This window comes from Sphingomonas asaccharolytica NBRC 15499, from assembly GCF_001598355.1.
Lineage (GTDB): Bacteria > Pseudomonadota > Alphaproteobacteria > Sphingomonadales > Sphingomonadaceae > Sphingomonas > Sphingomonas asaccharolytica.
Genome location: NZ_BCYU01000037.1, coordinates 1 through 43,258 on the forward strand (window position 1 = coordinate 1; position 43,258 = coordinate 43,258).

A 43,258-nucleotide genomic window follows, 5' to 3' on the forward strand; every position below is an offset into this window, starting at 1 on the left:
CCACGACCAACGAGCGGCAAGCAAGGCGGTGAAGATATCGCGGGCCCCCTCCACCATTCGCTGCGCGGATGGTCCCCCTCCCCGTTCCGGGGAGGAATTGGGTGCCCCCCTTCACGCCCCCGCCTCCAGCGCACCCAATCGCTTCATCTGCTCGCGCGGCACTGCGACCAGCGCCTGTGCCGCTGCGCCGCCTTCGCCCGTCAGCAGCGCCCGGGGCACCGCATCGGCAACGATCCGTCCTTTGTCCATCACCAGCACGCGATCGGCGAGCAGCAGCGCCTCGGCCATGTCGTGCGTCACCATGATCGTGGTCAGCCCCAACCGGTCGTGGAGCGCGCGGATCGCGCCGCCTAATTGGTCGCGCGTGACCGGGTCGAGCGCGCCGAACGGTTCGTCCATCAGCAGCAATCTGGGTTCGGTCGCCAGCGCGCGTGCTACCCCGACCCGCTGGCGCTGTCCGCCCGACAAGGCATCGGGCATGCGGGTCGCGAAGTCCGCCGGCAAATCGACCAGCCCGAGCAACTCGGCGACCCGAGCGCGTGGATTCTTCTCGCCTTCGAGTCTGAGCCCGATCGCGACATTCTCGGCGACGGTCAGATGCGGGAACAGCCCGATATTCTGGAAGACATAGCCGATCCGCCGCCGCAGCCGGAAGCGGTCTTCGGCGTCGATCGCTTGCCCGTCGATCGCGATGCTGCCCGCGCTCGGCTCGATCAGCCGGTTGATCGTCTTGAGCAGCGTCGACTTGCCCGACCCAGAACTACCGACCAAGGCAACGAAGGTGCCGCCGGCGACCTCGACCGTCACGCCGTCGACCGCGACGGTGCCGCCTGGGTAGCTCTTGGTCACGCCGTTGAGGGCGACGGATGGTCCGCTATCACTCACGCGGACGTTGTGCGGAACGATTGCAACAGGGTCAAACATTCGAATTCGTCGCCCCGGGCTTGTCCCGGGGTCCACTGTGCCGCAATCCTGCGCCAAGAGGCTCCGTGGATGCCGGGACAAGCCCGGTATGACGACGGCGCCGAAGAAGGCGGAGAATGACGACCAAGGCAATCTTCATCACCGGCGGCGGATCGGGTATCGGCCGCGCGGTCGCCGAGCGGTTCGCGCGCGAGGGCTGGCGCGTCGGGCTCGCCGACGTGAACGCCAAGGGGCTGACCGAGACCACCGCGTTGCTGCCCGCGGGGATGAGCGACTCCTACATCATGGACGTGCGCGACCGCGATTCGTGGAAGAGCGATCTCGACGATTTCACGTCGAAGACCGGCGGCCGGCTCGATGTGCTGTTCAACAATGCGGGGATCGGCACCGGCGGCCCGATCACCGAGATGAGCTTCGAGGATCTCGACCGCGTGGTCCAGATCAACCTGGTCGGCGTGCTCAACGGCGCCAAGATCGGCCATGCCTATCTCGCGAAGACCCCGGGGTCGTGCCTGCTCAACACCGCCTCGGCCTCGGCGATCTACGGCTCGGCCGGCCTGTCTGTCTATTCGGCGACTAAATTCGGCGTCCGCTCGCTGACCGAGGCGCTCGATGGCGAATGGTATGGCGACGGCATCAAGGTCCGCGACCTCATCCCCGCCTTTATCGACACGCCTCTGCTCCAGGGACCGATCGAGGGGAGCAACCGCAATATCCGCGAGACGGTGACCGGGGCCGGGCTCGAATTGAGCAGCGCAAGCGACGTTGCCGATGCCGCCTGGAACGCAGTCCATGGCGATGCCGTCCACACTTATGTCGGCAAGACCGCGTTCCGGATGAAATTCGCCGCGCGCTGGATGCCGGGTCAGCTCAGGAAGATGATGCGGCGCGGGATCGGCAGCCGGGAATAATCACCCGCAACGGGATTGTTGATTCAGTCATCATTGGATAATGTTGATCGAATCAATATTCTGGAGCGACTCGACGTGCAGGTTCGACATGAACAGGATGTGGCCGCGCTGCGCGCCTTCAACCGCGTTTATACCAGCCGGCTCGGGCTGCTCGACGCGCATCTCGACCAGAGTCCCTTCACCTTGAGCGAGGCGCGAATCCTCTACGAGCTAGCCAACCGCGACCATCCGACCGGCGCCGAAATCGCCCGCGCGCTGCGCCTCGATCCGGCGCAGATCAGCCGCACGCTCAAGCGGTTCGCCGATCGCGGCCTGGTCGTGACGCGCGACAACCCGGCACATGGCCGTCACCAATTGCTGTCGCTCACCGATCAGGGCCGGGCAGCCTTCGCCGCCGCCGAGAGCAACACGCGAACCGCGATCGGCGCGCTGCTGGACGGATTGCCGCCCACCCGGCGCGCGAGGTTGCTCTCCGCCGCCCAGGCCATCACCCGGATATTCGAACAGGAAGCGACACCCCGACCGGTGTTGCGTGGCCTCAAACCCGGCGATCTCGGCCTGGTCACCGCCCGCCAGGCGATCCTCTATACGGAGGAATATGGCTGGAACGGTGATTACGAAGCATTGGTTGCCCGCATCCTCGCCGACTTCCATCAGTCGTTCGATCCCGTCCGCGATGCGGCATGGATTGCGGAGATGGACGGGCGGATGGCGGGCTCGATCTTCCTTGTTCATGGCGACGAGCCGGATGTGGGCAAATTGCGCCTGCTCTATGTCGAGCCCGACGCTCGCGGCGCGGGGGTCGGCAAGATGCTGGTGGCGGCATGCGTCGACCGTGCGCGCGCGGTCGGATACAAACGGCTCGATCTGTGGACCAACAGCGTCCTGTCCGCTGCGCGCAGCATCTACGAACGCGCCGGTTTCGTGCTGGTGGACGAAACGCCGCACCATTCGTTTGGCCAGGACCTGATCGGCCAGACCTGGTCGCTGGCGCTTTGACGAGGCGCCGGCCGCGGCCTATGGCGCTCCTCGCAAGATAGATATGGCGCGGGACCGGGAGCGGGGGCTGACCTGATAAACATCCCCGAATTCGGTGCGTTCGCTCTTGCTCTGGCCAGGAAGCGGATATTGCGGCACTAGCGAATTATGCCCGGCGTGACCCAAGAGCGAAGGCCGACCATCAGCCTCATCATCCCCGCTTATAACGAGGAGGAATACCTGCCCGCGTGTCTCGACGCGGTGATGCGCAACGTCGCGGGCAAGGCGGCGGAAATCATCGTCGTCGACAACAACAGCACCGACGGCACCAGGCAGGTGATCGAGCGCTATCCCGGCGTCACCTATGTGTTCGAGCCTGAAAAAGGCATCACCCGGGCGCGCCAGCGCGGCTTCCTCGAGGCGACCGGCGATATCCTGGCCTATGTCGATGCCGATACCCACCCGCCGGCGGGCTGGATCGAGCAGATCTGGGAACAGTTCGGCAAGCGCAACGACCTGGCCTGCTTGTCCGGGCCGTACAGCTTTTACGACCTCAGCGGGCTGCGCAACAAGATCTCGAGCGGCTGGTTCGTCGCGGCCAGGCCGCTTTACGGTATCACCGGCTATATGATGGTCGGCGGCAATTTCGCGATTCCCCGCGACGTGCTCGAACGGATGGGCGGGTTCGACAGCTCGATCGAATTCTATGGCGAGGATGTCGACATCGCCAAGCGCGCCAAGCAGCAGGGCAAGGTGCTGTTCTCGCCGCGTTTCGTAATGCCCACTTCGGGACGGCGGATGAAGAAACAGGGCTTCGCCAAGATCGCCGGGATATATTTCCTCAATTATTTCTCGATCGTCTTCCGCGGCAAGCCCGCCACCAAGGGCTATGAGGATATCCGCTAGGCGGATCATAACGCGGTGCCGGACACCCTGATAAATCACCCGACGGCGGCGGACTCCGACCGCTAATCCGCCAATAAGTCGATCGCCTCCGCCATCGCGATGTCGCGGTGCGACAGTCCACCGGCATCGTGCGTGGTCAGGGTGATGTCGACACGGTTCCACACATTGAACCATTCGGGATGGTGATCATGCTTTTCCGCCAACAAGGCGACGCGTGTCATGAACGCGAACGCCTCGCTGAAATCGGCGAAAGTGATGCTGCGGCTGATCGCGTCGCGACCCTCGTCATAATCCCATTCGTCGAGTTCATCGAGCGCCTCGCCGCGTTCCTCGTCGCTCAGTTGTTCGACCATCGCTTTCTCCCTTGCTTGCCGCCGCGATGGATAACGGCCTATGCCGCTCATCATGAGCGGGCAAGAGGGCGCACGTGTCGCGCCAAGCGCACAGGAGATCGAGGCGATCGCGCGCCGCACGCTTGCGGCGTTGCCCGAGGAATTTCGCCGCCATCTCGGCGAGATCGTGCTGATCGTCGAGGATTTCGCCGATGACGAGACGCTGAAAGCGCTCGATATCGAGAGCCCGTTCGACCTGACGGGCGTCTATCACGGCCGCCCGATCGGCGAGAAATCGTCGATGGAATCGGGTGCCGTGCTCGACCGCATCCATCTGTACCGCCGCGCGATCCTCGACGAGTGGATCGAGGACGGCGAAGATCTGGCGACGTTGGTTCGCCATATCGTGATCCACGAAGTCGGGCATCATTTCGGGCTGAGCGACGACGACATGCACCGGCTCGAGGACGAGGCGTGACCCTGATTGCGTTCGACGCCGTCACCTGCGTTCGCGGCGGACGCGCGCTGTTCGAGGGCCTGTCCTTCGCGTTGGAACAGGGTGGCGCGGCGCTCGTCACCGGCCCCAACGGCATCGGCAAGTCGAGCCTGATTCGTCTCGCCGCCGGGCTGCTTGCCCCCGCCGCCGGCTGCATCATCGATGACGTCCCCCGTGCGCTGCTGACCGACCAGGCCTCGCTCGATGAGGAATTGCCGCTGGCCCGCGCGCTCGCTTTCTGGGCGCGGCTCGACGGTGTCGCCGGCGATGTCGCAGCCGCGCTCGACGCACTAGCGTTGAGCGATCTCGCCGACATCCCCGTCCGCTTGCTGTCGACTGGCCAACGCCGCCGCGCAGCGATTGCGCGCGTGATCGCCAGCGGAGCACCGCTCTGGCTGCTCGACGAGCCGGCCAATGGGTTGGACAAGATGGCGTTGGGCCTGCTCGAAACCACAATCGCCACGCATCGTGCGTCGGGCGGCGCAGTCCTGGTGGCGAGCCACACGCCAATCACGCTGCCTGACGTTATCGCAATCGATCTTTCACAGCACCTACCCCTGTTGGAACGGGCGATATGAGTTCGGCCCTTCTCCATCTTATCGTCCGCGATCTGCGCCGCGCCTGGATCGGTGGCGGCGCGTTGCTGCCGGTCGCCTTCTTCCTGCTCGTCGCGATCCTGTTTCCCTTTGCGATCGGCCCTGACGCCAAGTTGCTCGCGCGTGTCGGCGGCGGCGTATTGTGGGCAGCGGCTTTGCTCGCCGCGCTGATCCCGATCGAGCGCCTCGTCGCGCCGGACCTGGCAAGCGGGGTGATCGATCAGTTACTGGCGCGCGGTCAGTCCGCCTCGACGATCGCGTGCGCCAAGCTGGTCGCGCATTGGCTCGCCTTTGCCCCACCGATCCTGGTCGCGGCGCTTCCGGCGGCGGCATTGCTCGACCTCTCTACCAACACGCTGGTCCGGGTCGAGATCGGCCTGTTGATCGGCACCCCCGGCCTCGCCGCGCTCGCGCTGGCGACCGGCGCTTTGGTCGCGGGGCTGCGCGGTGCCGGCGCGATCGCCGGGCTGCTGCTGCTGCCGCTGGCGGTGCCGTTGCTGATCTTCGGCGCCGGCAGCCTCGACGGCGGCGTCGGCGCGCTCAAGTTGCTGGCGGCAGTCAGCCTGGTGCTGGTGGCGGGAGCGCCGTTCGTCGCCGGCGCGGCAATCCGAGCCGGGCTGGACTGAGGCTCAGAACGACCCGCAATTACTCGAGGGGCGCCCTCCCGCAAAGCGTGCATCGATCCAGCCAAGCGTCGCTTGCGCCTCGGTGCGCGCGACGGTGCCGTGTTCGCCGCCCTGGACCAAGACGAAGCGCACCGTCTTACCGGCGGCGCAGGCGGCGCGCGCGAAATCGCGCACCACGGCGGGCGCGACGATGGTGTCGCCGGTGCCCGTGGCGATCAGTGCGGGCACCTTGATGGCGGCGGCCGACGGGCTGTTCTCACGCATCAATCGTCCCCAGGGCTGTTTCATGCCCAGATCGAGATTGCGGATCGCGCGCTGGGCGATGACGATACCGATGATCGTGCCGAGCTTGGGCTTGGCGTCGAAGTTGACGCAATTATTGTCGGCCAGCCGGGTCATCACGTTCTGGACCGAGCGCGGTCCCAGGGTCGACATCGGCGCGCCATAATAACGCGACCAGCTCGTCGCGGTATAAGCGGTGAGCAAGGCGCGTACGCGGGCGTCGCTGCCTTCCTTGAAATTGCGATGAAGGTCGGTCGGCGGCACGATCGCGGCGATCCCGACAAGCTGCAAATCGGGGGCGTAGCTCGACCAAAGCTGCCCGGTCCACAAGGCGGCATGGCCGCCCTGCGATTCGCCCCACACGGCGAAGCGCGACCCTGCGTCGGCTTCCGGAATTCCGCGCGCGGCACGGACCGCGTCGAGCGTCGACTTGCCCTCGCTGGTGCCGACCAGCACGGGATGGACCATGTCGGACCCAAGCCCCGGATAATCGGGCGCGACCACCGTATAGCCGCGGCGGACGACGTCATCGAGCGCCGGGATCAGCGTGAAGTTGGTATTGCCCAGCGAAGGCGCGCAGCGCTTTGCGATACCGATCAAGCCGTGCGTCCAGGCGATCACGCGCTGCGGACCGGCAGTGGAGCGGCCCCTGGGGGCGATGACCATGCCGGTCACCCGGATCGGCTGGTTGCGATCGCCGCTGGTCCAATATTCGATCCGCCAGGCCCGCACATTGGCGGGAGCGTCGTCGACCGGTTGCGCAGCGATCAGCGTTCCCGCGCGCTGCGCGACAGCGGCGCGGGGAAAGACGGCCAATGTTGCCGCCAACAGGATGGTCAAGGTGCTCAGCAACCGATGCATTGGACCGCTCCCAGCAATGTCCGCGGAGAATAGCATGTTCGCCAAGCGGTGGAAAACCGAACCCGCCCGACGCGCCGGATGACGACCTCGAAAGCGGGTAGCGGCGTCATTGCCCGCGCTACCGATCCGCGCCACACATGGCGAATAACGATAAAGGAGCGGAGCCGGCATGAGCGCGACAGACATGGCCGATTGGGACGCGACCGAGACGGCTGCGGCGATCAGATCCGGCGCGGTATCGGCGATCGAGGTGGTTGACGCCGCGATCGCGCGTGCCGAGGCGCTCGACCCGACACTCAATTTCCTGGTGACCGACGATTTCGAGCGCGCCCGGCAGCGGGCACGCGCCCCGCTCGGCGACGGCGCGTTTGCCGGCGTGCCGTTCCTCATCAAGGACCTGGACGATTTCGTCGGGCTGCCGACGCGGCTGGGAACCCGCGCGACAGCCGGGGTGGCGACGGCGACGCGGCAAGCGCCGCTGATCGAGGGCATGCTGGCGACCGGGCTCAATCCGATCGGCAAGAGCGCGACGCCCGAACATGGCTTTTTGCCGACCACCGAGCCGCTGGCCTTCGGGCCAACGCGGAACCCATGGGATCCGACAAGGTCGGCTGGCGGATCGTCCGGCGGGGCCGCGTCGGCAACCGCCGCCCATGTCGTGCCATTCGCCCATGCCAGCGATGGCGGCGGCTCGATCCGCATTCCGGCGTCATGCTGCGGCTTGTTCGGGCTCAAGACCTCACGCGACCGCACCCTGGCGACCGACCCGGGGCATTTCCCGATGCCGCTCAGCGTTCAATTGTGCGTGTCGCGCAGCGTTCGCGACAGCGCCACCTTGCTCGCGGCGGTCGAAGCGAAGGATTCCGGTCTGCCGCCAGTCGGGCAGATTGGCGGGCCATCGACGCGGCGGCGGCGCATCGGCCTGGTCCTCGACAGCATATCCGGCCAGTCGCCCGACCCCGAGGTCGCAACCGCGATCGAGGGCATGGCGGCGCTGCTCGGCGATCTCGGCCACCATGTCGAGCCGACCGCCTGGCCGGCACCGATCGTCGGCATGTCGGACGCTTTTCTGCTGACCTGGTCGCAAGGCGCCGCCAATCTGCTCGCCGAGGACGGCCGGCGACTGGGCCACCCTTCGGGAATCGAGGATGTCGAACCCTTCAGTCTCCCCATGGCGGCGATCATTGCCGGCGCGCCGGAAGGGGCGATCGACCAGGCCGTCGCCTATCTCACCTCGCTTCGCGGCGTCTATGATGCCTGGCTGACGCAGTTCGACATGATCCTGTCGCCGGTGCTCTCGCTGCCACCCCCCGAGATCGGGTGGCTAGCCCCCGACTTGCCGGTCGAGACGATGGCGGGGCGGCTAACACGCTATGTCGGTTATACAACACCGTACAATGTGGTCGGCGCACCGGCGATGAGCGTACCCGGCGCGTGGTCGGCAGCGGGCCTGCCGATCGGCGCGCAGTTCGGCGCCCCGGTCGGCGGCGAAGCGGCCCTGCTGGAACTGGCCTTCGAGTTGGAGGAAGCACGGCCCTGGGTAGGACGGCGGCCGCCAATCCGCGCCTGATCAAGGAGACGAGCGCGGCCGGCGGACCATAACGGACCTGCGCCGGCAAGCGGTCACCGCCACTGCCGTGGCTCGTTCCGATGTCTCCGACAACGACCCCGCCGGTCAGGTCGATTGGGGCACCCGCAGCTAGCTCGGCCGCGTTTGCCAGCGATAATAGTGGAATTATTGCCTTCCGCTCGAATGAAGAAATAATCTTCAAATGTCGCAATCATCCAATCAACTATTCAGTAAACTTAAAATTAAGTCCAATATGGATGAATTGGCGGTACTTACTTGACTTCGGGCGATGTAAATTGAAATATCCGAATATTATATAAAAACAATACGAGTCGCCGAGTCGCAATCGGCGCCGGTTTGGGCGCAAAATTGGATTCCCTCGAGGAGTTTGCGCCATGTCTCTCAAGGTTCTGGTCGTTCTTGACGACAATTTCCGATTCGATTCCAGCGCCGCCACGGCCAGCGATCCGGATTTTACCTATTCCACTCTGATCTCCGCGCTGACCGGCGCCGGGTTCGACGTGACTAAGGCGAACCGCAGCGCCGACACCTCGGCGACACCCGGATTCAGCGGATTCCATTTCGAGAGTCCGCCTGCCGGCCATCAGCTTAGCGATTTCGACGCGATCTGGCTGATCGGGCTGGAAGGGCGCAACGTCGATTTCGGGACCAGTTCGCCGAACGGGCTCGGCGTGGACGCGCACAATGCCATCGCCGCCTATATGGAAGACGGCGGCGGGATCTTCGCGGTCGGCGATCATGACAGCGTCGGATCGAACATGTCGGGCCATCTGCCGCGGGTTCGGGTGATGCGCGCCTGGTACGGTGCGGGCGACAATGCGTCACCTTTCTCCCCGGTGCCGGCCGAATTGCTCAACTTTTCGCGCAGCGATGGTGGACGCGCCGACACAGTACAGAAAAAACCTGGCGACCCGTCGGTCCACTATCCGCCCTTTCCCGACGGGCATAACGATTACACCTGGTTCGAGAACCAGTCCGACAGCCTGCCCCAGACCATCACCCCGATTCCGGCGGGACCGGCCCATGCGATCCTGCGCCATAACGGCCATGATGTGACGGTCTTTCCTGACCATATGCACGAAGGCAACACGCTGGGAGAAGTGAGCGCCGCGGCGTTCAACTATGCGACCACGCCGTCGCCCTTCGGCGACACGACGAAGGACGAATTCCGCCTCGTCGCCGGGGTGCGTGAGAAACCCAAGGTCATCGCAACCGGCCAGGCACAGACCCATGCCTCGCGCGAAGTCACCACCGGCGGATTGCTCGCGCCGGAAGGTGTCGCGAAGACGGTCAGCACGCTAAGCGTCTATGACGGGCGCAACGCCGGCGTCGGGCGGATCGTCACCGGATCGACCTTCCACCATTATGTCGACATCAACCTGACCGGGGCCACCAACGTCAGCACGGCGGACGCGCAGGCGAAGGTCGGTGCCGATGCCGTCAAGAATCACGGCTATAACGACGCGCCCGCCGTGCTCGACGACATCAAGGCGGTCTATGTCAACATCACCAACTGGATCGCACGGCCGCGCCGGGCGATCACCCTGATCCTCGAGCGCAGCACGTTCAGCCAGGACGAAGTGACGGCCACGCCGCAATTCCCCGACGCGGTGCTGGTGACGGTCGACGGACTCAAGCCGAGCCAGTTTCCCGGCGGCGGCATCACCGCGCTGGGCAATCCGCCAGGCCTGGCCGGCTGGGCGCCCGCGATCACGCCGAGCGGCTCGCCGATCGCATTCGTGCCGACCAAGGTGAACAGCGACGACCCGATGCTGCCCGACCGGGTCCAGCGTTTCACCTTCACTTACCGGGTGGACTTTACCGGCGACGCCTTCGGCTTTGGCGGCAATGCCAGCACGGTGCCGGTTGCCGCCCAATTGACGGGAGGGGCGCTCGCCGCACCGCTGACCGATGCGGCATGGATCGAGCTGGTCAAATCGGCCAATCCGTTCATGCTCGATCTCGCCGATAACAACGATACCGCCTGGCTTAGTTCCGACGTCAAGGTGTTCCATGTCGTCGAGAACACCAGCTTCCACGGCGTGACGCTGCCCAGCAATCCGAACCGCGACCAACTGCGGACCTTCATCCACACGCTGGCGGGGTCGATCTCCCAGACCACGTTCAGCAACCTTCCGTCGACCGAGGAGGGGTCCGTCCTGAGCTCGCTGCCCACCACCACGGGCGGCTCGCCGAAAAAGGTCTTCAATTTCGCGTTGGCGCGAGTACGGCTGAGCGGCGCCGGGGCGGATGCCAATGCGGTGCGCGTATTCTTCCGCATCTTCACCACCCAGACGACGGCGGCGCTGACCTATCATCTCGATGGCATGGGCATGCCGGTCGAAGGCTATCTGAAGACTCCCGGGGCCAGTCCGATCGCGTTGCCGGGGACGCAGAATGGTGGATCCGACTGGCTGTCCTTCCCGTTCTTCGCCGCCCCGCGCACCAGCCCGCCCGAGGGCCAGCTCGACGCCGACAACCTCCAGCCGATCGCCGCCGCGACCGGATTCCGGATGTACGGCGCGGTGGTCGACAACAATTTGCTCGATCCCTATCTGCCGCAAACCCCGGGATCGGGCGGTCCCAACGTCGCGCTGCCGACGCTGATGATGGGCGAGCATCAGTGCATCGTCGCGCAGATCGAATATGACGGCGCGCCGATCCCGAACGACGCGACTCCCTGGACTTCCGACAAATTGTCGCAGCGCAACCTGGCGCTGAGCCAGGTCGCCAATCCCGGGCTCGACGGCTCGCGCGTCGCGCTGCACACGTTCGAGATCGAGGCGCGGCCCTATCCGGTCAGCGATGCCTTGCCGCCCGACGAATTGCTGCTCGACTGGTCGGCCGAGGTTCCCGCCGGCACCGTGCTGCGCCTGCACATCCCGAGTTGGCAGGCGCAAGAGGTGGTCGACCTCGCCGACCGTTTCTATGCCCGCCACGACATCGTCGCAATCGACGCGCAGACGATCGAGTTGCCCGCCGGCGGCATGCGCTATGTCCCGTTGCCGATGAGCATCGCGCGCCAGACCGGGGTGATCGCGGCGGAGTTTCCGCTCGGCATCCGCAAGGGCCAGCGCTTCGACGTCTCGGTGCGCCACATCACCAACCGGTCGCGCAATGCCCAGGTGCCGCCGCCGCGTTTCCGGGAAATGCCGCTGGCCGACGCGCACAAATTGCTCGTCGGGACCGCGCACGAGAAGCATGCGACGCGCAAGGGCGCCTTCGCGCTCGAGGACAATAAGGTGCTGGTCACCGACCTCGCATTGATCTGCGGGTCGGGCGACTTCGCCGTGCTGATCGAATATCCCGAGCCGGCGGTGGTCGCCGCGGCGAGGGCCGATTCCGGGCGCTGGCGCGAAACCATCGGTGCGTTCCAGCTCGGGGTGCCGGTGTCGACCCGCGACGACATGCTGCTCTACCATCGGCGGCTGCTGTCGGTGATGCGGTGGCGCGCCGGGCATCTGCCGCGCAACAGCCGCTGGCGGCCGACCCTGCTGCACTACCTGGATTTGCTCACCGCAAAGGTACAGGGGCTGGGCGGCAACCCCTGGACCGTACCAGCCACACCGGACGGCGATATCCCGGACCTGCCGGACGGCGGCAACGGGACGTCCGGCGGCGACAATGAGATCGCCGACGCGATTGCGACCCTGCTCAAACAGGTCTTCAATCCCTTGGGCTGCGGCCTGGTGCTGATTGCGTTGATATTGCTGGTGGTGTGGCTGGTGTTCGTCCATTTCCATTGAGCGGGATCGGTGGTTTCCAGCTGCCGTCATAGGAAGGCGGTCCGAAAACCGCCGCCTTACCGGCTCCAGCGCGCCCAGATCGCGGTCGGCAGCGACAGCCCGCGCGCTTCCTCGCGCACCGCCAGTTCGCCTGCCTCGACCTTGCCAGGCAGATCGGCAAAGGCCTGGCTGACGAGTTCGCCGATCGCCAGCGCCGACATGCGCACGGCATAGACGGTGAGGAACAGGAAGCGCGAGCGGTCGTCGAGCAATTGCCGGCAGTCCTGGATCAGCCCGGGCAGCCCTTCCTCGAGCCGCCACACCTCGCCTTCGGGCCCGCGACCGAATTTGGGCGGGTCGAGCAGGATGCCGTCGTAGCGCCGGCCACGCCGCACCTCGCGCGCCGCGAACTTAGTCGCGTCGTCGACCATCCAGCGGACCGGTCTGTCATCGAGCCCTGCCAGCCGTGCGTTCGCCCGCGCGCCTTCGACCGATTTTTTCGAGGCGTCGACATGGACCATCTTCACGCCCTTTGACGCCAGCGCCAGGGTGCCGACGCCGGTATAGCCGAACAGGTTGAGTGCCTCGGCCTCGTCAAGCCCGGCCAGCCGCTCGCGCATCCAGCTCCAGACAGGTGCCATGTCGGGGAAGAACCCGAGGTGACGGAACGGCGTGGTCTGCGCCGTGAAGGCGACATCGTCCCATTTCATCGGCCAACCGTCGCGCGGCACCTGGCCGCTATATTGCCAGCGCCCGCCGCCTTCCTCGTCGGATCCAGGGATGAACTCGGCATCGGCTTTCCAGTCGGGGTTAGCCGGTGCCCACATCGCCTGGGGTTCGGGGCGGATGAAGCGGAAGCGGCCGTAGCGTTCGAGCTTGCGGCCATGGCCGGAGTCGATAAGGCCGTAATCGGCCCAGGGCTCGCCGATGATCGTGTCGAGGTTCACGGCGTGGCCTCCGGCGACAGACCCTCACCCTTCCGGCGCTGCGCGCCTCCCTCCCTCTCCCGCAGGCGGGAGAGGGAAGGGGCCCATCGCGCCAGCGATGGGAAGGGTGAGGGTCTGTTGGTCACTGCGCCGTCTTCGCGATAAAGCTGGTCACCGCCTCAAAGGTCGCCGGCAGCGTCTCGTAGCGCTCCTCGCGATCGAACAGATCGCCAACCCGCGCCGGCAATACCGGGCGAACCCCGGTCGCACGCTCGACCGCGTCGCCGAACTTGGCCGGGTGCGCGGTCGCCAAGGTTACGATCGGCGCGTCGATATCCGCCTGGCGCGCCGCGCCGAGCCCGATCGCAGTGTGCGGGTCGATCACTTGCCCCGCGCGCTCGCACGCCCAGCGCATCGCCAGCGACATGTCGTCGAGATCGATCCGCGCACTAGACAACAGCCCCGCCGCGCCCGCGCGTTGCTGGTTGGTCAACCGCATCGCCTTCGACGCGTCGAATCCCGTCATTTGCGCCGCCAGTGCCGCGCCGTCGCGCCCGCCGACATCGAACAGCAGCCGCTCGAAATTCGAACTGACCTGGATATCCATCGACGGCGTCGGTGTCGCCACGACGCCGGTCGCTGAATAATCACCGCTCGACAGCGCGCGATGGAGGATGTCGTTGACGTTGGTCGCGACGATCAACTTCGCGACCGGCAGCCCCATCTTGGCCGCGACATAGCCGGCGAACACATCGCCGAAATTGCCCGTCGGCACCGAGAAAGCGATCGCCCGCTCGGGCGCGCCGAGCCGGACGGCGGCATAGAAATAATAGACCACTTGCGCCATCAGCCGTGCCCAGTTGATCGAATTGACCGCCGACAGGGTCAGATGCCCGAGCGGCCCGGTCCCCGCGGCATTGGCGTTGAACATCGCCTTCACCATCGCCTGGGCGTCGTCGAAACTACCCTCGATCGCGATATTGTGGACGTTGGGCGCGAACACTGTGGTCATCTGGCGGCGCTGAACGTCGGACACCCGTCCCTTGGGGTGGAGCATGAAGATTTCGACCCCGGTCCGCCCGGCGACCGCGTCGATCGCCGCCGATCCGGTATCGCCGCTGGTCGCGCCGACGATGGTCAGCTTCTGGTCGGTGCCGGTCAGAAAGCGCTCGAACAGCAGGCCGAGCAATTGCAGCGCGACATCCTTGAACGCCAGGGTCGGGCCGTGGAACAGTTCGAGCAACCAGTGACGGTGATCGAGCTGGACGAGAGGCGTCACCGCATCGTGCGAAAAGCGGCCATAAGCCTGGGTGCACAGATCGCGCAGCTCGTCCTCGCTCAGCGCGTCGCCGACGAACGGCGCCATCACCCGCACCGCGGTTTCGACGTACGACAGCCCGGCCAGCCCCGCGATCTCGTCGCGGCTCAGCGCCGGCCACGCCTCGGGAAGGTACAATCCGCCGTCATTGGCCAGCCCGGCCAGCGTGACCTCACGAAAACCAAGCGCGGGCGCGGCCCCGCGCGTACTCACATAATGCATGCTCACCCCTTACGCGCGCGGCGGCGCAGCGCCAGCAGATAGATGATCACCGCGATCCCGGCGAACAGGAACCATTGCACCGCATAGGCCAAATGGTTGTTGGGGATCGACTCGATGCTGGGCATCTCGTTCGCCGCCAGTCCCGGCGCCGGCGTATTGGCCACCAACAGCAATTCCTTGGGCGCGGCTTTCCCGAACAATGTCGCGATCAGCGGGGTGCTCGACGGCGCGTGGCTGATCATTCCGTCGACCTTTCCGCCGGTCCATTTGGCCTTGAACTCGGGATTGTGCGTCGTGCCGAGCTGGACGGAGAAGCCCGGCCCTTCCGCCCCCGTAGCGCAGCGGGCGATGACACGGAACCCGGCCTTGCCCGCGCCGTCGAGCGCGAAGCTGACCGGCTTCAGGCAGAAGGCGCCGGCCTTGCGGAACAGCAAATCGTCACCGATCGCCGGGATCGGGAAGGCAATTGCCGGCTTGGACGGATTTGCGGCGAGTATCGCGAGCTCAGCAAGCTTCTGCTGGCGGCGCTGCAATTGCCAGATACCGAGCACGACCATTGCCGCGGCAGCGAGCACGACCAGGATCGTCGCGACGATCGGAAAGCGCTTCATCGGGCATCCCCGCTGCGGAATCCGCGCGCCTTGTTGCGATATTCGAGCGCGAGCAATCCCGCTTTCGACACTCGCAATGCCCCCACCACCGCGATCGCGGTGACCGGAATCCAGATCAGCATATGGACCCAGAAGGGTGGCGACAGTGACAATTCGAGCGTGATGGCAGCCGCGACGATCACAGCACCCAGGATCAGGATCAGGAACGCAGCCGGCCCATCGCCGACATTGAACGCCGAGATGTCGAGTCCACAAGCGGAACAGCGATCGGCGAATCGCACCGAGCCGGCAAATAAGGTGCGCGCGCCGCAGCGCGGACAGAGCCCTTTCAGCGCGACGTCGAGCGAGCGCGGGGCTGCGGGGTCAGGCGGTTCCGACACACCAGGGATCGGGCTGATGATCGACCGGCGCGCCGTCGAGACCCGGCGCGGGAAAGCGCGCCTTGAACGTGAAGGCGTGCGAGGTCGGGCCGTAACGATCCAACATCCATAGCCGCGAAAAAGCATCCGACACCGTCGGAATCTCGCCCGCGGGGATCCACCACATCGCCTGGAACGCGCCCTCGAACCGTTCGAAATAGTCGCGGCGGCGCGCCATTACCGGCGTGTGAGCGCTGCGATAGACGAACGCGAACAGCGCGTCGGCGTCGGTCCATACCGACATATTGACCGCCAGCAACGGATCGGGCGTCGGCCTGAGGTCGGTGGCGTTGTTGCCTTCCCCCTTCAGCCGCCAGACGAACCCCGGCGAGTCCTCGGCAAGCGCGTTGACGCGATCGAGCGCATCGAAAAAGGGCTGAACCCGCGGATCGCCTTCGGGCGCGACGAGCCGCCCGATATTGACCTGTGCGAGATGCCAGCCCGCAACCATCAGCCGGCGTGGACGGGTGCGCCCCAGCCGCCCCAGACGTAGATGGTGATGAACAGGAACAGCCACACCACGTCGACGAAATGCCAGTACCAGGCCGCCGCCTCGAAGCCGAAATGCTGCTTCGGCGTGAAGTCGCCCTTATACGCGCGGATCAGGTTGATGGTCAGGAAGATCGTGCCGATCAGCACGTGGAAGCCGTGAAAGCCGGTCGCCATGAAGAACGACGCGCCATAGTTCAGGCCCTTGAACGGGAACGGCGCTTCCGAATATTCGTACGCCTGGATCGAGCTGAACAGCAGGCCGAGCACGATCGTCAGCCACAGGCCTTTCTTGACGCCGTCATTCTCGCCGACGCCGATCAGACCCCACAGGCCCTTCATCGCGCCGCCGCGCTGATTGTGGATCAGCGCATGGTGCGCCCAGGTCACCGTGGTGCCCGACAGCAGCAGGATGATCGTGTTGAGCAGCGGGAACTGGAAGGCGTTGATGACCTCGATGCCCTTGGGCGGCCAGACCGAGGCAGCGGCGATATTCTCGGTCGCCAGACTCGCGGTCTTGCTCGCGGCGTCCCACACCACTGGAGCGGGAAACAGCGAAAAATCGAAGAACGCCCAGAACCAGCCGACGAAGAACATCACCTCGGAGGCGATGAACAGCACCATGCCGTAGCGCAGGTGGAGCTGCACGACCGGGGTATGATCACCCTGATGCGCTTCCTTGATGACGTTGGACCACCACGAGAACATCGTGAACAGCACGCAGATCAGGCCGAAGCCGAACAGCAGCGAGCCGTAATGTACGCCCTTCATCCACATGATGCCGCCCGAGGCCAGCGCCAGCGCGGACATCGCGCCGATCAGCGGCCAGGGATCGGGTTGCAGGATATGGTAATCGTGGTTCTTGGCGCCGGCCATGTCGGTCCCCGTTAGACGTGTTCTGGTAAGCCTCTAGCTTGGCGTTTTCGCGGAATCTACCGGGTAAAACGTATAGCTGAGCGTGATGGTCTGGATATCGCGCGCATCCGGGTCCTTGAGGATCGCTGGATCGACGAAGAAGATTACCGGCATGCGCTGCGTCTCGCCGGGCTTGAGCGTCTGCTGGGTGAAGCAGAAGCACTGGATTTTCTTGAAATAGCTTCCCGCCTGGGCCGGGGTGACGTTGAACGTCGCGGTACCGGTCAGCGTCTGGTTGGACGTGTTGGTCGCGTCAAAGAACGCCATGTCGCGCGCCCCGATATCGATCGTTTCCGACTCGTTCTCCGGCTTGAAATTCCATTTGAAGCCCGGCGCGACGTTGGTGTCGAACGCGACCGTAACCTTGCCGTCGACCGCGCCGGGCGCGCGCAACGCCCGCCCGGTCGTGCCGTTGAGGCCGGTCGCCTGGCAAAACATGCGATAGAGCGGCACACTGGCCCAGGCGAGGCCGCTCATGAAACAGATGCCGAGCACTGCGAGCAACGCGGTCCGTGTCGTGCGCTGCATCGCCATTATCCGTGCGCCCAGCCTAGCCCGATCTTGGCGACAGCAAGCGCGAAGATCAGGATCACCAGCACGCCCAGCACCAGCGCCAACGCGCGCGCATTGCGGCGCTGCGCCGCGAGCCGCTGTTGGTCGGGAGTCATGCCAGCCACCGATCGACGACAACCGCGCCAAACAGGATGAAGAGATAGGCGATCGAATACGCAAACAACCGCTTTTCGGGGCGCATGCTATCCTCGACACCGGTCGTGCGGACCGTGATCTGCACCGCGAGCAGCACGAACCATGCCGTCGCCGCCAACGCCACCCAGCCGTAGATCGCGCCGGTCAGCCCGAGCGGCCAGGGCGCCACCGCGGCAACCGCCATCGGGATGGTGTAGAGTCCGATGTGCGTCCGCGTGGCGCGCTCGCCCGCGACCACCGGCAGCATCGGGATGCCGGCATTGGCGTAATCGGTCTTAACGAACAGCGCGAGCGCCCAGAAATGCGGCGGGGTCCACAAGAACACCAGCGCAAACAGCAGCAGCGGCAACGGCGCGAGGCTGCCCGTCGCCGCCGCCCAGCCGATCAGCGGCGGGAAGGCTCCGGCGGCACCGCCGATGACGATATTCTGCGGCGTCCGGGGCTTGAGCCAGATCGTATAGATGAAAACGTAGAACAGGATCGACGCCGCCAGGATGCCTGCTGCGAGCAAATTGGTCGCGAGCCCCATCAACAACACCGAGAAGACGCCCAGCCCGACGCCGAAGTGCAGCGCCGATTCGCGGCGCATTCGCCCGGCCGGGAGCGGCCGCCCGCGCGTGCGCTTCATCTTGGCGTCGATATCGGCCTCATACCATTGGTTGAGCGCGCCCGCCGCGCCCGCGCCGAGCGCGATGCATAGGATCGCGGTGAAGCCGATCACCGGGTGGATCGCGACCGGCGCCGCCAGCATTCCGCACAGGCCGGTGAAGACGACGAGCGTCATCACCCGGGGCTTGGTCAGCGCCAGGAAATCGCGCCAGTCGGCAGGAAGGGCGATGGTCTCGGTGGTCATGGGTTGAGGGGGCCTATAAGCGGCTCGCCGCGCCATGCAAAGCCGTTGCGCCGAAACGAAAACGCCCCGGAACATCCGGGGCGCTTCGTTGCCGGATCAGTACCGATCAATGATGATGGGAATCACCCCCGTCTATGACGGGCAGCGTCTCGAACTGGTGGAAGGGCGGCGGGCTTGACAAGGTCCATTCGAGCGTCGTGGCGCCTTCGCCCCAGGGATTGTCGGGCGCCTTCTTCCCCGCGATCAGCGACCAGATCAGGTTGATGAAGAAGATCGCCATACCCACGGCCATGATCATGTAGCCGATCGTCGCGAACTTGTTGAAATATTCGAACGCGTTGGGATAATCCGGATAGCGCCGCGGCATGCCCTGCAGACCGAGGAAGTGCATCGGGAAGAACAGCACGTTCACGCCGATGAAGAACACCCAGAAGTGCAGGTGGCCGAGCAACTCGTTATACATCCGGCCCGACATTTTCGGGAACCAGTAATAGAAGCCCGCGAACAGCGAGAACACCGCGCCGAGGCTGAGCACGTAGTGGAAGTGCGCCACCACATAATAGGTGTCCTGCATGTAATCGTCGACACCGCCATTGGCGAGCACGACGCCGGTCACGCCGCCGACGGTGAACATGAAGATGAAGCCCATCGCCCAGACCATCGGGGTCTTGAAGCTGAGCGAGCCGCCCCACATCGTCGCGATCCACGAGAAGATCTTGATCCCGGTCGGCACCGCGATCACCATCGTCGCGGCGGTGAAGTACATCTTGGTGTTCACGCTGAGGCCGGTGGTGAACATGTGGTGCGCCCACACGATGAACCCGACCACGCCGATCGCGACCATCGCATAGGCCATGCCGAGATAGCCGAACACCGGCTTCTTGGAGAAGGTCGCGATGATCTGGCTGATCATGCCGAAGCCCGGCAGGATCATGATATACACTTCGGGGTGGCCGAAGAACCAGAACAGATGCTGGTAGAGGATCGGGTCACCGCCGCCTTCGGCCTGGAAGAAGGTCGTGCCGAAATTGCGGTCGGTCAGCAGCATGGTGATCGCCGCGGCGAGCACCGGCAGCGCCAGCAGCAGCAGGAACGCGGTGACCAGCACCGACCACACGAACAGCGGCATCTTGTGCAGGGTCATGCCCGGCGCGCGCATGTTGAAGATGGTGGTGATGAAGTTGATTGCGCCCAGGATCGAGCTCGCGCCCGCCAGGTGCAACGACAGGATCGCCATGTCGACCGATGGTCCGGCCTCCTGCGTCGAGAGCGGGGCATAGACCGTCCAGCCCGTTCCCGCGCCGCCGTCTGCGCCGCCGAAGAAGGGCGAGGCGAGCAGCAAAGTGAAGCTCGGGATCAGCAGCCAGAACGAGATGTTGTTCATGCGCGGGAACGCCATGTCCGGCGCACCGATCATCAGCGGCACGAACCAGTTGCCGAACCCGCCGATCATCGCCGGCATGACCATGAAGAACACCATAATCAGGCCGTGTGCCGTCACCAGCACGTTCCACAAGTGGCGCGCCTGGTCCATGTTGACGTCGCCGCCGCCGCGGATGTGGTTGAGCGTATTGGCCCAGTAACCGAGATACTGGATGCCCGGGTGCATCAATTCGGCGCGCATCAGGCCCGAAATCGCGCCGCCGATGATCCCCGCGGTGATCGCGAAGATCAGGTACAGCGTCCCGATATCCTTGTGGTTGGTCGACATGAACCAGCGGGCGAAAAAGCCCGGCTTGTGGTCCGCGTCATGATGCTCATGCTCGTGGCCGCCATGATGCGCCTCGAAGGCGTTGGGCGTGAGGGCGATATCGCTCATTATTTTACTGTCCAGTCGAGTTGCCGGCAGCGGCATTGTCGGGGGCGGTCATATTGTCCGCGGGCGCGGCAGCGTTGGCATCCGCCGGAGCCGACGCATTGGCAGCAGCCGGCGCGGCGGCGGGGTCGGCCGCACCGGCGACCTTGCCACCCTTGGCGACGACCCATTTGTTGTAGAGATCGAGCGGAACCGCTTCGACCGCGATCGGCATGTAAGCATGCTTGGGACCGCACAATTCCGAGCATTGGCCGAAATAGACGCCTGGCTTCTCGATCGTGAAGCTGGTCTCGTTGAGGCGGCCGGGGACCGCATCCAGCTTGATCCAGAATGCCGGCATCGCCCAGCTATGGATGACGTCGGCCGAGGTGGTGATCAGGCGGATCGGCACGCCGACCGGCAGCACGACGCGATTGTCAACCGCCAGCAGGCGGGGACCGTCATCGTCGGTGCGAGCGCGCTCGCCGCGGCCGACCTCGTCCTTTTCCTTGAGCAGATTGGCAGTGATTTCGAACCCGCCATTGTCCGGATAGCTATAGGTCCAATACCATTGGTTGCCGGTGACCTTGAGCGTGATGGCGTTCTTCGGCGGCGGTGCGAACTGGGCCTGAAGCAGACCGATCGACGGGATCGCCAACAGCACCAAGATGACGACCGGGAGCAAGGTCCACACGACCTCGATCATCGTGTTGTGCGCGGTCTTCGATGGCACCGGGTTGGCGCGGCGGTTGTAGCGCACGATCACCCAGAGCAGCAGCGCCAGAACGAACGCCGAGATGATCGTGATCGTCCAGAGCAGCGGCCCGTTGTGAAACCAGGCGGCACGCTCGCCATTCTTGGTCACCTGCGGCTGGAGGCCGATCTCACCATCGACCGGCTGGCCGATCCCCGCGACGGGCTTCATCGGCGGCGCGCCGTCCATCGACAGCAGCGGATCGTTCGCGGCCGGTGTCGCAGCGGCCGGAGTCGCCTTGGCACCGCTTGCAGCTGCCGTGGTCGCTGCCGGTGCGGCCGTCGTCGGCGCTGCCGGAGTCGCGGCGGTGGCAGGCGGCGGCGCCGTGGGCGCCTGTGGCGCGGCCTGGCCGGCGCCGGCGAGCATCAGCCCCGCCGCCAGCATCGCTGTTTTCACAACCGTAAAGCGCATATTGTCGCGTCACCCTGTTCAAGCATTTGAGCCGCGGCAGCGGCCCCATAAGTCGCGGATTTGGCCCGTCTGGCCCGGGCCTATACGCCGCTCGCGTCGCAATCTTCAAGCGCGGGAGTCGATTTTCGCAGCGACATGGCGTTGCGCGCCTCGAACCGGGCCCGTATCTGGGGCGTCAGATGAGCGGCTCTCCTTCCGAACGCCTGCGCCTGGGCGTCAATATCGACCATGTCGCGACCGTCCGCAACGCGCGCGGCTCGGGCTATCCCGACCCCGTGCGCGCTGCCCTGCTCGCGGCGCAAGCGGGCGCCGACGGCATCACTGCGCATCTGCGCGAGGACCGCCGCCACATCACCGACCAGGATATCGCCCGACTGTCAGCCGAGCTGCCGATCCCGCTCAACCTCGAAATGGCGGCGACCGACGAGATGTTCGAGATAGCGCTTCGCCATCGCCCGCACGCCGCGTGCATCGTCCCCGAAAAGCGCGAGGAACGCACCACCGAAGGCGGCCTCGACGCGGCCGGCCAGCACAATCATCTGGCGCCGATGGTCCGCGCGCTCGGCGCGGCCAATATCCGCGTCTCCTTGTTCATCGAGCCCGACCCCCGCCAGATCGAGGCGGCGCTGAGCCTCGGCGCGCCGGTGGTCGAGATCCATACCGGCCGCTATTGCGAGCTGGAGGGCGAGGAGCGCGCCATCGAACTCCGGCGAATCGCTGATGCCGCCGCGCTCGCCGCCAAGAACGGGATCGAAGCGCATGCCGGGCACGGCCTGACCTTCGACAATGTCGTGCCGATCGCCGCGATCGCGCAGATTCGCGAACTCAATATCGGCCACTTCCTGATCGGCGAGGCGATCTTCGACGGGTTGGCGCCGGTGGTGCGCAGGATGCGCGCGTTGATGGATGAGGCGCGTTGAAGGGGAGCAGCCAAATCCTCCTCGGCACGGGGAGGGGGACCGCGCGCGTAGCGCGTGGTGGAGGGGGCTTTCCCTCGCTGGCAACCTTTACCGGCTCGCAAGGGATGGGCCCCCTCCACCAGCCTGCGGCTGGTGCCCCTCCTCGTTCCGGGGAGGAATTTTCATGATTATCGGCTTGGGCTCCGACCTTTGTAACATCGAGCGGATCCAGAATTCGCTCGACCGATTCGGCGAGCGATTCGAGAATCGTGTGTTCACCGAGGTCGAGCGCGCCAAGGCGAATCGCCGTCCGTTCACCAAGGCGGGCACCCTCGCCAAGCGCTTCGCCGCCAAGGAAGCTTTCTCCAAGGCGGTCGGCACCGGGTTCAAGGCGGGTGTGTTCATGCGCGACATTGGTGTGGTCAATGCGCGATCGGGAGCGCCGACCCTGGCGCTGACCGGCGGTGCGAAAGCGCGGCTCGACGCGATCACGCCGGCTGGCCACGTGTCTTATATACATGTAACACTAACCGACGACCATCCCTGGGCACAGGCCTTCGTGGTGATCGAGGCGCGCCCGGCCCCGGATGATGCTATCGGGTCGGGACATGGTACCGGGAATGACGAATGAGTGACGAGTTGGCGTTGAACGACGGAAAATTCGACCCCGCGGCACCGGCGGAAACCGCCAAGCCCGCACCTGCGGACAAATGGCGCGCGCGTGCGCATGCCGTGTGGAAGGAGATTGCCGGCATCTTCTGGCTGATCCTCGCCGTGCTCGGCTTTCACAGCTTCATCGCCAAGCCATTCTACATCCCGTCCGAATCGATGCTGCCGGGGCTGGAGGTCGGCGATCAGCTGGTCGTCGCCAAATATGCTTATGGCTGGTCGTTCATCTCGCCCACCTTGCCCAACCCGGTCGCGATGTGGCACGATCTCGTCCAGCACAAGCCACAGGAAAGCTGGGGCGTGCAATTGCCCTTCATCCATGGTCGGCTGTTCGGCCGCCTGCCCGAGCGCGGCGATGTCGTCATCGTCACCCCGCCGGGACGCAATACCGATTACATCAAGCGCGTGATCGGCCTGCCGGGCGATCGCATCGAGGTGCGCAATGGCGTCGTCTTCATCAACAACGTACCGGTGAAGCGCGGCCCGCTCCATTATGTCGACCTGCCCGATTATGGCGGCGTTGCGCTGACCGGGCAGGAATACGGCACGACGTGCGACATCCCCGGCGGCCTGCAGGGGCCGGAGACCAGGCATTTCTGCCGATTGCCGCTGGTCCGCGAGACCTTGCCCAACGGACGCAGCTTCGAGACGGTCGATCTCAGCAGCGCTACGCCGGGCAGCGATCCGAATTATTACGAGGGCGACAATTACAGGCCGATCACGGTGCCCGCCGACCATGTCTTCCTGATGGGCGACAATCGCGAACGCTCGGCCGACAGCCGCATCGCACTCGATCAGGGCGGGCTGGGCGGCCCGGTGCCGTGGGAATATATCGGCGGGCGCGCCGAGTTCATCACCTTTTCCAAGAACGGCAAGGCGACTTGGAACCCGCTGACCTGGTGGGGTGGCCTGCGGGGCGGCCGCGCGGGGACCTCGCTCCACCCGGCACGGGATAAATGATGGCCGACGACGCCCCCATGCTGGTCGCCGAGCCCAGCCCCAACGAGATGCGCGATCCCGAGATGCGCCGCGAGTTGAAGCGCGCGACCGTGTGGCTGGGGCTCGCCGCGACGATGGCGCTGCTGGTGATCCTGATCCAGCCGATCCTGATCATCCTGGCGGGTCTGGTATTCGCCTCTATGCTCGACGGCGGCGTGCGGTTGCTGGGGCGTGCGCTGCCGATCGCGCGCAGCTGGCGATTGCTGATCGTCGTCATCCTGACGATCGCGTTCATCGGAATCGTCTTTTACAAGACGGGCGCCGGCGTGGTCATCCAGTTCCAACAGCTCCAGGCCACGCTCGAAATCCAGGCCGACCGGCTGTCGCAATGGGCGGCCGCGCAGGGCATCCTGCCCGGTGCCGAGGACCTCAAGGGCCTTGCGCAACAGGCGTTGGGGTCGGTCGGCAAGCTGACCAGTTGGATCGGCACCGCGCTCGGTGCGGTCACCACCTTGTTCATGATCATGGTAATCGGGCTGTTCGTCGCAATGGAGCCCCGCATCTATGACCGCGGGCTACAATGGATGGTGCCGAGTGATTATCGCGCCGAATTCTCGCTCACGCTCGGGCGGATGGCGTCCCAGCTCCGGCGTCTGCTGGCCGGTCGCCTGGCGGGCATGGCGTTCGAAGGCGTGCTGATGTGGATCGCGCTCAGCATCGCCGGGATTCCGATGGCGCTGGTACTCGGCATTATCACCGGCATGCTGGCCTTCATTCCTAATGTCGGCGCCTTTGTCAGCGGCGTCCTGATGGTCTCGGTGGGGTTCAGTGCGGGCGTCGACAAGGGTTTGTGGGCGATCGTCATCTATTTCGTCGTCCAGAGTTTTGACGGCTGGGTGGTGATTCCGTTGGTCGCGCGGCGAACGGTCGATCTGCCCCCGGCGCTGACCCTGTCGATGCAAATTCTTGCCTCGACCCTGTTCGGCGTGCTCGGCCTGGCACTCGCCGACCCGCTGACCGCGATGATCAAGGTCGCGCTCGAGCGTAATTCGGAACGCACCGCCGAGGAGGACGCCGAAGCCGCCGCCGCCGGCATGGACCAGCTGTGACGATCAGGCTGCACGATTATTGGCGCTCGTCGGCGAGCTATCGCGTCCGCATCGCGCTGGCGATGAAGCAAGTCGACTATGAACGCCATGACGTCAATCTGCTCAAGCGCGCACAGGTTTCACCGGAAAATCTCGCGGTCAATCCACAGGGACTGGTGCCGACGCTGGAGATTGACGGCCATATTCTGGGCCAGAGCCTGGCGATCATCGACTATCTCGACGTGCGCTTCCCCAATCCGCGGCTGGTCCCGACCGAGCCGTTGGCCCGCGCCCTGGCGCTGCAACGCGCGCTGGTGATCGCCGCCGACATCCACCCGGTCGACAATCTGCGCGTCCTGCGCCGGCTGAACGAGATGGGCGTCGACCAGGCGGCCCGTGACGATTGGTACCGCCATTGGATCGTCGAGGGCTTCAGCGCGCTGGAGACGATGGCTGGTGAGGACGCCTTCCTGGGCGGCGCGGCGCCCGATCTGTCCGACATCTGCCTGGTACCCCAAATGTACAATGCGCGGCGGCTGGACACGCCGCTCGACGCTTTCCCACGGCTGGTGGAAATCGATGCCCGGCTGACCGCGATCGACGCGGTCGCCACGGCGCACCCCGACCGGTTCAAGCCCGCCGATTGAGCACGTCAACTCCCCCGGGCGGGGCGTCCCACGTCATGATCTCGAGCCGATCTGATCGCGCGATCGATCACCTTTCAGGTGCCATCGCGGCACTGAAGGCCTTCCCCCCTAAACCGGATATGCCCGACCTGCTCGATGCGATCCTCCTGCCCCCGCTTTTAGGGCAACACTCGGCCGATACGGGAAGGTTGCCGCCGCTTTAAATGTTTCAAAACGACTGATCGGTTAAGCGCGAGCGTATGGCTAGTCAGCACAACGCATCGCTCCATTCGTCGCAGGGCGGCGAATCTCCGGCAACCCGCGCCGCCGCTTTCGTCGCGCCGCCCTTCGCGACGCCGCATGTCGTCGCGGAGATCGCCAAGCGCCACCCCGATTCCACCGCGCTGGTCGCGCCCTGCGGCGTGCTCAGCTATGCCGAGCTCGACGCCCAGGCGAGCCGCGTCGCTGCCTGGCTGACGTCGCAGGGCGTCGGTCGCGAATCGCTGGTCGGCGTGTGCCTCGAGCGCTCGTTCGACCAACTCGTCGTCGTGCTCGGCGCGTGGAAAGCGGGTGCCGCCTATCTGCCACTCGATCCGAGCTGGCCCGACGGCCGCCTCCAGACGATCGTCGAGGAAGCCGCTTGCGCGCTCGTCGTCGGCCGCGAAGACACTGCCGCGCGCGTGCCCAACAGCCCGACGCCGGTCGTCACGCTCGACTGGCAGGCCCCGGAGCTCGCTAACGCCGAGCCGCTCGCCGCGACGCCCAACGATCCCGACGCGCTGGCCTATGTCATCTATACCTCGGGCACGACCGGCAAGCCCAAGGGCGTCGAAGTTACGCACGCCAATCTGTCCTGGCTGATCGGCTGGCACAACGAAGCGTTCGGCGTCACCGCCGAGGATCGTGGCAGCCACCTTGCCGGTCTCGGCTTCGACGCGTCGGTCTGGGAAGTCTGGCCGTATCTGTGCGCCGGCGCCTCAGTGGTGCTGGCGACCGACGACGTCCGCACCTCGGACGAGCGGTTGCGCGCGTGGCTGATCGTCCAGGGCGTCACCGTCGCGTTCGTTCCCACCGCGCTTGCGCAGGACCTAGTCCGCGACGATTGGGCGGTGGGCACCAAGCTCCGCTACATTCTGACCGGCGCGGACCGCCTGCTCGGCCGTCCGCGTCCGGGCCTGCCTTTCGCCTTGGTCAACAATTACGGACCGACCGAATGCACCGTCGTCGCCACGTCGGCGATCGTGCCGCCGGGTAACGAGGAGACCGGCCTTCCCGCGATCGGCTATCCGATCAAGGGCACCACCATCCGTATCCTCGACGGCGAGCGCCGCCCCGTCGCCGATGGCGAGCAGGGCGAAATCTATATTGGCGGCCCGCAAGTCGCGCGCGGCTATCGCCATCAGCCCGATCTCACCACCGCCGCCTTCGTCACGATCGACGGCGAGCGCTTCTATCGTACCGGCGACCGTGCCGCCTGGCGGCCCGATGGCCAGATCACCTTCCACGGCCGCGTCGACGACCAGGCCAAGGTGCGCGGCCATCGCGTCGAGCCCGAGGAAACCGCGAGCGTCCTGCGTACGCACCCCGGCGTCCGCTCGGGCGCGGTGATCGCGGCGCCGTCGCCCGATGGCGGCGACATGCTGGTCGCCTATATCGTCGAAAAGGATCCGCTGTCGGCGGAGGAACTGCGCGAATTCCTCGGCAAGACGCTCCCAGAATATATGATCCCCGGCGCGTTCGTCCGCATCGACGCGCTGCCGCTGACCCCTAACGGCAAGCTCGACAAGCGCGCTTTGCCCGAACCGAGCGACGCCAACGCGCTCGCCTCGGCCGGATTCGCCGCGCCGGAGACGCCCGCCGAAGCCAAGCTCGCCGAGATCCTCGAAGCCGTGCTCGGCCGTGGCAATGTCGGGGTCGACGACAATTTCTTCCTGCTCGGCGGTCACTCGCTGCTCGGCACCCAGGTGGTGCTGCGCGCGGGCGAGGCGTTCGGCATCGACCTGACGCTGCGCGACCTGTTCCAGGCGCCGACCATCCGCCAGCTCGCCGCGCGGATCGAGGAGATCGTCTTCGCGATGATCGAGGCGATGGACGACGACGAAGCCGCCAGTCGCGCGCAGCAATAACGGCCCAACGGAGAGCCGAGAGACATGACCGAGCAATCGCCCATCGCCGCGGCCCAGCCGTTCGACCCGAGCCTCAGCCTGTTCCAGCTGCTCGACCCGGCGGTGCATGCCGACCCGTTCCCCTTCTACCGCCGCCTCCGCGAGGAAGCGCCGGTGATGTGGGATCCGTTCATGCACACCTGGGTGGTTACAAGGTACGAGGACGTGCATTTCGTGCTGAAGGAATTCAGCGCGGACCGTACGCCCGATCCGAAGAAGATGGAGGCGCTCGGCCTACCCTCACTCGGCCCTGTCGCCGATCTGATGGCGCGGCAGATGCTCTTCCTCGACGCGCCGGACCACACCCGCCTGCGCAAATTGTGCATGAGCGCATTTACCCCGCGCCGCGTCGACGCGATGGAGGACAAGGTCCGCGAGATCGCGCACGACCTGATCGACCAGGCGGTGCAAGGCGGCGAGTGCGAGCTGATCGCCGAATTCGCCGAGCCGTTCCCGGCGATCGTCACCGCCGGCTTGCTCGGCGTGCCGCTCGAGGATCATCGCCAGCTCAAGGCCTGGTCGGCGACCTTCGCCGAGATGCTCGGCAATTTCCAGCACAACCCCGATCGCGTCCGCGACGTGCTCAAATGCGTGGCCGACATGACCGGCTATTTCCGCGATGCCGTTCGCGAGCAGGAACGCAACCCGCATGACGGGCTGATCCGATCGCTGATGGATGCCGAAGTCGACGGCCAGCGCCTGTCCGAGGACGAGGTCATCGCGAACACGATCGTGACGATGGTCGGCGGCCAGGAGACCACCACCAATCTGATCGGCAACGGCATTCTGACGCTCACCCGACAGCCCGACAAGATGGCGCAGCTGCGCGCGCATCCCGAGATTATCGAAAGCGCGGTCGAGGAATTGCTGCGCTATGAGACGCCGAGCCAGCACACCGCGCGCATCGTCAAGCAGGACACGGAAATCGGCGGCAAGTTGATGAAGAAGGGCGAGGCAGTGATGGCGGTGATGGCCGCCGGCAACCGCGACCCCGAGCGCTTCCCCAATCCCGACGAGCTCGATCTGACCCGCACCGATAACCGACACCTCGCTTTTGGTTGGGCGGCGCATTTCTGTTTCGGCGCCGCCTTGGCGCGGATGGAAGCGCGGATCTCGTACCTCGCTTTGCTCGCGCGGATGGAAGATATTCGCGTCGCGGTGCCCGAAAGCACGCTCGAATGGCGCACCAATTCGGGTCTGCGCGGGCTCTCGGCCCTCCCGCTCGCTTTCCATCCCGTCGAGGCCTGAACCCTGTGAACGCGCATGTCGACCTGTCCGCGTCGAAGCGGGCGCTGCTCGAAAAGATGATGCGGGGCGGCGGTGTCGCCGCAGCCAAGCCGCAGCAGATCGAGAAGCGCGCGCCCAACGCCGAGATCCCGCTCTCGGCCGACCAGCGCCAGGTGTGGCTCCACGCCATCATGGCGCCAGACGTGCCGCTGTATAACGAATCGATCACGATCCATCGTTTCGGCAGCTTCGACCGCGGTGCGATGGAGCGCAGCGTCAACGAAGTCCTGCGCCGCCACGAAGCCTGGCGCACCGCGTTCGTCGAGGAAGGCGGCGTGCTGGCCCAGCGCGTGCGCGAGCATCGCGACATCGTCCTGCCGTATGACGATGTCAGTCATCTGCCCGAGGCCGAGCGCGACGCCGCGGCGCTGGCGATCGGCCAGGAGGATGCGCGCCGTGCGATCGACCTGAATGACGCGCCGCTGTTCCGCGCGCGGATCGTCAAGCTCGCCGACGACAATCACCGGCTCTATTTCACGCTCCACCACATCATCTTCGATGGTGTCGCGATCTACCGCGTGATCGTGCCCGAGCTGGCCAAATTGTATGACGCCTTCTCGCGCGGCGCGCCCTCACCGCTGCCGATGCCGGCGCTGCAATATGGCGATTACACCATTTGGCAGCAGGAGCATCTCAAGAGCGCGCCGATCCAGAAGCAGATCGATTACTGGCGCCGCACGCTGGCCGATGCGCCGCCCAAGCTCGAGCTGGTCGGCGATCGCACCAAGCCGGCACGGCCGACCCATGCGGGGTCGATGGAAGTGTTCGAGATCCCGAACGAGTTGATCGAGAACCTCAAGCAGGTCGGGCGGCGCCACGGCGTCACGCTCTACATGACGTTGCTCGCGGCCTATCACGCGCAACTCCACCTCTATACCGGCGAGGACGACATCATCGTCGGCGGGGTCACCGATCTGCGCCGGCGCCCCGAGCTCGAGAACGTCGTCGGCTATTTCCTCAACACCATTTCCCTGCGCGCCAAGCCCAAGGGCGACACGCGGTTCAGCGACTTCCTGATCGAGGTCCGCGATTCCGTGCTCGGCGCGCTTGCCGCCAGCGAAGCGCCATTCGACGAAGTCGTCCGTGCGCTCGACGTCAAGCGCCGGCCGGGCACGCACCCTCTGTTCAATTGCCTGTTCTCGATCGAGCCGCCGGTCGATCCCTTCCCCGATGGCTGGGACCTGACCCAGATGGACGTCGTGGTCGGGGGCGCCAAGTTCGACCTCTATCTCGAACTCGACGAGCGGCAGAATGAGGGGATGCACGGTCGCTTCCTCTATTCGACCGAATTGTTCGATCCGTCGACGGTGCGGCGGATGATCGGCCATTATATGACGATCCTGGAGGGCGTGGTCGCCGACGCGACTTTGCCGCTCAAGGATTTGCCGCTGATCGGTGCCGACGAGCGCCGCAAGCTGCTGGTCGACTGGAACGCGACCGAGGTTGCGCCCTCGCCGGCGCTGCTGCCCGACGCCTTTCGCGCGCAGGTCGCGGCGCGCCACGACGCCACCGCGATCCGCTTCGACGACCACGCCGTCAGCTATGCCATGCTCGACGCCCGCGCCGACGCCATCACCGCATCGCTGCATGCCGCCGGCATAGCGCCGGGCAATCTGGTCGGTATCTGCCTCGATCGCTCGCCCGACATGGTCGCCGCGCTGCTCGCGGTGCACCGGCTCGGTGCGGCCTATCTGCCGCTCGATCCAGATTTCCCCGCCGCGCGGCTCGATTACATCGCCAAGGACGCCGGCGCCGTCGCGCTGCTGACCGAAGCCAGGCTCGGCCATGTCCTGGCCGACTGCCCGCTCAAGCGCATCCTGATCGACGACGTCGCGCCCGCCGGTACCACGCGTCCGGCGGTCGAGCTCGGACCGAACGATCTAGCCTATGTGCTCTACACCTCGGGCTCGACCGGCAATCCCAAGGGGGTCGAGATCAGCCACGGCGCGCTGATCAACCTGCTCAATTCGTTCCGCAACTATCCCGGCTTCACCGCCGACGATTCGCTGCTCGCGGTAACGACGCTCTCGTTCGACATCGCCGGGCTCGAACTGTTCCTGCCGCTGATCAGCGGCGGCGAGCTGATCCTCGCACCAAAAGCCGTCACAGCCGATCCGCGCCGGTTGAACGAGCTTTTCGTCAACGCCCGGCCCAGCGTCATGCAGGCCACGCCAGCGACCTGGCGCGCGCTGATCGAGGCCGGCTGGCAAGGCTCGCCGACCTTGCGCATCCTGTGCGGCGGCGAAGCTTTGCCCCGCGATCTCGCCGAAAGCCTGATCGAGCGCTCTGGTGAGCTATGGAACGTCTACGGCCCGACCGAGACGACGATCTGGTCGACGCTCGCGCGCGTCACGCCCGGCGAGGGCCCGGTGCCGATCGGCCGTCCGCTCGACAACACGACGATCCATATCCTCGACCAATATCGCAACACCGCGCCGATCGGCGTGGTCGGCGAATTGTTCATCGGCGGCGCGGGGCTGGCGCAAGGCTATCGCCACCGCGCCGACCTCACCGCCGAGCGTTTCGTCACCATCCGGGGCGAGCGGCTGTACCGCACCGGCGACCTTGCCCGCTATCAGGCCGACGGCACGATCCTGTGCCTCGGCCGCGTCGACAATGACGAGAAAATCCGCGGCTATCGCGTCGCGGTCGAAGAGATCGAGGGCGCGCTTGCCGAACATCCCGAGATCGTCGCCGCCGCCGTGCGCAGCTGGCCCGATGCCTCGGGCGAACGCGCGCTGGCGGCCTATATCGTCACGCGTGGCGACGAAGGCCCAAGCCGTGCGACGCTGCGCGAGCATCTGGCGAAGACGCTCCCCGATTACATGATCCCTTCGCATTTCGAGCATCTGCCGGCGCTGCCGATGACGCCGAACGCGAAGGTCGACCGCAAAGCATTGCCGCAGCCGGGCGGCGCGGGTGCGCGCGCAATTGAACCGCCGCAGGGCGAGACCGAAACCACGCTCGCCGCGATCTGGTGCGATCTTTTGCGCATCGGCCAGGTCAGCCGCGACGACAGTTTCTTCGAGCTCGGCGGGCATTCCCTGCTCGTCGCGCGCCTGCTGGTCCGGATCGAGCAGCAATGGGGGCGCCGCATCGGCATGGCGGAATTCTTCCAGGCGCCGACGCTTGAGACCCTCGCCGAGCGGATCGAGGGCATTGCCACCGCCGATCTCGGCGAATGGGTGCCGCTCCAGCCCAAGGGCGACGAGCTGCCGCTGCTGTGGCTCGATGGCGGCCCGACCTTCCTGGCACTGGCCCAGGCGATGGGAACCGGCCGCCCGTTCCTCGGCCTGCCGCTCGGGCCGATCCTCGAGCGCACGTTGCAGCCGGGCATGACCTTCGAGCAGATGGCGTCGGAAATCGTCGCGGTGATCCGCGAGAGCCGCCCGCGCGGTCCGTACCTGATCGGCGGCTGGTGCACCAACGGCATCATGGCGTTCGAGGTCGCGCGGCAATTGCGCGCCGCGGGCGAGGACGTGCCGCTGCTGGCGCTCGGCCACAGTATGAACCCGGTCGCGTTCCAGAAGATCACCTCGGCGCAGATGCGGATGAGCAAGGCGCGCTACCATCTCGGCGTGTGGAACAACCTGCCGATCGGCAAGCGCCTCGATTACGCCTTCGACCGCGCGCGCGGCCTGATGGAGGATGTCGGCGTCGCCGAGATCGCCGAGCGCGAGGGCGCCTATCGCGTGTTCGCCGCGCAGATGGAGCAGGCCGCTTACGGCTATGTCCCTGGCGACTATGACGGCGTCGTTGCCTTGTTCCAGCCGGCCGAGCGCCTCGCGGTGCTCGACAGCCGGCCGGGTTGGGCGGACGTCGTTCGCGGCTCGCTCGAATCGTTCGACATTCCCGGAACGCACGGCACGATGGCAGAGCCACCCAATGTCGCGACCTTCGCCGAGCGGCTCAACGAAGCGCTCGATCGGGCCTGCCGGCCGGGCCGCCGTCTGAGGCCCTGATCATGGACATGGCCGCGATCGACCGCGCGGCGCGGGGCATTGCGACTCTGACCTTGCTCGACCTCGACCTGCCGCGCGCGGAACTCGACGAATATCGTTGCTGGCTCGATGCGGACGAGTGTCGGCGGGCGTCAGCATTCCGGCGTCCGATCGATCGCGATCGGTTCGTCGCGCGGCGCGGCCAGATGCGCGCGCAGCTCGGTCAGGAATTGGGCATCGCGCCGCAGATGGTGCGGATCGCCGCGGACGAGCACGGCAAGCCGTTCCTGCGCGACGATCGCGATCTCGCCTTCAACCTCTCACACTCGAACGGGCTGGCGCTGCTAGCGACGATGCGCGGCGGGGCGATCGGCTGCGACATCGAGTGGCGCAATCCCGACCTCGCCTGCCCGCGCGTCGCCGAGCGGCTGTTCTCGCCCGAAGAATATGAAACCCTGACCGCGTTGCCACCCGAGCAATGGATTGCCGGTTTCTACAATTGCTGGACGCGCAAGGAAGCGTACGTGAAGGCGCTCGGCCTCGGCCTGTCCTATCCGCTCGACGCATTCACGGTGTCGGTGGCACCGGGCGAGCCCGTGCGCTTCACCAGCGACGAGCCGGGCTGGACCCTGGCCTCGTTCGAGCCCGCGCCCGGCTATCAGGCGGCGCTGGTGACCTGCGTCGGCCCTTCGCCCGCGCGATAATAGGGCTTGCCGCGCACCATCGAGATCGCCTCGAGCACAATGTCCTTCGAGAACAGCCACAGCCAGCCGAGATAGGCGACGCCGCCTGCCGCGACCAGGATCGCGAGGCGAAGCTGCACCGCCATCGCGGGCAGGATGGAGTCGATGCCGACGACCAAAGCGCCCATCGCAATCGCCGGCGTCACGGTCGGCGCGATCGCCCTGGCCAGTGCCGCCGCCGACAGGCCGAGCACCGGCAGCACGCGCCACGCGGTGATCGCGAGATAGACGACGTAAGCAAAGAACCACGAGGCGGCGAGCCCGGTCACGCCCCAGCGCAACCCGACCAAGAAGGCCAGCGGCAGCAGCACCGCGCCGATCATGCCGGTATGGACGTTGATCCCCGGTCGTCCCATCGCGCTGCACGCCGGGCTGAACAGCACCTGGAGCGTCATCGCCGGCATCGCGATTGCGAGCAAGCGGACGAGCGGCGCTGCCTCGACCCATTTGGACCCGAGCACGGTCGCCACCAGCGGCCCGGCGGTCACCGCCAGCCCGACATAGAAGGGCATCGCGACCAGCATCACCATCCGCGACGAGCGCGCGAAGCCTTGCGCGACGGCATCGCGATCGTCCTGCATCCGCGCATAAATCGAAAAGGCGACGTCGTTGATCGCCGGGACGAACTTGGACACCAGGATCTGCGTCAGGAACAGCCCGGTCGTGTAGAGCCCGAGTGTCGCCGGATCGAGCACGCGGCCGGCGATGAACACGTCGGCCTGGCTCTGCAGCACCCAGAAGAATTGCCCCGCCGCCATCAGCCCGCCGAACTTGGCGAGCTCGCCCGCGCCGCGGAAATCGAACAACGGGCGGTAACGATGTCCCGATACCTTGGTCATGCCGATCGCGCGGGTGATGTACAGCACGGCCGGCGCCAGGATCAGCGTCCACACTCCGAGGCCGGCATAAGCACCCGCCAGCGCCGCGACGGCACCGGTGATCGACGACAGGAAATAGACCTTGGCCTGCCGCTTGAAGTCGATCGCCCGCGCCAGTAGCGCATAGGGAAAGGCGACGAACGGCGTCGTGGCATAGATGAATGCCTGCACCCGCAACAGATCGGCGACGATTGGCTGGTGGAAATAGGCCGCGACCAACGGCGCCATCAGGAATTGCACCGCGCCCAGCCCGAAATTGAGCACGATCAGCATGCCGTACAGCTGGCGGATCGTGCGCTCGTCGGCATCGGGCTTCTGGATCAGCCCGCTGGCGAGGCCGGCGCCGTTGAGCATGTTGAGCACCGCCAGCACGACCTGGGTCATCGCGAACAGGCCGTAATCGTGCGGATCGAGGATGCGGATGACCAGGAAGGTCGCGCCCCAGGTGATGATCTGCCCGACGATCTGCGCGCCCGAGCGCCAGATTACCGCCGACCGCGCCTGCGCGAACAGCGAGGGCGACGGCGATTCCTCTTCCGGCTTGGACACGGGCGCATGCAGCATCGCCGCTTCATGCACCCGACACGATTAAGTGCGCGTAAACCGCGTCCGCCGCCGTTGCCGGCGGGTGCGGTGCGGTGCTCAGTTCACCGCGATCGAGACGGTGATCACATCCGAATAGGTTCCCGCGCGCTTCTGCGCGACATTGCCGATCGCGAAACGGAACGGGACCGACCGCCGCGCGCGATCGGTGCCAAGCGACGAATTGTAGCTGGCCGCACCGCCGAGAACCAGCGTGCGGTCACCCACCACGATGCCATAGGGGATTGCCCAGTCGGTACCGGTGAGCTTGAGCTTGCCGTTATTCTGCGATTCGAACGAGACGGTGAATCCGCGCGTGCTCTGGATGTAGAGCGTCAGCGGCACCGGAGCGACGCCTTCCTGCAGTGTGCCGAGATCGACGAGCGCGCGCCCCTCGCTGCGCGTGAACGCCCCCGACAGACCGATCAACGCCGCGGCCTTGACGTCGAGCCCGAGCGTGAGCTGCCGGCTTGCCATGGCGCCGCCCTGTTCGTCTTCGGCCGTCAAGCGCAGATTCTGGCTGAACCTGCCGTCGGTGCGCAGGTCGTCGGTCGCGACGACGAGACCGAAGCGCAACGTCTGCGAGCCACCGGGATTGACCACCACCAGCGGCCGCGCCGGCGAGGCCAGCGTGCGCCCGCTTCGCGGCGTGACATCCTCGTTGCTGGTGCGGTTGAGCAGAGTGTAGCGCAGGCGGGGATCGCTTCCCTGGTCGAGTCCGAACGGTTGTTGGTCGGTATCGAAGCTCGGCCGTACTCGGCACGCCACGCCGCCGTCATTGTAGAAGGTGAGGTCGAATTCGTCCGACGCGGGCGCCGATCCGAACGGATCGTAGCCATGGATCACCCAGTTCGATACGGGCGCCTCGATCCTGAGGTGGCATTCGGATGAACGTCCTTGCGCCTGTGCTTGCGCCGCGGCCGTGAGCGGTAATCCCGCGATGAACATTGCTCCGATGATGGCTAGCAAGCGACAGATCGTCATTGTACCCCTCCCGCTTCCAGCTTGATCGTTCCCATCGTCACCAATCCGGTTGTATCCGATGGCACGTCGATTTCGAAATGTCCGCTGCCGTCACGCAGAGTAACCACATAGCGCGTCGCCGGTTTCAGGCTCATCACCGCGAACCGGCCGGTCGAATTGGTAAAGAAGGGCACGCCCGGATCGCCGGGCTTGCCGATCGGACGCGCGACACCGGCGGCGAGGCGCACCGGGTTACCGTCGGCAAACGTCAGAGTACCCGCGGCACTGACGAAGGCGTCGGTGCCCACGCGGATGGCATAGCCGCTTCGATAGGATGGTCGCACGCGATACACTCCTGGTCCTAGGTCATATCCGGCGGGCGGGTCCTTGACGTCGTAGGGCACCGATTGATCGGCATAGGAGGTCAGATAATTGTTGACCGCGCCGCCGGTGAAATCGCTCTTGCTGACATATTCGGCGTCCGCCACCGATTGGCCGGCGACCACTGTCTTCCCCTTCAGTGTCTTGTAGGGATAGAGGATCGCGAAGCTGTCGGTGATCGGGCGGCTGGTCGCGACATGACCGTCGGCGAACACGATCGCGGTGCCGAAACGCACCGTCGAGACCTGGGCATTGCCGATCCCGCCGACGGTCGTCCCAAAGGTCGATTGCGACGCCGACAGGTTGAAACGGTTGGCGGTATAATCGGCATAAGCCGAGACGCTGGCATTGCCCGGATCGCGCTCGACGGTCGCGCCATAGCCCAAGCTACCGATGCGGCCCGAACTCGACCGGTTGTACGACGCCGATGCGGTATCGGTACCTGAATCGTAGCGTGCCTCCGCGCGCGAGCGATAATTGGGCTGATAGACCAGCGACAGGAACGCGCCGACACCATGCTGGCGCGCGAAACGGTCGGAGAAGCGCGCATAATCGGCGCCCGCACGAATGCCCCATTTCTCGGTCAGCCGATACGATACCGATCCACCCAGCCGATAGCTGTCGCCGAGTCCGTTGCGTCCCTTGAGGTAACTGCCGCTGACGGTCGCCAACAGCTTCGTATTGATCGCGCGGGTATATTGCGCGTCGACGCTCAATGCGTTGGCATTGTCGGGCAGGCTGTTGCCGAGTCCGCCGAAATAGCGGCTCTGATAATAGACCCGGATCGACGCGGAATCGACATTGCCGCCGCGGTCGAACGACTGGTCGTAGCCAAGCGCGATCGAATAGCCAAGGCCATTGCCCTTGGCATTGCTGACCCCGCCGTCGAGCTGTACGCGTCCACCACGACCGACTAAATATTGCGTCTGGGCGACAAACTGCTGAATCTGGCGGCTCGCCTGCACGCCAAATCCGATTGCCGGCAGGGTGAGGAATGCCTTGCGCCAGAAACCGGTGAATGCAGGGTCACGCGTATAATGGGGCGAACTCCCCAGCTGGTTGCCGACGAAGCCGATATTGGCGCTATATTCGTAGTCGCCCGGTACCAGGTCGATCGGGTCGAGATAGCTTTGATACTGGATGTTTTGGATGCGGCCAGCATCGTCGCGGACCTCGACCCGAACGTCATTGCTGCCGGTCGACAGCGGGAGCGAGCTGAGATCATAGACGCCCGATTGCAGCCGCTGCTGCTTGTACAGCACGCCATTGCGATAGATGCTGACGACCGAATCGTTGGTCAGTACGATCTGGCGATTGGTCTGCAAGATCGCGCTGCGCGACAGGTCAAAGCGATTGCGTTGCCGCGAGACGCCGATTCCGGCGAGCTGGGCATAGCCCTGTTGCCCGCGAATTTCCGGTGTCAGATCGCCTGCTTCCCAACGCCGATAGGAGTCCGGCTCGTCATAGACCAGCCGGAGGAAGTTGCGGTCGAACCGGTATTGGGTCGACGTGCCGTTCAACGTCGGATTGTCGGCAAGATTGCCCTCCCCTTCGAGCACGAAGCCGCCGACGCGGAACGCTCCCGAGAAGAACGCCGACGGACCGACATTGCGCCCGCCGCTCCATTGATAGGATTGGGCGATGTTGACGTTGAGATAACCCGAGACACCGGCGGGCTTGAGGTCGGGTTCCTCACGCCGCTCCTTGGGCTGTTCGAACAAACGTTCGGGAACGCGATCGCCCGAATCGATCGACAGAATGACAATCGACAAAGTGCTTGGGTCATATTGCAGCTCGAGCCCCGTGCCAGCGAGGTCCTCCGGCGAAAAGCGCTCCAGCTGGCCGAGCTTGTTGGCCAGCCTCGTCTTGCCGCCCTCGTTGAGCAGCGAGTCGATCAGTTTTTCGAACGTCTCACGATAGACGAAGAACCGGTTATCCTTGGTGATCAGGACAGGAATGTCGCCGAGGATGCGGTCGCGATAGGTTAGCGGCACCGTCAGGTCGATGTCCCGGTTATAGGGATTGATCGCCGGCGACAGCGGCTTCGGCGGCGGCGGAGTGCCGCCCGGAAGCGGTATCGTGACCTGACCGTCCGGCGCCGGCGCCGGTTGCGCGATTGGTGGCGCAGGCGCTGAAGTCGGCGAAGAACGCCCTCCGGGAAGCGGGATCGACACCTGGGCAAGCGCCGGGGTTGCGCACAGCAACGCGCTCGACGTCAGCAGGATCTGCCGCAGCTTCACGGCTGGAAGCGGATCTTTACCGAGCCAGGAGCAAAGGATTTGTCGAGCGGAACGTCGAACGTCCGGATGCCGTTGGTGGGCGCGATATAGCCCACGCCAATCAGTCGCGAGAGGTCCTCGCGCGACAATTCGATATGGATCGGTTGCTTGTCGGTTCCGGTGCCGTCGATCACCCAGCGCGCGCCGGCGAGCATCGCATAGCGCGTGCCGGTATTGCGGAACTTGACCGTCAGCCCAGCGATCTTCGGAGGAACCGGTTGCCCTTCTTCATATTTAGGCTGCACCATCGCGGGGGTCGCCGACACCACTTCCACCGATGGCTTGGCGTTGGGCGGCGCGACGGTGATCAGCGCCTTCATGTGATAGACGATTTGGACTTCGCCGCCGCTCTTGCCCGACGTGTCGGGAGCGATCGCCACCGGCAGTTGGTTGACCGACATATAATAGCTTCGCGACGACGGCATGTCAGCGCCACCCAGCCATTGCAGGCGGATGACCTGGCGGCCGTTAGCAGGGAGCGTCCCTTGCGGCGGGAAAACGAGGAAATCGTTGTCGGCCGGGACCTCGACCTGCTTGCCTTCCGGGTCATAGTCGAGCCGCGTGATATGCGTTTCGAATGCCAGCAGAGCAGATCCCGAATTGTCGACCTCGACTCGCGCGGCGGCCTTGGCGCCGCTGCTCGTCATCTCGATTACCATCGGGGAGACCCGCATCGCCCATAATTGGGCACCCAGCGGCACGACTGCCGCAATGGCGCCGGCCAACAGCCAGCGGATCGCCGTTCGATTGAGCACGATATCTTCCCCCCAGGAAAGCTTATTGGCCGCACGCCGGCAAAAGTCGACGAAGCGGCGGTACAGATACGCGAAAAGACGAGGGAGAGGGCAACTTGCCCGCTCCCTCGCATTGGTCGATTACGAGGTGGTGTCGACTGCCAGCTCGACGGTGATCGTGTCGGTGTAATTACCGGCGACGAGGCCCTTGCTTTGAGCGGTGAAGACCAGACCCATGTTCAGGTTCGAGCGCCAAGCGCCGAGGTGAACCTGCTTGGTCGAGTCGCCGTCGTTCAGCGTGATCGGAACGAACGTGCCGGCGGCCGGGCCGCTGGTGTTGGTCGTGCCGGTCAAGCCCGCATTGATCTTGTACGGGAGGTTGGCGGTGAACTGGTTGCTGTCATAGCCGCCAGCTGCCGCGTTCACGAGACCCTGGGCGCTCTTCGAGATCGTGACGGTGTTGTTGAAATTGCAACCCGCGCTCGACGAGCTGATGTCCATGTTGAACGTTGATGCCTGGTTGAACGCAGTCGTGGCGGTTTCGGTGTCGCCGTTCTTCACGCCGATTGCGCCCAAGGGGATATTGTGGCTGAGCGACGGACCGCCATAATAGGAGCAATCCTTGGCGACAGTTCCGGTCAGCGTGAACGTGTTGACCACGTCAGGCGTCGCAGTGGTGGTGTCGTCAGGAATGTTCCAGCCGTTCACCGCCCAGATCGGAGGCTGATAACCGGGATTGCCGTAATAGCCCGGCGTCACCGAGTGAGTCGACGCCGTGGCGCTGGTCGCCGCGATCATCGCGATCGCCGCAGCCGTAAGTGCGAAAGCCTTCTTCACGTTTATTCTCCCTAGTTTAAGCTAGCCGTCTGAACTCAGCGGCGCAGACGAACTGGCAGCACGAACAATCAATCCGGCGCGGCTGCCCTCGCGCCAAATACTCCCACGCCTCACCGTCACGACGGCGAGACCGTGATCTCGATCACTTCCGAATAGTCCCCGCCCAACAGCGCATCGTCACCGCGTAGCTGGTCGAAGCGCATGGTCAGTTCCATTCCGTCAAGCACGACGCCGCCGTTGCTCGACAGCACGCCGCCCCCGACCAACTGGGCGCTCTGGAAAGAACCGGTTACGACACCCAACGCAGGCTTGCGGATCGGCACGACCAGGTTGAGCCGATAGCCGAGTTTGCCTTTGTAGGGTCCCTGGCCGTTCGGATAGACAGTGTTGGCTAAGCCGCCGTTCGACGACTTCACCTTGATATCAACGGGAATATTGCAATCGAGTGCGACGTGGCGGCGATACTCGCCACCCACTGCCGTCAGGTCACCAAGCGCCAGATCAGGAATCGACCCAAAGCTGCAATGTTCCTGAATCTCGCCCTGCACTTCCAGGGTCAGCGTTTTCGCAACCGGCAAATCGTCGGCGGCAGCGTTATTGACACTGAAAAGCGCCACGCCACCTACGACAACTCCGGCCGCAAAACGCGGCACTTTCCCTAGCATTAAACCCCCACCGACTCACCCTTAACTTCCTGTATACCAAATACATCTATCAAGGGTTAGTCGAGTCTAACAGGTGGTTAACGTTATTCCGCTATTCGTGCCGAAATGAAACATCCTCCTAAGACGGTATAATAGAACGAATTTTTACTTGATTTGGCTCAATATTGTCCGATTTTTACGACTCATTACTCAATTTGATCATACCCAATTTGGAATAACCCGCCCTTTTGCCAATCCTTAACCGCCGCCTCGTAGATTGACCCCCGAGTTCTTCAGGTGGTTTTTCAGGAAGGCGTCGGACATCATGGTCGGCAGGATCGGGAAAATGGCGACGGGGTTGTTGCTCGCCGCCGCAGGCACCTCGGCCGCGCACAGCGAGACTTTCGGGATCAATCTCATCTTGCGGGTGCCGGTAATGTGCACCGTCAAGGCGGGAGCGGCCGCTGCCGGCGCCCAAACCGGGCCGGCCGCGCCGGGTTCGTTCGAGCTGGGTGCAATCCGCGAATATTGCAACGCGCCGCACGGCTATGACCTCGTGGTCCATTACACGCCGGGCTCGCTCAAGGGTATGACGCTGATCGCGGGCGACGAACGCGTCGCGCTCGACGGCTCCGGCACGGCGGTGGTCGGCCGTTCGCCAGGTCCGGCAATCAAATATCGCAATCTCCAGGCGATCCCGGGCCCACAGGGCTTCGACGCCGATCATCTCGACTTCGAGACCGTCGCCGCACCATTCTGATCCGGTTGAGCGGCAGCCCCGTGAAACGCCGCGACGCTATCCCTATCTGCGTCGCGACCGCGACACGAAAGGATAGCCGATGCCCCGCCCCATCAAGATCGATTTCGTCTCCGACGTCGCCTGCCCGTGGTGCGCGGTCGGCCTCAACGGGCTGGAGGAAGCGCTGGTGCGCACCGGCGACCTGGTCGACGCGCACATCACTTTCCAGCCGTTCGAGCTCAATCCCGACATGCCGCCCGAAGGCGAGGACTCGGTTGAGCATATAACGCGCAAATACGGCATCAGCGCGGAGCAAGCCGCAGCCAGTCGCGACACGATCCGCGAGCGCGCCGCGACGGTCGGGTTCGACATGGCGATGTTGGGCGAGCGCCGGCTCCGCAACACGTTCGACGCGCACCGCCTGCTCCATTGGGCCGAGCTCGAAGGGCGCCAGGTCGCGCTCAAGCACGCCTTGCTCGCGGCCAACTTCACCCAGGGGCTGGACGTATCCGATCACAACATCCTGGTCTCCATTGCCGAGCAGGCCGGGCTCGATGGGGCCGCGGCGCGCGACATCCTGTCTTCGGGCCGATATGCTCAGGAAGTCCGCGACGCCGAGCGCCTGTGGCAGTCGCGCGGGATCAACTCGGTGCCGGCGATCGTCATCGACGGGCGCTATCTGATCTCGGGCGGGCAGCCGCCGGAAGCGTTCGAACGCGCGCTGCGCCAGATCGTCGCCGAGCCCGCCTGACCTCCGAAGATTCCGCTTTTGTCTGCCGCCATGGTCTGACAACACACCGCACGAACGATCATCGAGCGGGAGGTTGCGTCATGGCGATCAAGCGGGTTGCTGGGCTATTGCTGCTGGGCATGTCGGGACTGGCGTTGGCGCAGACCTCCGCACCCAAACCCAAATACGGGCCCTGGGGCGTCGATTACACCTCGATGGACAAGGCGACCAAGCCCGGCGACGACTTCTTCCGTTATGCCGAAGGCAGCTGGCTGAAGACCGCGCCGATCGCCCCCGACAAGGCGCGCGCCGGCTATAATTACGACATGCCCGACGAAAGCGAGGCGGAAGTCCGCAAGCTGGTCGAGGAAGCCGGCCCCGCGCCCGCCGATCCCAAGATGCGCCGCATCACCGACTTTTACGGCGCCTGGATGGACCAGGCAGGAATCGAGGCGCGCGGCACCGAGCCGCTCAAGCCGTGGCTC

At 65.2% G+C, this 43,258-nt stretch carries 39 protein-coding genes and 1 pseudogene; 20 read left to right on the forward strand and 20 right to left on the reverse strand.

What is annotated here, in order from left to right; translation table 11 throughout:
• Positions 1-111 precede the first annotated feature (111 nt).
• Positions 112-924, reverse strand: coding sequence for an ATP-binding cassette domain-containing protein (locus SAS01S_RS11535; RefSeq protein WP_066808031.1), 813 nt, complete (start codon positions 922-924; stop codon positions 112-114).
• A 116-nt stretch (positions 925-1,040) separates the two neighbouring features.
• On the opposite strand from SAS01S_RS11535, the gene SAS01S_RS11540 reads away from it, so the two are divergent.
• From SAS01S_RS11540 to SAS01S_RS11550, 3 genes are all read left to right on the forward strand, one after another.
• On the forward strand, positions 1,041-1,835 hold the full coding sequence (locus SAS01S_RS11540; RefSeq protein WP_066808033.1) for an SDR family oxidoreductase: 795 nt from the start codon (positions 1,041-1,043) through the stop codon (positions 1,833-1,835).
• A 75-nt stretch (positions 1,836-1,910) separates the two neighbouring features.
• Positions 1,911-2,834, forward strand: a complete 924-nt coding sequence (locus SAS01S_RS11545; protein WP_066808105.1) for a bifunctional helix-turn-helix transcriptional regulator/GNAT family N-acetyltransferase — start codon at positions 1,911-1,913, stop codon at positions 2,832-2,834.
• A 147-nt stretch (positions 2,835-2,981) separates the two neighbouring features.
• A complete protein-coding gene (locus SAS01S_RS11550) occupies positions 2,982-3,719 on the forward strand; it encodes a glycosyltransferase family 2 protein (RefSeq protein ID WP_066808035.1) in 738 nt (245 codons plus the stop codon).
• A 62-nt stretch (positions 3,720-3,781) separates the two neighbouring features.
• On the opposite strand, the gene SAS01S_RS11555 is transcribed toward SAS01S_RS11550, so the two are convergent.
• Positions 3,782-4,072 carry a 4a-hydroxytetrahydrobiopterin dehydratase gene (locus SAS01S_RS11555; protein ID WP_066808037.1) on the reverse strand — a complete coding sequence of 97 codons (291 nt, stop codon included), beginning with the start codon at positions 4,070-4,072 and terminating at the stop codon, positions 3,782-3,784.
• A 40-nt stretch (positions 4,073-4,112) separates the two neighbouring features.
• Here SAS01S_RS11555 and SAS01S_RS11560 point away from each other — a divergent pair, with 40 nt between their 5' ends.
• Genes SAS01S_RS11560 through SAS01S_RS11570 form a run of 3 tightly spaced genes read left to right on the forward strand, consistent with a single transcriptional unit; the run spans position 4,113 to position 5,769 of the window.
• A complete protein-coding gene (locus tag SAS01S_RS11560; RefSeq protein ID WP_066808039.1) occupies positions 4,113-4,529 on the forward strand; it encodes a metallopeptidase family protein in 417 nt (138 codons plus the stop codon).
• Entirely contained in the window at positions 4,526-5,125 is a 600-nt protein-coding gene (gene ccmA / locus SAS01S_RS11565; RefSeq protein ID WP_066808041.1) for a heme ABC exporter ATP-binding protein CcmA, read from the forward strand. The genes SAS01S_RS11560 and ccmA overlap by 4 nt, the downstream gene beginning before the upstream one ends.
• A complete protein-coding gene (locus tag SAS01S_RS11570; RefSeq protein ID WP_066808043.1) occupies positions 5,122-5,769 on the forward strand; it encodes a heme exporter protein CcmB in 648 nt (215 codons plus the stop codon). The genes ccmA and SAS01S_RS11570 overlap by 4 nt, the downstream gene beginning before the upstream one ends.
• Positions 5,770-5,772: 3 nt before the next feature.
• Here the strand turns inward: SAS01S_RS11570 and SAS01S_RS11575 are convergent, their stop codons facing one another.
• Positions 5,773-6,912 carry a lipase family protein gene (locus SAS01S_RS11575; protein ID WP_066808045.1) on the reverse strand — a complete coding sequence of 380 codons (1,140 nt, stop codon included), beginning with the start codon at positions 6,910-6,912 and terminating at the stop codon, positions 5,773-5,775.
• Positions 6,913-7,081: 169 nt separating this feature from the next.
• On the opposite strand from SAS01S_RS11575, the gene SAS01S_RS11580 reads away from it, so the two are divergent.
• Both SAS01S_RS11580 and SAS01S_RS11585 read left to right on the forward strand, forming a co-directional pair.
• Positions 7,082-8,482, forward strand: a complete 1,401-nt coding sequence (locus tag SAS01S_RS11580; RefSeq protein WP_066808047.1) for an amidase — start codon at positions 7,082-7,084, stop codon at positions 8,480-8,482.
• Between the two features lie 395 nt (positions 8,483-8,877).
• Entirely contained in the window at positions 8,878-12,249 is a 3,372-nt protein-coding gene (locus SAS01S_RS11585; protein ID WP_066808049.1) for a hypothetical protein, read from the forward strand.
• Positions 12,250-12,305: 56 nt separating this feature from the next.
• Here the strand turns inward: SAS01S_RS11585 and SAS01S_RS11590 are convergent, their stop codons facing one another.
• The 11 genes from SAS01S_RS11590 to coxB form a co-directional block, all read right to left on the reverse strand.
• Positions 12,306-13,175, reverse strand: coding sequence for a class I SAM-dependent methyltransferase (locus SAS01S_RS11590; protein ID WP_066808051.1), 870 nt, complete (start codon positions 13,173-13,175; stop codon positions 12,306-12,308).
• 121 nt (positions 13,176-13,296) lie between these two features.
• Positions 13,297-14,694, reverse strand: coding sequence for a threonine synthase (gene thrC / locus SAS01S_RS11595; RefSeq protein ID WP_066808107.1), 1,398 nt, complete (start codon positions 14,692-14,694; stop codon positions 13,297-13,299).
• 2 nt (positions 14,695-14,696) lie between these two features.
• On the reverse strand, positions 14,697-15,305 hold the full coding sequence (locus SAS01S_RS11600; RefSeq protein WP_066808058.1) for an SURF1 family cytochrome oxidase biogenesis protein: 609 nt from the start codon (positions 15,303-15,305) through the stop codon (positions 14,697-14,699).
• Positions 15,302-15,694: a DUF983 domain-containing protein gene (locus tag SAS01S_RS11605; protein ID WP_439646838.1), complete on the reverse strand. Its 393-nt coding sequence runs from the start codon at positions 15,692-15,694 to the stop codon at positions 15,302-15,304. The genes SAS01S_RS11600 and SAS01S_RS11605 overlap by 4 nt, the downstream gene beginning before the upstream one ends.
• Positions 15,669-16,175, reverse strand: coding sequence for a DUF3291 domain-containing protein (locus SAS01S_RS11610; RefSeq protein WP_066808061.1), 507 nt, complete (start codon positions 16,173-16,175; stop codon positions 15,669-15,671). The genes SAS01S_RS11605 and SAS01S_RS11610 overlap by 26 nt, the downstream gene beginning before the upstream one ends.
• Positions 16,175-17,089, reverse strand: a complete 915-nt coding sequence (locus tag SAS01S_RS11615) for a cytochrome c oxidase subunit 3 (protein WP_066808062.1) — start codon at positions 17,087-17,089, stop codon at positions 16,175-16,177. The genes SAS01S_RS11610 and SAS01S_RS11615 overlap by 1 nt, the downstream gene beginning before the upstream one ends.
• A gap of 33 nt (positions 17,090-17,122) precedes the next feature.
• A complete protein-coding gene (locus tag SAS01S_RS11620; RefSeq protein ID WP_066808064.1) occupies positions 17,123-17,662 on the reverse strand; it encodes a cytochrome c oxidase assembly protein in 540 nt (179 codons plus the stop codon).
• A complete protein-coding gene (locus SAS01S_RS23275; protein ID WP_281179323.1) occupies positions 17,662-17,796 on the reverse strand; it encodes a cytochrome c oxidase system small membrane protein in 135 nt (44 codons plus the stop codon). The genes SAS01S_RS11620 and SAS01S_RS23275 overlap by 1 nt, the downstream gene beginning before the upstream one ends.
• Complete coding sequence (locus tag SAS01S_RS11625; RefSeq protein WP_066808066.1) at positions 17,793-18,689, reverse strand: heme o synthase; 897 nt, start codon at positions 18,687-18,689, stop codon at positions 17,793-17,795. The genes SAS01S_RS23275 and SAS01S_RS11625 overlap by 4 nt, the downstream gene beginning before the upstream one ends.
• Before the next feature lie 106 nt (positions 18,690-18,795).
• A complete protein-coding gene (gene ctaD, locus SAS01S_RS11630; RefSeq protein WP_066808068.1) occupies positions 18,796-20,508 on the reverse strand; it encodes a cytochrome c oxidase subunit I in 1,713 nt (570 codons plus the stop codon).
• Between the two features lie 4 nt (positions 20,509-20,512).
• The gene (coxB, locus tag SAS01S_RS11635; RefSeq protein WP_084238882.1) at positions 20,513-21,649 is read right to left on the reverse strand and encodes a cytochrome c oxidase subunit II; all 1,137 of its coding nucleotides are present in this window, start codon (positions 21,647-21,649) and stop codon (positions 20,513-20,515) included.
• Between the two features lie 179 nt (positions 21,650-21,828).
• On the opposite strand from coxB, the gene SAS01S_RS11640 reads away from it, so the two are divergent.
• From SAS01S_RS11640 to SAS01S_RS11680, 9 genes are all read left to right on the forward strand, one after another.
• A complete protein-coding gene (locus SAS01S_RS11640) occupies positions 21,829-22,569 on the forward strand; it encodes a pyridoxine 5'-phosphate synthase (protein ID WP_066808070.1) in 741 nt (246 codons plus the stop codon).
• A gap of 163 nt (positions 22,570-22,732) precedes the next feature.
• Positions 22,733-23,179: a holo-ACP synthase gene (gene acpS, locus SAS01S_RS11645; RefSeq protein ID WP_066808080.1), complete on the forward strand. Its 447-nt coding sequence runs from the start codon at positions 22,733-22,735 to the stop codon at positions 23,177-23,179.
• On the forward strand, positions 23,176-24,177 hold the full coding sequence (lepB, locus tag SAS01S_RS11650) for a signal peptidase I (RefSeq protein WP_066808082.1): 1,002 nt from the start codon (positions 23,176-23,178) through the stop codon (positions 24,175-24,177). Before acpS ends, lepB begins: the two co-directional genes overlap by 4 nt.
• On the forward strand, positions 24,174-25,265 hold the full coding sequence (locus tag SAS01S_RS11655) for an AI-2E family transporter (protein WP_066808084.1): 1,092 nt from the start codon (positions 24,174-24,176) through the stop codon (positions 25,263-25,265). Before lepB ends, SAS01S_RS11655 begins: the two co-directional genes overlap by 4 nt.
• Positions 25,262-25,891: a maleylacetoacetate isomerase gene (maiA, locus tag SAS01S_RS11660; RefSeq protein ID WP_245656864.1), complete on the forward strand. Its 630-nt coding sequence runs from the start codon at positions 25,262-25,264 to the stop codon at positions 25,889-25,891. Before SAS01S_RS11655 ends, maiA begins: the two co-directional genes overlap by 4 nt.
• Positions 25,892-26,130: 239 nt before the next feature.
• On the forward strand, positions 26,131-27,996 hold the full coding sequence (locus SAS01S_RS11665; RefSeq protein ID WP_066808086.1) for a non-ribosomal peptide synthetase: 1,866 nt from the start codon (positions 26,131-26,133) through the stop codon (positions 27,994-27,996).
• Between the two features lie 24 nt (positions 27,997-28,020).
• Complete coding sequence (locus SAS01S_RS11670; RefSeq protein WP_066808088.1) at positions 28,021-29,283, forward strand: cytochrome P450; 1,263 nt, start codon at positions 28,021-28,023, stop codon at positions 29,281-29,283.
• Positions 29,284-29,288: 5 nt separating this feature from the next.
• On the forward strand, positions 29,289-33,284 hold the full coding sequence (locus SAS01S_RS11675; protein WP_066808090.1) for a non-ribosomal peptide synthetase: 3,996 nt from the start codon (positions 29,289-29,291) through the stop codon (positions 33,282-33,284).
• A gap of 2 nt (positions 33,285-33,286) precedes the next feature.
• Complete coding sequence (locus SAS01S_RS11680; RefSeq protein WP_066808092.1) at positions 33,287-33,967, forward strand: 4'-phosphopantetheinyl transferase family protein; 681 nt, start codon at positions 33,287-33,289, stop codon at positions 33,965-33,967.
• On the opposite strand, the gene SAS01S_RS11685 is transcribed toward SAS01S_RS11680, so the two are convergent.
• The 6 genes from SAS01S_RS11685 to SAS01S_RS11710 form a co-directional block, all read right to left on the reverse strand.
• Positions 33,922-35,448, reverse strand: a complete 1,527-nt coding sequence (locus tag SAS01S_RS11685) for a lipopolysaccharide biosynthesis protein (RefSeq protein WP_066808111.1) — start codon at positions 35,446-35,448, stop codon at positions 33,922-33,924. The genes SAS01S_RS11680 and SAS01S_RS11685 overlap by 46 nt on opposite strands.
• 78 nt (positions 35,449-35,526) lie before the next feature.
• Positions 35,527-36,450: a hypothetical protein gene (locus SAS01S_RS11690; RefSeq protein WP_157082783.1), complete on the reverse strand. Its 924-nt coding sequence runs from the start codon at positions 36,448-36,450 to the stop codon at positions 35,527-35,529.
• Entirely contained in the window at positions 36,447-39,050 is a 2,604-nt protein-coding gene (locus SAS01S_RS11695; protein ID WP_066808096.1) for a fimbria/pilus outer membrane usher protein, read from the reverse strand. Before SAS01S_RS11695 ends, SAS01S_RS11690 begins: the two co-directional genes overlap by 4 nt.
• The gene (locus SAS01S_RS11700) at positions 39,047-39,844 is read right to left on the reverse strand and encodes a fimbrial biogenesis chaperone (RefSeq protein ID WP_066808098.1); all 798 of its coding nucleotides are present in this window, start codon (positions 39,842-39,844) and stop codon (positions 39,047-39,049) included. Before SAS01S_RS11700 ends, SAS01S_RS11695 begins: the two co-directional genes overlap by 4 nt.
• A 120-nt stretch (positions 39,845-39,964) precedes the next feature.
• Positions 39,965-40,660 (reverse strand): hypothetical protein, encoded by a 696-nt coding sequence (locus SAS01S_RS11705; protein WP_066808100.1) that lies wholly within the window; start codon positions 40,658-40,660, stop codon positions 39,965-39,967.
• A 116-nt stretch (positions 40,661-40,776) separates the two neighbouring features.
• Positions 40,777-41,313 carry a hypothetical protein gene (locus SAS01S_RS11710; protein ID WP_157082785.1) on the reverse strand — a complete coding sequence of 179 codons (537 nt, stop codon included), beginning with the start codon at positions 41,311-41,313 and terminating at the stop codon, positions 40,777-40,779.
• A 316-nt stretch (positions 41,314-41,629) separates the two neighbouring features.
• Between SAS01S_RS11710 and SAS01S_RS11715 the strand changes: the two genes are divergently transcribed.
• From SAS01S_RS11715 to SAS01S_RS11725, 3 genes and pseudogenes are all read left to right on the forward strand, one after another.
• Positions 41,630-42,064 carry a hypothetical protein gene (locus SAS01S_RS11715; protein ID WP_245656865.1) on the forward strand — a complete coding sequence of 145 codons (435 nt, stop codon included), beginning with the start codon at positions 41,630-41,632 and terminating at the stop codon, positions 42,062-42,064.
• A gap of 79 nt (positions 42,065-42,143) precedes the next feature.
• On the forward strand, positions 42,144-42,794 hold the full coding sequence (locus SAS01S_RS11720) for a DsbA family oxidoreductase (protein ID WP_066808103.1): 651 nt from the start codon (positions 42,144-42,146) through the stop codon (positions 42,792-42,794).
• Between the two features lie 80 nt (positions 42,795-42,874).
• A pseudogene (locus tag SAS01S_RS11725) lies at positions 42,875-43,258 on the forward strand (M13 family peptidase); the annotation flags it as partial.

What these genes read in the sequence shown, in the direction of transcription:
- SAS01S_RS11535 (WP_066808031.1), bottom strand. Translation starts at nt 924, where the DNA reads ATGTTTGACCCTGTTGCAATCGTTCCGCACAACGTCCGCGTGAGTGAT.
- SAS01S_RS11540 (WP_066808033.1), top strand. Translation starts at nt 1,041, where the DNA reads ATGACGACCAAGGCAATCTTCATCACCGGCGGCGGATCGGGTATCGGC.
- SAS01S_RS11550 (WP_066808035.1), top strand. Translation starts at nt 2,982, where the DNA reads ATGCCCGGCGTGACCCAAGAGCGAAGGCCGACCATCAGCCTCATCATC.
- SAS01S_RS11555 (WP_066808037.1), bottom strand. Translation starts at nt 4,072, where the DNA reads ATGGTCGAACAACTGAGCGACGAGGAACGCGGCGAGGCGCTCGATGAA.
- SAS01S_RS11560 (WP_066808039.1), top strand. Translation starts at nt 4,113, where the DNA reads ATGCCGCTCATCATGAGCGGGCAAGAGGGCGCACGTGTCGCGCCAAGC.
- SAS01S_RS11570 (WP_066808043.1), top strand. Translation starts at nt 5,122, where the DNA reads ATGAGTTCGGCCCTTCTCCATCTTATCGTCCGCGATCTGCGCCGCGCC.
- SAS01S_RS11575 (WP_066808045.1), bottom strand. Translation starts at nt 6,912, where the DNA reads ATGCATCGGTTGCTGAGCACCTTGACCATCCTGTTGGCGGCAACATTG.
- SAS01S_RS11580 (WP_066808047.1), top strand. Translation starts at nt 7,082, where the DNA reads ATGAGCGCGACAGACATGGCCGATTGGGACGCGACCGAGACGGCTGCG.
- SAS01S_RS11585 (WP_066808049.1), top strand. Translation starts at nt 8,878, where the DNA reads ATGTCTCTCAAGGTTCTGGTCGTTCTTGACGACAATTTCCGATTCGAT.
- thrC (WP_066808107.1), bottom strand. Translation starts at nt 14,694, where the DNA reads ATGCATTATGTGAGTACGCGCGGGGCCGCGCCCGCGCTTGGTTTTCGT.
- SAS01S_RS11600 (WP_066808058.1), bottom strand. Translation starts at nt 15,305, where the DNA reads ATGAAGCGCTTTCCGATCGTCGCGACGATCCTGGTCGTGCTCGCTGCC.
- SAS01S_RS11610 (WP_066808061.1), bottom strand. Translation starts at nt 16,175, where the DNA reads ATGGTTGCGGGCTGGCATCTCGCACAGGTCAATATCGGGCGGCTCGTC.
- SAS01S_RS11615 (WP_066808062.1), bottom strand. Translation starts at nt 17,089, where the DNA reads ATGGCCGGCGCCAAGAACCACGATTACCATATCCTGCAACCCGATCCC.
- SAS01S_RS11620 (WP_066808064.1), bottom strand. Translation starts at nt 17,662, where the DNA reads ATGGCGATGCAGCGCACGACACGGACCGCGTTGCTCGCAGTGCTCGGC.
- SAS01S_RS23275 (WP_281179323.1), bottom strand. Translation starts at nt 17,796, where the DNA reads ATGACTCCCGACCAACAGCGGCTCGCGGCGCAGCGCCGCAATGCGCGC.
- SAS01S_RS11625 (WP_066808066.1), bottom strand. Translation starts at nt 18,689, where the DNA reads ATGACCACCGAGACCATCGCCCTTCCTGCCGACTGGCGCGATTTCCTG.
- ctaD (WP_066808068.1), bottom strand. Translation starts at nt 20,508, where the DNA reads ATGAGCGATATCGCCCTCACGCCCAACGCCTTCGAGGCGCATCATGGC.
- coxB (WP_084238882.1), bottom strand. Translation starts at nt 21,649, where the DNA reads ATGCGCTTTACGGTTGTGAAAACAGCGATGCTGGCGGCGGGGCTGATG.
- SAS01S_RS11640 (WP_066808070.1), top strand. Translation starts at nt 21,829, where the DNA reads ATGAGCGGCTCTCCTTCCGAACGCCTGCGCCTGGGCGTCAATATCGAC.
- acpS (WP_066808080.1), top strand. Translation starts at nt 22,733, where the DNA reads ATGATTATCGGCTTGGGCTCCGACCTTTGTAACATCGAGCGGATCCAG.
- lepB (WP_066808082.1), top strand. Translation starts at nt 23,176, where the DNA reads ATGAGTGACGAGTTGGCGTTGAACGACGGAAAATTCGACCCCGCGGCA.
- SAS01S_RS11655 (WP_066808084.1), top strand. Translation starts at nt 24,174, where the DNA reads ATGATGGCCGACGACGCCCCCATGCTGGTCGCCGAGCCCAGCCCCAAC.
- SAS01S_RS11665 (WP_066808086.1), top strand. Translation starts at nt 26,131, where the DNA reads ATGGCTAGTCAGCACAACGCATCGCTCCATTCGTCGCAGGGCGGCGAA.
- SAS01S_RS11670 (WP_066808088.1), top strand. Translation starts at nt 28,021, where the DNA reads ATGACCGAGCAATCGCCCATCGCCGCGGCCCAGCCGTTCGACCCGAGC.
- SAS01S_RS11680 (WP_066808092.1), top strand. Translation starts at nt 33,287, where the DNA reads ATGGACATGGCCGCGATCGACCGCGCGGCGCGGGGCATTGCGACTCTG.
- SAS01S_RS11685 (WP_066808111.1), bottom strand. Translation starts at nt 35,448, where the DNA reads ATGCTGCATGCGCCCGTGTCCAAGCCGGAAGAGGAATCGCCGTCGCCC.
- SAS01S_RS11690 (WP_157082783.1), bottom strand. Translation starts at nt 36,450, where the DNA reads ATGACGATCTGTCGCTTGCTAGCCATCATCGGAGCAATGTTCATCGCG.
- SAS01S_RS11715 (WP_245656865.1), top strand. Translation starts at nt 41,630, where the DNA reads ATGGTCGGCAGGATCGGGAAAATGGCGACGGGGTTGTTGCTCGCCGCC.
- SAS01S_RS11720 (WP_066808103.1), top strand. Translation starts at nt 42,144, where the DNA reads ATGCCCCGCCCCATCAAGATCGATTTCGTCTCCGACGTCGCCTGCCCG.